Here is a 56630-nt window from a genome sequence, read left to right on the forward strand (position 1 = left end):
TTTTCGCGGGCTGCGAACTCGGGCTCCTGCACCATGTTGACGTAGTGCTTCATGCCTTCGCCGCGGGCGTAGGCGTGGGCGAACTGGAAGGTGTTGAACAGGCCAAAGATCCTCGTAAGTTGAAGATTTGTAAGGATTTTTTCGCTTTTTCTCGACCACTTTTCTGAGCCACCCACCCATCCCCCAACTGGTGCTTCTATGCGACGGGCTGATGGCCAATGGAATCAACCGCTTTTTCCGCCCCCGGCCATTGTTCTCCCACCGCCCACCCAACCCAGCGTCCATTTCGCTGAGGGGTGGAGGGGGAAAATTTTGCCCAGTTTTTCAGCTACGCGCTTGCCCTTTGTTGTCCGAACCTCAGACCTACAGCAGCGTTGGCTGCGGCATCCACGGCTGCGTGCAAGGTGGCATCCGACAAATGGGCATAACGTTGTGTCGTCTTGACCTGGGAATGCCCTAGCAGCTTGCCCACCACATAGATGGACTGCCCTGCATTCACCAAGTTGCTGGCAAAGCTGTGCCGCAAATCGTGCATCCGCACATCAGGCAGGCCTGCTCTTTTTCGCGCCGTATCCCATGCGCAGAAAAGATTGCCATACGGCTTTAGCGTGTCGGGGTTCGGTACAACATAGGGGCACCCCTTCCACTTTGGCAGCGCTTGCAGCAGCTCCATCGCCTTCGCGGAAATCGGAATGTTGCGTGCCTTCCCAGACTTTGACATGGGGATACGCCAGTTGCGCCGCTCCATATCAAAGTGCTCCCACTTGGCGTCAAGCAGTTCCCGCTTGCGGCAACCAAACATCAGCATCAATGCCACGATGTGCTTGAGCTGGGTGTTGTCGCTTTGGGCCAGTGCCTGATGCAACCGCACCGTCTCTTCGCTGCTGAGATAACGCTCTTTCGCATTGTTGGCCTGAAACAGAGTCACCTCATTGGCAGGATTCGAGGAAGCGCCCTGCACCCTCATCTTCTTGGCCAAATTGAACATGATCTTGAACAAGATGGGCAGTTTGTTTGCCATGGCCAGGGCGTACCCTTTGCCGCGCATCGCTTGATGAGCCTCCGAGATCATCGTGGAGGTGATCTGGTCGAGATGCAGCGCACCAAACCGAGGAAGGATATGGATGTTCAGAAAGCTGATGGTGGACTGAAAATTCCTCCTGTGCAGATGAATGTGAGGGATGTACTTTTCGCGAATGAACTGTGCGAGCGTGGGTACTTGGCGAAGAGCCTTCTTGTCGTCAGAAGGGTTCTCTCCCAGCACCACCTTTGAGCGGAGCTTTTCTGCAGCCTGCCGCGCCTTCTCGAAGGTAATGGCTTTGGAATCACCAATCTTGTGCTGGCGCTGCTTCCCGTAGGGGTCACGGTACCGAAGGCTGTAGGTCTTTCCTCCGGTGGCACGGACTTCCAGAATGAAGCCGGTGATGGCGTTGTCGTAGTAGTCAGTCTTGCTGCGCCCTTCTTGGCAGACAGCATCGCGGACAAAGTGGGTGTCGAGGTTCACATTGGGCATGGCGCGTTTCCTTGGAAAGTTGAGGAATCCGCTAAGGGCTGCACGCGGACATGCGCGCAGGATGGTTGGTATGGGTTCAGAAGCAGATTCCTTTCTGGGCTATATAAGAAGGCCACACATCCGACATCGGGCCGGGTGCGTGGAACGATGGCATGCACGAGGTGCGCGAATCCCAATGACGTACGTGAGCCGACGTTGAGGCTGCACAGCACAGCGCCACCGGTGTTGTTGGCAAAGTGAATAGCGTGGGACACACGGGCGCGGCTTTGCGGCCCACGCTCGTATGGCGCAGGGGTTGGCGTAGGGAATGCACGTCCGGGCACAAGGGCGCAGGGTGCGGGGGTGGTGGCGACGGAACTCCACGGCATAGTGGCACGTCCCGCCGAACCTCCCACTTTTCCCACTTTTTCCGTGGCAGCGGGCACCTTAGAAGTCCTCATCGCATTGATCGGATGCCGACGCCCCATCTAGGGAGGCTCCAGCATCTCTCAACCCGTCCTCACGCTCCAAGTTCCCATTGAACTTCTCGGGCGTTTCAGGCTTGAAGTGAACTCCTCGGTAAACCTCATGGCCATCAAGGACCGAGACTCTGATACCAAGCTTCAAGTTGTGCGTCAGCATGTCCTTGACTCGACCATTTGCAGAGGCGATGCGGCCGTTTTCCTTGCACCACAGAACGTATGTCTGATAGAAGGACGATCGCCGGACCCGTAGCTTGTCCCCCCCTAGTTCGCAGTTGTCCTGAATGAACTCCTGCAAAGAGTTGGCAGACACGCGCCATTCGCCCATCAGGCGGTCATGCACCTTCGACTCGGAGAATGCGCCTTGGCCCAGTAGCCGCTCAGCGCCCTTCAGTGCTTTGTACGCAATGCCTGGCAACTCCGCATCAGCGATGCGTGTCGCCAATGAGGCGTCCAGCGGCTTGCCGCTCTTCAACCGGCTGTTTGGGTACTCCATGAGCATCCAGCGCGCAAAGTAAGCCTCCGAGTGCTCATTGACCTTGATCGGGTGATTAGTCATCAGTAGATGCATGGCCCGATTGCGAAAGGCAAAAGGCGGGTGACCAGGCATCCGTCCTGTCAACAGGTCTCCGCCCAATACCGACTTGAACTCGGCAGCCGGGATGGTGGCGTTTTCCGGCAGTTCGCCCACCACGTTCATACGCATGTCGGCTAGGCTGGCAATGTAGTACTCGCTGCCCCGTCCCCAGTGGAGGGGCGAAATGGCAGAGGTCAGAGCGGGATGCACCAAGTGTCCGAGGATCTCCTGCATCGCCCCCTTCCCAGCACGGCCGTAGCGATCCATCCAGACAAAGGCCTTCTGAAAACGGTGGCCGATGCCGAGCATGCAAGCTCCTGCAAACTCATCCAAGAGGCGGATTTGTTCCTGCTCCTCGCCTTCATTGGCCGAATGGAACGTCTCCGCCCGAAACGCATCGTAGAGCGGAGTGGGCACATCTTCGGGCTCATAGGGAAGCGACCGCTGTTGACGGTGGCGTAGCCCCAGCACGTCCTTGCAGATCTTTCCGTCGCGCACGCTGTAGAAGCTACACAAACACGCAACACCTTCCGGTGCATCTTCAAAGAATGAAGAACTATCCCTCAGCGTCAGCACCACCTTCGCGATGCTGTAGTAGTCCTCTTGACGAAAGCAATTCGCCTTACCGTCGTGCACCCTTGCGACCTTTGCCTGCAACTCGCTTAAGGACATTTCAACCCACAACTGAGACGACGCTTCCGGCACATACAAGACGCCATGGACCGTGACGGGCGTGTGCGTCTCAACAGACAACTTGTCCCATATGTCCTCGGCATAGCCGAAGTGCGTTGGGGCCACCTCTTTGAGGCTTATTCCAAGTCGGGCAATTGCCTTGTCGAGCTTGATCAGGGAGATGTCCTTGTTAGCACGTTTGAGTTGCGCTCGTACACGCATCCACTCCGGATAGTTCCGGTCGTGCAATGCCAGCAAGACATGGAGAACCACCTCCTCAAACGGAGCCCCGCAATCGGTCTCGGACCTCTTCAGGAGTTCTTCGACAACCTTCTGGCTGGTCAGTGAGTCTTGGCGCACCTCATCGGCAGGGCCGCTATCGATCTCAGGCATCGGTTCCGACTCGAACTCCTCGTCGTTCATTGCACCATCTGCCTCAATGCAGTCGGCTCCCGCTTCGGTCAGGGGTTTCTTGATCAGTGCGCACTCCTGCGCATGCAACTCAATATCTTCTGTATTGGAATTTCCCACGTTTTCTCCTAGGTTCATGACATGCCAGATTGGCGAGAAGACCAAGAGTGAGAAAACAGTCGGGAGCGCACGACGCGGCAGTACACGAAGTCATGCTTCGAGCAATGGCGGCTTGAGGAGAATTTCTTCCACCCACATTAAGACGCCCACACAAGAAAACTTGTGCGGTAAGACAGTTTTCACAGACTCTTGGTCTGTAATAACAACCATCCGAAGCGAACTTCAAATGGCCCCTCAAGCAGGCTTGAGAGCTTGTCTTAGCGATCCGTAATTGCTACGAACCACGCTTCCCATTAGGGTTTGTGAAGTCATTGGTCTGTTCAACCACGACTTGTAGATTCGGCACTGAACAGCACCTAAAGTTCTAGCGACCGGCTGGTATGGCCTTCTGCTCGAACTCTGCCCCCAATTGTCCTACAACGGGCGGAAAATTGCCAGCCCTTGAGGTGTTTCCCTTCTATTGATCCGGCGTTCTTACCGTGGCAACTCGGGGCTCGTGGAATCCGGGCTGTAGCTCAGGCAAAAAAATAGAACCGAAACACCCCAGAGCAGCACCATGCGGCACCACCCCGAGGTATCGTTTCTTGTGTCGCTACGTCGATCAACCGCGACAAAGTCTCCACGCTGAACGGACCTGTTTTTTGGGCGTTCTCAGGAAGGTGTTTCTGAAATTCCAACGCTACGACTGGTTCCGGGGGTGGGCAAGGACTGCCTAGGCTGGCCGCAGGTGGGCCTCTCTGGTGTCGGAAAGGGGCGGGCCTCAGTCCCAGGCCGGGGTGCCCAGACGGTCCGCTTCCCACCCGAGCAGGTTCCCGGCGTGGCTGGTGATGGTCAAAGGCAGCAGCTCTATCGGAATATCCCGGTCAAGCATGTCAGTGGCGGCAGTCAAAACGCAGTCTTGGTAGGTCATGGTGTGAGTTCTTTCAATGGGTGTCGAGGTAGTAGAGGAATCCGCCTGCAATCAGGGCGATGGTGAGGAAGTGAAGGGGAAAGGCATAGATCAGCAATCCCATGGCGACCAGGCACAGCCAGCGTGAGCCGGATGCAACCAGTTGAAGGGCCAAGGTTGCGAGCAGGGCAATGACAAGAAGAGTGGCCATCAAGACTCCAGAAAGCAAAGCAGAGAAAAGCGCCGGACGCATGTGTCGCCGGGCAGTGGGTCAGACTGCTTGCTGTTCATCGCCTCAAGGGCATCTCAAGGGCTTGACGCCTTAGACGGCGGTTGCCGCTCGCTTGCCGCGCCCCTTGTCCTCCCTGCCCGAACGTGAGCGCTCGTTGGTCGAGGCTTGGTCCCCTTCTGGACTGACGGGCACGCCCGCCGCTTCGATAAGGGTCTGCACTTGTCCCCTCCAGTCCGTGGTGTCGACGTGCTGGTAGGCATGCCGCTGCTCCGGTATGGCTTGGATTGCGCCAAGGTGCTTGAGCACCGCCATGACAAAGCCCGCCGTGTTCACCGAGGTGCCCTGGAACAGCGTGGCCAGAGCTGATGCAGAAAGCGCTTGCGCTTGCATGAGCAAGGGTTCTATCTGGTCATAGGCCACCCATGCGGGGCTGTGGTGCCCTTTGCCGGTGTTGTGGGTGACCCGCAGGTGCAGGCGCTTTTCTGAATCGGCGCCCAGTTCAAACGTCAGCGTTGAGCGCCCGGACAGCGAAGGGCATTGATCCGATTGAAGGACCTGCATATCTTGCTTGTCGATATCTGTCATTCGTACTCCTTTGGTAATAGGTCCGAGGAAGATTCCTCATTTCAGATACGCGGTTTTTCTCAGTTTTGAGAGGGCAAAAAAATGCCACCCGAAGGTGGCTGGTTGAGGTGGGAGTCGGAAGTTTTGTGGATTCATAGGACGTGCATCTCCTTGGCGTATCGATCGCAAAGCGCCACCAATGCGTCGCAATTGCTCTTGGGGACAAACACCACGATGCCAAATCCGTCATCGCTGATGACAAATGTCAGTTCGTACCAGTGCGTGTGCTCCTCCAACACATCCCACGATGGCGTGAAGTCTTTCACCTCAGGTGCCTGCCCGTTCCATCGGTTGTGCAGGATGGTGAAACCCAGTTGGTCCTCTACAGCACTGGTGGTATCACCCTCGTTCACCACAATGATGTGCAGCAAAGTCGAGAGGTCTGGAGAATCGACCGCTGCCAGCTCATTGAGCCGTTTTTCCACCAACGCGCGCAGTTCCATATCGGCTGTTGGGCGTGCCAAATAACACAGGGAGGCGTGGTCACGGTAAATTTTCATAGGCAGGCATCCTTATGATGAATAAAGGCGGACAAAGAAAAAGCGCCCAAGGATTTCTCCAGGGGCGCTCGGTGGTGGGGTTTTTAACGACTATTCTTTTTCTTTTGGATTCTTGATTTTGTCGACATGTCCACTGATCGTCACAGCCAGGTAACCCAAAGCACAGACAGTCCAGAAAATGGCTCTCAATGGGTCTTGGGTGAGCCCAATGAGGGCCAGAGCCGCCAATACACAAAAGATTGCCACTTGCATCTTCGTCATGCGCTCAACCGCTTTTTCGAATAACTTTGTGTCGAGGTCTATTTCGACCACTCGCTTAGGTGACGTTGGTTGCGCTGCCAGGGGGAGACTATCGGGGGGCGGAGGCATGGCTGCAATCCTGGCTCGTTCGGCTTGGCGGGCAGCATCCAGTTCAGCCTGACGTTGCTGCTGGGCCGCGATACGTTGCCCCTCCTTCTCAATGGCAATTTCTTTGCGACGCGCGGCGAGTCGTTCGTTGATGTCCATGCTGGTTGCCTCTTTACTCATCGCTGCTGAGATTGCGGACCAGTGCGTCCAGCGCCATTCCGCCCAGCACAGCCCCTGCGGCGCCTGCCACAGCCTTGCGCCCTACCCTCTTGGCCTGATCTTCCGCTGCAATAACGTCATCGATGCAACGTGCAGCACGGGCAGCCCTATCAGCCTCAGGTACGCGGCGCTCAAACGTGACCATGAGCGTTTCCCGATCGGACACCAGCATGTGGCGTTGCATCACCTTGGTCATGAACACCATGCGCCAGCCTTCCGAAGCCATGGCGTTGATGTAAGCCTCCAGCACACCGGTCTCAATGCGTCCCTCCCCCATGAGGAATGAGCTGACCGCACCATCAGCGACGTCGATCACCTTGTATTCATATTCCATGTGCTGCTCCCTCTGAACTGATTGTTGATTAGTTTGTGCCCGTGGCCTGCCTAATGTGCGTCATCCCGCTATTTAAGCCAACGGCTTTGGTGGAATGCGCCGGGCAGAGAGATCGTTCCCTTCTCTTTGTCATAGACGCAGATGTGTGCCGTGTAGGTCGTTGCGCCCGCTGTGGCCTTCTCCGCCAGCTCAATGACGATGACGCCATCCTTTGTCCAGTTGTCAATGGGGTGAACGATCGCGTTGTGCTCGGCACGTTCACGTTGATAGAAGCTGGAGCAGGCTTTCTTCGCCTCTGCGATGTCCGCTTTGGAGGGGCCGAAACATCCAGTCAGTGAAGTTGTGGTGACCAAGACTGCCATTGCGATTCCGGGGGTTCTGAGTTGCATGCGTAGCGTTCCTTCCGTTGGTTGGGGGTGGTTAAAGAGGGGTGGGTGTTGAGGGAAAGCAGGACGACCGCACGCAAGTGATCGGCTAGTGGGACCGCGCGTAGATGTAACGGTTTTCGTGACGACAGATTATCACCACGTCACGAGACTCGTGACATGCCATCCGAGCCTCTGGATTCCCCTAACGTTGTGGGCCGCCGCATGCGCTCACGGCGTGAAGAGTTGGGGTGGTCGCAGGAAAAGGTGGGGGTGCTGATCGGCATTGATGAGTCATCAAGCCGTGCTCGGATCAGCAGGTATGAACTGGGGACGCATGAGCCACCGGTGAAGACTGCCCGGCAGATAGCCGACACATTGGGTGTGCCGCTCGCTTACCTCTATTGCGAGGATGAAGATGTGGCTTGCCTCCTTCTAGCGTTGTGGAAGCTCGAGCCCCTTGTACGCAGGCGAGCCGTGTCCTCATGGCTTGACGAAATGCCTGAACGCGGCACCGTGCACCTACTTTAGCGTCACCTGGGTTGCCGGGGGGGGGGAGCGCCAGTTTGCGTGGAACAGCTATCGGATAGCCACAGCTACTAGGGATGTCGCGCGAACGGCTCCTTAAGGCTGTCACCAATCATTGGGGTTTACTCGAGGAATGTCAGCCGCCTCGGGCACCAGTCGTACGTGGTTCAAAGAGCCACCATGTTTCGTCGGGCCGAAACGCCGCGAATCATGTGCATGGCCAGAGACTATGGCGATTCAATCATGGAGTTAGTCAAACACTCCGCCAACACTTGGGGCAGCCCACAGTGCATCTTGAGGCCATGGGCAGAGGAGGGGTGCGGCTCGAAGTGAACTGGAAGTAGGACCTCACTGACCCGTGTGATTGCGATCTTTGGTGCAGGGCGCGCCCGCACATAGGTATGCTCCTTCCAATTCTTTGGAGAAGTCGTGAGTGCTTATATTTCTGTTTCCCCCTTGATGGACGCAATCCGAGCCATTTACGGAACGGCTTCTTCGCTGAATGACTTCATCAACGACCACATCGAGGCATTGAAGAGATCGGAGGATTTGACTATTTGTCGGGTTGGGCATGTTCTCGCTGCGGCGAAGACAGGATTTTCCTTGGGCTTCATCACACCGGTGGCAGTCGTGGCCATAGGTCAGCTTTTGCTTGGGAACCCGTTGACGGCAGTTGCGGCTAGCATCAGCATGGCGGTAAGTCCTGTGGCGATCACATGCGCTGCTGTGGGCGCAATCTGGATGGGATGGAGTGCACTCAAGGCAGATGAGAAGGCTCGTATCCTCGACGTCGTCACCTCAGGCTTGAGCCTTGCCGTCGGGGTGGTGACCGCAATAGTCGATTTCGTCATTGCCCAGGCCCAATCTCTTTTTGGAAGGCCCCAGATGGCAGTGCTTCGGAAAATGGTCCAGGACGAAGCCGAAGCCTTTGGCCGGACACTTTCCCAGGTGACCGGAAAAACGGTAGATGCGGTCAAGGGCTTCATCTCACGCAAGCCGGCGCCCCCACAGGGTGATGACCAAGCGCTCACTGAGGTGCTCTGGCACATGGAGCGCGAGGAGCTCACCAAATTGTTGGCCGGGACTTTCGCTCGAAAGAGAGACCTGCATGACATGGCGCTACCAGAACTCAGGCGGCTCGTGACGCAAAGCTTCTCTGATGCTGCGGCTTATTCTTGGCCATGGGCATCCTTGCCCACATACCCTGAGACCGTATCCCTGGTAGCCAAGCAGCTGAAGCTGCCCAGCTCTTCCAGAATCCACGTCAAGGAGCTTGAGCGCGCCATTCTCTTCAAAGTGGTTGAGCTCTCGCTCGAAAAGCTCGATGACAAAGGCAAAGCGGACGTCGTCGTGCGAGTGCAGAGCGAACTTGCAGCTCAAGGCGTGAAGAAGCACGTGGCCTTCAAGGAGGTGCTCACGTTTGCCAAGACGGGTGTGATTGACATCGGCGGATCAGTCGGAGGGCTTGTATTGTCGGCCCCGGGGCTCTACGGCATGGTCGGGCTGAATTTTCTGCAGTTTGTAGTCCTGAAAGGGATCGTCATGAGCAGTGGTTACCTTGCTGGCGGCGCTGCGTTCATGGGCTTTGGCGCTGGGGGTCTCATGCTTGCTATCGCTGGGTGGGCGGGTCCCGTTGGGGCAGGGTTTGCATTCCTGTACTCGGCGTACAGCATGGCTGGGCCTGCCTATCGAAAACTGGTCCCTGCGGTGTGCATGATTGCGGCCAAGCGCTTGGAGATAGGTGTGCACGAGCTTCAAGAGTCGGAAAACCCCCAATCGCTGTCAGGTCAGACTGAGCACCCAAAATCACTTCAGATCAACGCGGGGCAAGCTTAAAAAATTCGGGACACTCGCCTTACCCTAGCCTGCTGCCTGAGCACTTAGGACCAAGGCGACATTGATTCGATCAGGTGTCCGTCGACGGTGTCCCCAGTTGATCGACTGCAATCGCTGCAGTGCAGCCTCTGTAGGCACGCAAGCGACTTTCTGCTTTGAAATGAATCCAGCGCACCAAAACAAAACCACCATGACACCGAAGTATCAGGTGGTTCTTTCTTGACTTACCCCAAGCACCCTCCCGAGCGCCAGGGTCTGTCAGATCAGTGGAACTGCTCTTCTTCGGTCGAACCCGTCAGGGCCTTCACCGAGGACGAGCCGCCCTGGATCACGGTGGTCACGTCGTCGAAGTAGCCCGCGGGCTGCGAACTCGGGCTCCTGCACCATGTTGACGTAGTGCTTCATGCCTTCGCCGCGGGCGTAGGCGTGGGCGAACTGGAAGGTGTTGAACCAGTTGATGTGGATACCGGCCAGCGTGATGAACTGGTACTTGTAGCCCAAAGCAGACAGTTCTTCCTGGAAGGAAGCGATCTGCGAGTCGTTGAGGTTCTTCTTCCAGTTAAACGATGGCGAGCAGTTGTACGACAGCAGCTTGCCGGGGTTGGCGGCCAGCACAGCCTGAGCGAACTCACGGGCGAAGCCGATGTCGGGCACGCCGGTTTCGCACCACACCAGGTCGGCGTAGGGGGCGTAGGCAATACCACGGCTGATGGCTTGCTCCAGGCCGTTCTTGACGCGGTAGAAGCCTTCTTGCGTGCGCTCGCCGGTCAGGAAGGGCTTGTCGTTGGCATCGTGGTCAGAAGTGATCAGGTTGGCAGCTTCTGCGTCGGTGCGGGCCAGAATGATGGTGGGCACGCCCATCACGTCGGCAGCAAAACGGGCCGAGATCAGCTTTTCGCAGGCTTCTTGCGTCGGAACCAGCACCTTGCCACCCATGTGGCCGCACTTCTTCACTGCAGCCAGCTGGTCTTCGAAGTGCACGCCGGCTGCGCCAGCGGCAATCATGTTCTTCATCAGTTCGAAGGCGTTCAGCACACCACCGAAACCGGCTTCTGCGTCAGCCACGATGGGCAGGAAGTAATCGATGAATTCCTTGTCGCCGGGGTTGATACCACGGCCCCACTGGATTTCGTCAGCGCGCTTGAAGGTGTTGTTGATGCGGCGCACCATGGTGGGCACCGAGTCGTAGGCGTACAGCGACTGGTCGGGGTACATGGTTTCCGATGTGTTGCCGTCAGCGGCAACTTGCCAGCCCGACAGGTACACGGCTTCTAGGCCAGCCTTGGCCTGCTGCATGGCCTGACCGGCGGAGATCGCGCCGAAGGCATTCACGTAGCCCTTCTTGGCACCGCCGTTGACCTTTTCCCAGAGCTTTTCAGCACCGCGACGGGCCAGCGTGTGCTCGATGGGCAGCGAGCCGCGCAGACGCACCACGTCCGCAGCGGTGTAACCGCGCTTGACACCCTTCCAGCGGGGGTTGGTGGCCCAGTCTTTTTCCAAGGCTGCAATTTGCTGTTCGCGGGTGAGTTGTTGGCTCGGTGCTTGGGACATGTGGTGACTCCGTCGGTTGATTGAAAAAATCTCGAACAACAAAGCTGTTGTTCATGAGGTGTACTTTAAGTCTTCTATAAGACTTGCGCAACCTCTTATGTCTTATAGAAGAGATAAATTTTTCTATTTAAAAACAATGAATTGGAACGATCATTCCTCAATATAAAAAATGATTTCTCATATTGAGAAAATTTCCCGCACTGCAGCAGATCCACAATCCCGAGATGTGTAAAACTGTTTTTGCATTGTGAAAATATGGTTTTGTGCGCCGGGGCTACTTGCCGCCGGACTCGTTGGGTACATCGGCGGGCGTTTGCACTTTAGTGTGGGTTCATTGCATACGTGAGACACAGCAACAGCGACGGGAACAGGCCGCCGCAATGCACGGCTGGGTGCATGCGCTCGCCATCGAACAGCCCTGCACCCAACCGCGCCCGGTGCGCCGGGCTGAGCACCATGGTGTAGCGGACCGAATGCAGCATGGCGGCAACACAACACTTGTTCAGCCGAGAGATGGGCGCCGTTTCGTCGGGCATGATGTGCTGCTCCCATCTTCAAGTGCCCCAGTCCAGTGAACGCCCCCAGCCGCACCATCGCCTATCTGTGCCTGGCCCTCAGCATGGCGCTGGTGGGCAGCTATGTGGCGCTGTCCAAGCCGCTGGCTGCTGCGATTCCAGTGTTTCTGCTGGCCTGGATGCGTTTTGGCATCGGAGGGCTGGCCATGGTGCACTGGCTGAAGAAGCCCGCCGATGAGCCACCATTGACACCACAGGTGCGGCGGCTGTTGTTTCTGGAGTCGTTCCTCGGGAATTTCCTGTTCACCGTCTGCATGATCTATGGGGTGAGCCTGACCAGCGCGGTGTCCGCGGGCGTGATCATGGCCGCCATTCCAGCGGCTGTGGCGGTGATGAGTTGGGCCTTTCTGCGCGAGCGCGTGGCCCCACGCACCTGGGTGGCTGTGGCCTGCGCGGTGGCGGGCATTGCCCTGCTTTCGCTTTCAAAATCAGAGCACTCAGCACATACTCTACAAGCGCTAGAAGGCGAAAATACTCAAAATCTTGCGTGGCTGGGTCAGTTGCTTTTGGTGGGCGCCGTCATCTGCGAAGCGGCGTATTCGGTCATTGGCAAAAAGCTCACGGGGGCGCTCGGCCCCAAGCGCATCACCTCGCTGATCAACCTGTGGGGGTTTGCACTGTCCACCCCGCTGGGCCTCTACATGGCCTGGGGATTCGACTTTGCTGCAGTGAGCTGGAACATCTGGTTGCTGCTGGTGTTTTATGCGCTGGCCGCCTGCATGTGGACCGTCTGGCTATGGATGACGGGTCTGAAGGCCGTGCCGGCGGCGCAAGGCGGCATATTCACCGTGCTGTTGCCCATCAGTGCCGCACTGGTGGGGGTACTGGTGCTGGGCGAGTCGTTCTCGGGCCTGCAATTGCTGGCATTTGGCATTGCGCTGGCCAGCGTCCTGCTGGCCACCTTGCCCACGCGTGCGGCACTGCGCGTGGGTCAAAAGGCCAATTCAGGCCTGCAGTGACCCGGCACTGATCACGATACCGTCGGCGTCCGCATAGAGCCAGTCGCCGGGCCGCACCCACACACCCTGGATCTGCACCGCCACATCGCGCTGCCCCTCGTTGCGCTTTTCGGTAGGCAGGGGCATCAGACCCAGGGCGCGAATCCCCACGGCGGCATCGTTGAGTTCGGCCACATCCCGCACACAGCCATCCACCACAACGCCCGCCCAGCCGTTGCGTGCGGCGGCGGCGGCCAGGTTGCCGCCCACCAGGGCGCGCCGCAAAGACCCCCCGCCGTCCACCACCAGCACGCGGCCAAGGCCGGGGGAGTCAACCGCTGCCTTGACCAGGGTGTTGTCTTCAAAGCACTTCACCGTTGCCACGGCGCCGGCAAAAGCGGCCACACCGCCGTAGCTCTGGAATACCGGAGGCAACACGCGAAACGCACCGCTGTCATCAGCTTTGTGCGCATCGCAGAAATCGCAGGTGCTGAATGCCGTGGAATGTGGGGCGGTCATGGGCCGAAAACCTTTCATGCGGGAAGTTGCAGGGATAAAGACGAACGCGCAGCGGCGTCGGCGAATTGTCGCGCAGACCCTGCAAGGCCATATACCCCGGCCTGCGAGCGACACGCGGAATTTGTTCTCGCGCCACCGGGGATAACCCGCGAAAAGCAAGGCATTGGACGTCTCCTGCGGTCAAAGGCTGACCCATGGTGCCCTACCGCAACAAATCGAGGCAAAAAAAGCCATGGCTCACTTGGAAAGGTGTTTTTTTCCCAGTAGCATCACCTTGCCAGTGGGAAAGCCTCGTTTCGCTGGTGAAAATTTACTTCCAACAAGGACAACCCAACATGGCAACTGCAAAAAAAGCTCCGGCAAAGGCCGCTCCCGCAGCCAAGGCGCCCGCTACCAAGGCCGCCGCACCCGCCAAGAAGCGCACCCCCAATGCCGCCTTCATGAAGGCGCTGACGCCCAGCCCCGCACTGGCCGCCGTGGTGGGCTCGGCACCGCTGCCGCGCACGGAGATCATCAGCAAGCTGTGGGTCTACATCAAGGCCAACAACCTGCAGGACGCCGCCAACAAGCGCAACATCAATGCAGACGCCAAGCTCAAGGAACTGTTCGGCAAGCCGCAAGTGTCGATGTTTGAATTGGCCGGCCTGATCGGCAAGCACGTCAAGTAAGAGGCCTCTCTCTTGCTGCTCCCAAAAAACCGGCTCAGCCGGTTTTTTTTCGTCTGAAAGGTCGAACAATGTTGTGCGTCAACATCAATGCAAATGAGAATGACCCGCATTTGATGTAACATAAGACAGCACGACGATGCACAGCCATGTTGATCTAGCCATTGCCTCTCGCCTGCTCTTGGCGCACCCGCGCGCCACCTGCACATCCACCTTTCGACGGAGGCCTCTTGGCTAAATCACGCCCCCTGCAGCGCAGCACTGCGCTGCGTTCGCACGCTTTTCCCGCTTCCCAACACCCCGCGCCCGCGCTTGGCATGTCCTCAGACAAGGCCTTGCTGCCCCTGGGTGCCCTGATGCTGGCCGCCTCGATGGGCGCTGCGGCCCAGGGCAGCGCCCCGGAAACCACCATGTCCACCGTGACCGTCAAGGAAACGGCCGAAATTCAGGGCAAAGACACCCTGCTCCTCAAGAAAACCACCGTAGGCAAGGGCAAGCAGGACATCAAGGACATCCCCCAGTCCGTGACGGTGTTCACCGAGAAACTGATGGCCGACCGCAACCAGGACGACTTTCGTGAAGTGCTGCGCACCACGGCGGGCGTGACCTTTCTGGCGGGCGAAACCGGCGAAGAAGATGTGCGCCTGCGCGGCTTCTCACTGGGCCAGGCCGGCGACATTTACATCGACGGCATGAAAGACGCGCCACTGATCGAGCGCGACACCTTCAATCACGACCGGGTGGAAGTACTCAAGGGCTCGGCCTCCATGCTGTTTGGCAAGGGCTCCACGGGTGGCGTGGTCAACCAGGTGAACAAGGCTCCCCTGCTGATTGACCAGCATGAGGCGGCATACACCTTCGGCACCGGCAACACCCACCGTGCCACAGGAGACTTCAACTTCGTCACAGGCGAAAACGCGGCGTTTCGCCTGAATGCCATGGTGCAGGAAGCCGACAACTACGGCGCCAAGCAGGACAAGCGCGGCATTGCTCCCACTTTTGCCTGGGGCATCGGCACCCGTGATGAGTTCTCCATCGGGCTGTACTACCTCGAATCCAAGGGCCGCCCTACCTACAACCACCCCTGGCGCCTGTCGGCAGACGGCAAGATCAACACCACCCTGCCCGCGCGCAACTTCTACGGGCTGGAAAGCGACTACACCAACACGTCATCGCAATACGCCACGTTGGGCCATATCCACCGCTTTTATGATGGTGGCGAGCTGAACACCCGCCTGCGCTACGGCACCTACGAGCGCGACATGCTGGCCAGCACCATCGGCTTTCAGAACAGCGCCATCACGCTCGGTCAGATCAACGACAGCACCGTGCTGACGCGCTACGGCTCCAAAGGTCGCATGGGCGAAAGCGATGTGCTGCAAGTGCAAAGCGACTACAGCAACACCTTCAACTGGGGTGGCAAAAAGCACGCCGTGCTGACCGGCGTGGACTACTACGACGACGATGCGAAGCGCAACCAGAACTACGCCAACACCACCCCCCGCCCCACCACCACCGTGGGCACGTCCGACAACGGCGTGGGCGTGGCGGATGGCCGTGCACCCGTGCAATGGAACACCTTCCAGGCCCGCAACGTGGGCCTGTATTTCCAGGACACGATTTCGCTCACCGACACCCTCAAGCTTGTGGCAGGCCTGCGCTATGACGACTTCAAGGCCTCCTACCGCAACCCCAATGGCAGCCTCAGCAGCGACCGCTCCGACAGCCTTTTCAGCCCGCGCGCCGGCCTGATCTTCCAGCCCGATGCGCTGTCTTCATACTACCTGTCGTACGGCACCTCGTACAACACCTCGGGCGACACCTACCAGTTCAGTCCCGGCTTGAGCAACAGCACCGCACGTTCAGCCAACACGCCGGCCGAAAAGAGCCGCAACATCGAAATCGGTGGCAAGTTCGAGCTGTTCGAGCGCCGCGCCCTGCTGGGTGTGGCCGCGTTCTACAGCGAGAAATACAACGAACGCAACACCGACCCCGACACCGCAGCCCAGCAAGAACTGCTGTCGGGCAAGCGCCACGCCGCGGGCATGGAGTTCAACCTGGCCGGACGGATGACGCCGAAATGGGAAGTTTTCTTCAACCACACCTGGATTCCTGACGCCAAGATTGACCAGAGCAACGTGGCACGAAACTCCACCGGCACAGGCGCCCAGGTGCAGGGCGATCGCCCCGGCCTCACGCCCAAGCACAGCGGCAGTTTCTGGAGCACCTATGCGGTCACGTCCAGCGTTCGGGTGGGCGCCGGCCTGACCTACCGTGGCAAGCAGAACCCCGAAGGTCAGCGCAGCTACTACGCCAGCGGTTTCAGCACCGTGGACGCCATGGTCGAATACGCGTTTGACGAGAAGACCTCGCTCAAGTTGAACGTGAGCAACCTGTTTGACCGGGTCTACGCCGATGCGCTGTACCGGGGCTTTTACACACCGGGCGCTGCACGCTCGGTTCAGGTCACACTCAAAACCCGCTTCTGATATTGACCCTGGCCCACGGCACCGCACCATGTTCTTGCACATCAAAGACGTTCTGACGCCCGAAGAAATCACCTTCTTCCGGCAAGCCCTCGGGCCACAAGCCCCGTGGATTGAAGGAACACGCAGCGCCGGCGGCCAGGCCATTCACCAGAAGAACAACCTGCAGCTGGCGCAAGGCAGCGAGCTGTCCGCCCAGTTGCAGACCATGGTGAAGGCGGCGCTGCACCGCAACGCCCTCTTCTTCTCGGCGGCCTTGCCCCGGCGCATCTACAACCCGCTGTTCAACAACTACGGCGATGGTGCCAATTTTTACGGCAACCATGTCGACAGCGCCGTCATGCACTCCAAGGCCGACAACTGCTGGGTGCGCAGCGACCTGTCGTGCACGCTGTTTTTGACGCCGCCCGAAGACTACGATGGCGGCGAGCTGGTGATTACCGAAACGCTGGGCGAAAAACGCATCAAGCTGCCTGCGGGCGACATGATCCTGTACCCCAGCAGCACGGTGCACCAGGTGTCACCCGTCACGCGCGGGCACCGCATCAGCAGTTTTTTCTGGGTGGAAAGCATGGTGCGCGGGCTGGAGCAGCGCCAGTTGCTGTTCGACATGGACATGTCGCTGCTCAGGCTGCGCCAGGCCCATGGCGAAAAAGAGCCCTCGGTCATTGCGCTCTCGGGCACGTACCACAACCTGCTGCGCATGTGGGCCGATGTGTGACGCGGCGGCATCCCGCAGTGTCACACTCAACTCAAATGCTCCTATTTAGATAGCATCTTGCGCTTACTGGATAAGCGCCAGGTGCTATTTTTGCTTATATGACCCCTATTCCCGCACGGCACAAGGTTTCGCCCGAGATCGTCAACCTGGCAGACCATGAGGCGCATGCACGCCAGCATCTGGACGGCAACGCCTGGGCCTACTTCAGCGGCGGTGCCGCCGACGAAATCACCCTGCGTGCCAACCGCAGCGCCTGGGATTCCCTGCCGCTGTGGCCGCGCGTGCTGCGGCCGCTGGCGGGGGGCCACACCCGGGTCAGCCTGCTGGGCCGCACGCTGGCGCACCCCATCCTGCTGGCGCCCGTTGCCTTTCAGCGCCTGGCCCACCCCGACGGCGAGCTGGCCATGGCCTACGCGGCGGCGGCGCTGGGCGCGGGCGTGGTGCTCAGCACCCAGGCCAGTGTGTCGCTGGAGGCCGTTGCGCAAGCAGTGCTGCCCGACCCCGGGCGCGGCCCCCTGTGGTTTCAGCTGTATCTGCAGCACGACCGGGGCTTCACCCAGGCACTGGTGCAGCGCGCCGAAGCCGCCGGATACGAAGCCTTGGTGCTGACCGTGGACGCACCCACCAGCGGCGTGCGCGACCGCGAACGGCGCGCGGGCTTTCGGCTGCCACCCGGCGTGGGCCCGGTCAACCTTGCGGGCCTGCAGGCGCCCACCGCAACCGAGCTGCGCCCCGGCCAAAGCGCGCTGTTTGACGGCCTGCTGCACCAAGCCCCCACCTGGGACGACATTGCCTGGCTGCAGTCCATCACCCGCCTGCCCGTGTTGCTCAAGGGCGTGCTGCATCCGGCCGACACGCGCCAGGCGGTGGCGGCGGGCGCGGCGGGCCTGATCGTCTCCAACCACGGCGGGCGCACGCTGGACACCGCACCCGCCACCGCCAGCGCCCTGCCGCGCGTGGTGCAGGCCGTGGGTGGCGCGCTGCCGGTGATGGTGGATGGTGGCATTCGCCGCGGCACCGATGTGCTCAAGGCCATGGCGCTGGGTGCGTCGGCGGTACTGGTGGGGCGCCCTGCCATCTGGGGCCTGGCCAATGCCGGCGCCGCCGGTGTGGCGCATGTGCTGCGCCTGTTGCGCGACGAACTGGAGATTGCCATGGCCCTCACCGGCTGCGCCACGCTGGCCGATGCATCGCAGGCGCTGCTGAATGCAGACCTCCCCCAAGGCGGCGACCTTTCACCCCATTACCCTGTCGGCAGTCATGATTTATTGCAAATACGATAGATTCGCATTTATAATCAATGCATCAACAACAGCCAGCCAAACTGCCTGCCGCCATGATCGTCTGTGTTTGCCGCCGAATTTCCGACCGTGAAATTGCCCGCCATGCGCGCGCAGGAATGAGTTTCGACGATATCCAGTTCGAGCTGGGCGTGGCCACCCAATGCGGATGCTGCGAAAGCTGCGCCCGCGATGTGGTGGCGCAATGCAGCGCAACAAGCCCGGTTGCCGCGCTGCACAATGAGACTGCGGTACAACCGGTTCAGCTTGCCAACTCTCTTCGGGAAAGCAAAGCATGGAACTCCTCTCTACACTCGCGGGCAGTCTGATTTTTGTCGCCGGTTCGACCTGGTGGATATTTCGCAAGTAATCTGAACATTTTTGGGCATTGGCCCCTATCCATCAAGCGCTGGCAGCTATCATTTTTATATGTCCCAACGAGATCGTTTTGCCCCTGTCGGGGGCGTGAGCCGAAATGCCGTGATCGTGGGTTCGGTGGTGATGCTGCATGTGGCAGGGCTGTGGGCCCTGCAATCGGGTTTGCTGCGCCGTGCGGCAGAGGTGATCGTGCCCGCAGAGTTGCTGAGCGAATTCATTGCACCACCGGCCCCCAGGGTGGCGCCACCCGCGCCACCAGCCCCTCCCGCCCCGCCGCCGCCACGGCCCGCGCCCAAGGTGCAGGCCCCGCGCCCGGCGCCGATGCCCGTGGCCATTGCCGATCCCACACCGGCCCCCAATGCACCGGTGGGCATCTCCACACCCCAACCGCCCGCGCCCCCCATCGAAGCCCCGGTGGCACCTCCGGCACCGCCCGCACCATCGGCGCCATCCGCACCGGCCCGCATCGACATGCCCTCCAGCGATGCCGCGTACCTCAACAACCCCAAACCCGGCTACCCGGCCATCAGCAAACGCATGGGCGAGCAGGGCAAAGTGGTGCTGCGCGTGCTGATCGGCACCGACGGACTGCCGCAGAAGGTGGAAATCAACAAATCCAGCGGCTACGACCGTCTGGACCGCCAGGCCCAGGAGGCCGTCATGCGCTGGCGCTTCGTGCCCGGCAAGCGCAACGGCGTGCCAGAGGCCATGTGGAGCCTGGTGCCCATCAATTTTGTTCTCGAATAACCGAACCACTGTTTAGGGAGTTTTCATGGAATCGCAATTTGGCATCGCCAATGTCTGGATACAAGGTGACTTTGTCACCCGCGCTGTCGCCATCCTGCTGCTGGCCATGTCACTGGCCTCGTGGATCGTCATCCTCATCAAGGCCCTGGACATCATCAAGCTCAAAAAGCACGCCCGCGCGGCGCAGGATTTCTGGCACAGCGAAGACTTTGCAGCCGCCCTCACCAAACTGGGCAACGACCCCACCAACCCGTTTCGCCACCTGGCCCTGGAAGGCCGCGAGGCCACGGCCCACCACCGCAATACCAAGGTGCATCTGCACGACACCCTCGACGTGAGCGACTGGGTTACCCGCTGCCTGCGCAACTGCATTGACGAGTTCACGGCGCGCATCCAGTCAGGCCTGGCCATCCTGGCGTCAGTGGGCTCCACCGCGCCGTTCATCGGCCTTTTTGGTACGGTGTGGGGCATCTACCACGCCCTGCTGGCGATTGGCACCTCGGGCCAGTCCACCATCGACAAGGTGGCCGGGCCCATCGGCGAGGCACTGATCATGACGGCCCTGGGCCTGGCGGTGGCCATTCCTGCGGTGCTGGGCTACAACGCGCTGGTGCGCGGCAACAAGTCCATCCTGAACGGCCTCAACAGCTTTGCCCACGACCTGCACGCCTACTTTGTCACTGGCGCCCGCGTGAATGCAGGCGAACCCGGCAAGGTGCTGCCCATGAAGAAAGGCGGCTGAGCCATGGCCTTCGGAACCCAAGACGATGCCGATGAGGTGATGAACGAAATCAACATGACACCGCTGGTGGACGTCATGCTGGTGCTGCTCATCATCTTCATCATCACCGTGCCGGTGATGAAGCATTCGGTGAACGTGGACCTGCCCCGCGCCACCAACCAGCCCGAGATCATCAAGCCCGAAACCGTGCGCCTGTCGGTGGCCGCCGACGGCCAGTATTTCTGGAATGGCGCACCGGTCGCCGACGAAGAACTCTTCTCCCTCCTGCAGACCGAAGGGGCCAAAACGCCCCAGCCTGACCTGCACATCCGGGGCGACAAGGAAGTGCGCTACGAGCGCGTGGCCCAGGCCATGGCGGCGGCGCAGCGTGCGGGCGTGCGCAAGATCGGCTTTGTGACCGAGCCGCAGCAGTAACCCAGGTGCCACGGGGCAGCGGCAAGGAGGCCCCACGGATTGTTTGAGCGTTTGAAGACCGGGGCACCAGATTGCCCCACCTTCCGCATCGCTGCCCTGCAGCGCACGCTCCACCCCATTTTCATCGATCATCAGCAAAAATCACTTGACTCGTAATTGCGAATCGTTATCATTAGCACAACGAATCGCAATGCACTTGAACTCCACATGCAAGCCACTTTGACCAACGCTTCTCCCCTGTGCTTTGCCGCTTCTGGCCAGGTGGCATCCGCACCTGCACCTGCAACATCCGGCCCACACACCGCAGAGGCTGTTTGCGCTACGGCGGCGGTAGACAGCAGCACGCTCTTGCAGGGACAAAAAGCCGTGGCCATTCACCACAATGGAGCGGTGTACCGCCTGCAGGCCACCAAGCTGGGCAAGCTGATCCTGACCAAATAAACCGGGGCGCCAGCCAGCGCGGTCGCCCGCGCTACGCAGCCGCTGGCGTCGTTTCAGAGTTTCATCGTGGGGAGACTCCCGGGCTTGTCTCAAGCCCGAAAGGGTCTTTTTTGCCAGCCAACGGGTTTGCCCCCGCGTAGCCAGGCCTTTTTTGCACCACGCATCCACATCGCTGGCCCCCATAAAAAAACCGGCCTGCAGACCGGTTTTATATTATTTCATGGTGTTTCAGGGCTTCAGCCCTTTATCTGCAAGCGCGTACAGCTACCAAGTAAATAGCAAACAACCTCGAATCAGAGGCCCAGCGCGGCAATGCCCGCCCGCGCGATCTGTGCATCTTCGGACGATTTCACTCCGCTCACGCCCACGGCGCCCAGGCATTGACCATCTTTCATGATCGGCACGCCGCCTTCGAGCAGGCCATCGATGGCAGGCGCGCTCAGGAACGCCGTGCGTCCGCCGTTAACGATGTCTTCGTACACCTTGCTCTCGCGCCGGCCCAGTGCGGCCGTGTGGGCCTTGGCGGGTGCGATGTGCGACGACACTGCCGCCGCGCCATCCAGGCGCTGCAGCCACAGCAGGTGGCCACCATCGTCCACGATGGCAATGGTCACAGCCCACTGATTCTTCAGTGCTTCGGCTTCAGCGGCCGCCGCGATCTTTTTGACGTCGGCCAGTTCGAGTTCGTGTTTGGTTTTCATGGTTGCCATGCAGGGTTGAGGGGGGCTGCATTACCAGGCCCCCGGACGAAAAAGGCAAGCATAGCGGCAGCCGACAGCGTGTAAACCGCTGCCTGAGGCGAAAGAATAGTGACCTAAAGTGTTTGAAGGGGTGCGGTTATTGTTTTTCGTCAGAACATCGCCACATAGAATCCAACGGTCTGCGTCGTGCAGGCTTCTAGGAGAGACACAAGATGAATGACCAAGTCACCACCCTGGGCCACTCTGCGGGCTATGGCATCTCGCAGGAGCAGCGCCACAAGGTGCTGCGCAACACTTACTGGCTGCTTGCCCTGAGCATGCTGCCCACCGTGCTGGGCGCCTGGATTGGCGTGGCCACCGGCATCACGCAGTCGCTGAGCGGCGGTTTGGGTCTGATCGTCTTCATGGGCGGCGCCTTTGGCTTCATGTACGCCATCGAAAAGACCAAGAACTCGGCAGCGGGTGTGCCCGTGCTGTTGGCCTTCACCTTTTTCATGGGCCTGATGCTGTCACGCCTGATCGGCGTGGTGCTGGGCTTCAAGAACGGCACCGACCTCATCATGACGGCCTTTGCCGGCACCGCAGGCGTGTTCTTCGTGATGGCCAGCCTGGCCAGCGTGATCAAGCGCGACCTCTCGGGCATGGGCAAGTGGCTCATGGTGGGCGCGCTGGTGCTGATGGTAGGCGCCGTGATCAACGTCTTCGTGGGATCGTCGGCCGGCATGATGGCGATTTCTGTGGCGGCCATCGGCATCTTCAGCGCCTACATGCTGTATGACCTCAAGCAGATCCTGGATGGCGGCGAAACCAACTACATCAGCGCCACCTTGGCCCTGTACCTGGACATTTTCAACGTGTTCCAGAGCCTGCTGGCCCTGCTGGGCATCGCCGGTGGCGAACGCGACTGACAGCCCGTTGATCTTGACCACTGTCAAAAAGGCTCCTTCGGGAGCCTTTTTTCTGGGCTCTTTACCAAGGTCAAGCCTCAATTGAGCGGCGGAGGTGCCGATAATGCAAGTACATGTATCCAATCCTGCCTTCCACCGCGCTGCGCCTGCTTGCTGTTTCAGCAGTTTTGCTGCTGGCAGGTTGTGAGATTCCCGGCTTGGGCCCCGACCCCCGCGTCGCCCAGCGCGATGCTGAAGCCAAAGCCATTGGTGGCGCCTGCCGCCATGCGCTGCGAGGGCTGGAAGACTGTTACACGCTCAACCCCAAGGCGGCCAAAGCCTCGGTGTTTGCCGGCTGGAAAGATATGGACGGCTACATGCGCGAGAACAAGATCGAAGGCACTCCTTCGGTACTGGGCAAAATCGATAAGCCCGAGCGTAAGGGCGGCGACATCGAAACCGAAACGCGCGACAACCGCAGCTAGCCCATTCAGATCTGCTGTTGCACCCCGCCCTGGGATGCCCGCGCCGCATGGGCCGGCGCGACCCAACCGCATGCGGGATGTCGGGCAAGGAAGCCCCGCAGCGTGGGCGCCATTTCGCAGTGCACAGCGACCGTCAAGCGGGGCAAAGCCGCAAAGCCGCTTGCATGCCAGGGGCAGTGCCCCAGTTACACCCGATCAAATACCGCCATGCTTTCCACGTGGGCCGTGTGCGGAAACATGTTGACCATGCCTGCCGCCGTGCATTGGTAGCCCGCCAGGTGCACCAGCAGCCCGGCATCGCGTGCCAGGGTGGCCGGGTTGCAGCTGACATAAACGATGCGCTTGGGCGGCGTCCAGCCCTCGGCCCCGGCGGGCAGCGGGCCAGCCCCCTCGGCGCCGAGGCGCGCTTGCTCGATGTCGGCCAGTGCCTTGGCCAGGGCAAAAGCCCCCTCGCGCGGCGGATCGACCAACCACTTGTCTGCAGATCCGTCGGCCACCAGCATCTCGGGGGTCATCTCGAACAGGTTGCGCGCTACAAAATTCGTAGCTGCAAGCGCTTTATGGTCGTGCGCTAAAGCCTGATTGAGCACATAATTTTCGCGTGACCGGGCCACCAGAGCCTCACTGCCCTCAATGCCCAGCACCTCACGCGCCTGGGTGGCCAGCGGCAAGGTGAAGTTGCCCAGGCCGCAGAACCAGTCGATCACGCGCTCCTGCGGCTGCACATCCAGCAGGCGCAGCGCGCGCGATACCAGCACGCGGTTGATGTGCGGGTTCACCTGCGTAAAGTCAGTGGGCTTGAAAGGCATGGTGATGCCGAAATCCGGCAGCGCATACGACAGCTGCTCGCCGCCTTCGTCGAGCAGCTTCACGGTGTCCGGGCCTTTGGGCTGCAGCCACCATTGCACAGGGTGTTCCGCCGCAAAGGCACGCAGCTTGGCGATGTCACCGGCGCTCAGCGGCTCCAGGTGGCGCAGCACCAGCGCGGTGACGGTGTCGCCGCAGGCCAGTTCGATCTGTGGGCAGGTGTCGCGGGCATCCATGCCGGCAATCAGTGCCCTGAGGGGCATGAGCATGGCGTCCACATGGGGCGGCAGCACGGGGCACTGCTGCATGTCGGCCACGTAGCGGCTTTTGCGCTCATGAAAACCAATCAGCACCTGGCCCTTCTTGATCACGTTGCGCACCGACAGCCGGGCACGGTAACGGTAACCCCAGGCCGGGCCTTCGATGGGGCGCAGCATGGTTTCGGCCTTGACCTTGCCCAGATGCCACAGGTTGTCTTCCAGCACGCGCTGCTTGACGGCCACCTGGGCGCTCACATGCAGGTGCTGCATCTTGCAGCCGCCGCAGGCACCGGCGTGCAGGCCGAAATGCGGGCAGCCGGGGCGCACACGTTGCGACGATTCGCGGTGGATCGCCGTCAGGCTGGCCTGCTCCCAGTTGTTCTTTTTGCGGTGGGTGTTCGCGGTGACCAGCTCGAACGGCAGGGCACCATCGATGAAGATAACCTTGCCATCGGGCTTGCGGGCAACGCCCTGGGCATCCAGGTCGAGAGACTGCACCTGCAACCAGCCGTCGGGCAGGTCGGATGCATCCTGTGTGGAAGGTTCAAACGAGGGGGATAGTTCTTTCGGTTCGCTCATCCCCCCATTGTCTCAGGCCCGGGACTGCGCTTGCCCCGGCCGTGGAGAAGCGGCCGCGTTCAACCCCGGTCTGCACGCGCAGGGCGCATGCCGCGCTGCCCCGACGCAGAGGCCAGCGGCAGCTTGTTGATGGTGAGCTCGCAGCCCTGGTCGTCCAGCGAGAAAACCAGCGTCGCGCCCGGAGCCACCTGGGGCAGGGTTTCATGGATTTCACGCGACATGTCCACCGGCGGCGTGACCGCCCGGTAGACGATCTCCTGATTGGGGGCATACACCAGATAGCAAGCCGCTGCGGCCGACTGGCTGGCGAATGCGGCCACCAGTGCAACGGCAGCGTACGGAAATGCGGACATGGTCTTCTCCTCGATCTGGTTGAAATTACAAGCCATTATGCGGCGATGGCAGCCCCCAGCCAACGCCCGCCTGGCGGCCCACCATCACCGCAGATGCAGATGGCTGCTGTGCTTGACCTCTTCCATCACCGCATAGGTGCGCGTTTCGCGCACGCCGGGCAGCTGCCACAGCACGTTGCCCGCAAACACGCGGTAGGCGTTCATGTCGGCAGCGCGGGTCTTGAGAAGGTAGTCAAACCCGCCTGCGACCAGGTGGCATTCCATGATTTCGGGGTGCACCTGCACCGCAGCCTTGAACTGGTCGAACACGTTGAGCGTGGTGCGGTCGAGCAACACCTCCACAAAGACCAGCATGCCCGCACCAAGTTTGATGGGATTGAGCCGTGCTTCGTAGCCCAGGATGAAACCATCGCGCGTGAGGCGCTGCACGCGCGCCAGCACCGCCGTGGGCGACAGGGCCACGGCCTCGGCCAGCTTGAGGTTGGCAATGCGGCCGTCTTCCTGCAGGATTGACAGGATCTTTCTGTCAATCCGGTCCAGATCGGGTTCTGTTTGCATATTGATTAGCGATTTATCCGGTGTGCATTCATATTTTCGACCATTTATTCATCGCAAGTCCAAGGATCATCGCCAGTAACGCGTCAGACCCACATTTGCCCGACAACACCACCGAAAGAAACCGCCATGACGCAGCCCGCCGCCCTGCCCTCCGCGCCGTTCGCAGATTTCGCGCCGCGCACGCCACTGTCCAACCCGCTGCGTGCTGCCATCACCGCCGCCACCCGCCGCCCAGAGCCCGAAGCCCTGGCCCCGCTGCTGGCCCAGGCCCGTCTGCCGCAGGATCAGGCCGCATCGGCCCAGCAACTGGCCCTGCGCATGGCCAAGGCGCTGCGCGAACGCAAGGCCAGCGTCGGGCGTGCGGGCATCGTGCAGGGCCTGCTGCAGGAGTTTTCGTTGTCGTCGCAAGAAGGCGTGGCGCTGATGTGCCTGGCCGAGGCGCTGCTGCGCATCCCCGACAAGGCCACGCGCGACGCGCTGATCCGCGACAAGATCAGCCACGGCCAGTGGGATGCCCACCTGGGCAAGAGCCCGTCGCTCTTCGTCAACGCCGCCACCTGGGGCCTGCTCATCACCGGCAAGCTGGTGGCCACGCACAGCGAGGGCAGCCTGGGCAACTCGCTCAGCCGCCTGATCGGCAAAGGCGGCGAGCCGCTGATCCGCAAGGGCGTGGACATGGCGATGCGCATGATGGGCGAGCAGTTTGTGACCGGCGAGACCATCGACGAAGCCCTGCGCAACGCCCGCACCATGGAAGCCGAGGGCTTTCGCTATTCGTACGACATGCTGGGCGAGGCCGCGCTGACCAGTGCGGGTGCGCAGCGCTACTACCAGTCCTACGAACAGGCCATCCACGCGATCGGCAAGGCGTCTGCCGGGCGCGGCATCTACGAAGGGCCGGGCATCTCGATCAAGCTGTCGGCCCTGCACCCGCGCTACAGCCGCGCACAGTTCGACCGCGTGATGAAAGAGCTGTACCCCCTGGTGTTGCGCCTGACTGTGCTGGCCAAGCAATACGACATTGGCCTGAACATCGACGCCGAAGAAGCCGACCGGCTGGAGCTGTCGCTGGACCTGCTAGAGCGCCTGTGCCACGAGCCCACGCTGGCGGGCTGGAACGGCATTGGCTTTGTCATCCAGGCCTACCAAAAGCGCTGCCCCTTTGTCATCGATTACATGGTGGACTTGGCCCGCCGCACCAAGCGACGCCTGATGGTGCGCCTGGTCAAAGGCGCGTACTGGGACAGCGAAATCAAGCGCGCCCAGGTCGATGGGCTGGAAGACTACCCCGTGTACACCCGCAAGATGCACACCGACATTTCATACATCGCCTGCGCACGCAAGCTGCTGGCCGCGCCCGAGGCCGTGTACCCCCAGTTCGCCACGCACAACGCCGAAACGCTGGCCACCATCTACCACCTGGCGGGCAGCAACTACTACGCCGGGCAGTACGAGTTCCAGTGCCTGCACGGCATGGGCGAGCCACTGTATGAGCAGGTGGTGGGCGCCATCACTGCAGGCAAACTCGGCCGAGAGGCAGGAAAGGGCGGCCTGGGCCGCCCGTGCCGCATCTACGCCCCCGTGGGCACGCACGAAACCCTGTTGGCCTACCTGGTGCGCCGTCTGCTCGAAAACGGCGCCAACACCTCGTTCGTGAACCGCATCGCCGACGAAACCATTGCGCTGGACGAGCTGGTGAAGAGCCCCGTGCAGGTGGTAGACCAGCAAGCCGCCACCGAAGGCACCGCTGGCCTGCCCCACCCCCGCATTGCCACGCCCCAGGGCCTGTATGGCGCGCAACGCACCAACTCGCGCGGGCTGGACCTGTCGAACGAAAACACGCTGACCGAACTGGCCGCCACGCTGCAAACCACCGCCTCCCACTCCCGGACGGCAATGCCCCTGCTGGCCGCTGACGCCCCTGCAGGCCCCACCCAGCCTGTGCGCAACCCCGCCGACCACAGCGATGTGGTGGGCCAGGTGCAAGAGGCCACCATCGCCGATGTGGACCAGGCCCTGGCCCACGCACAGGCCGCCGCAGCCCACTGGGCCGGCACGCCCCCCGCCGAACGCGCCGCAGCCCTGCTGCGCACCGCCGACCTGCTGGAAGCGCGCATGCAGCCCCTGCTGGGCCTGCTGATGCGCGAAGCAGGCAAGAGCGCCAGCAACGCCGTGGCCGAAGTGCGCGAGGCCGTGGACTTTCTGCGCTACTACGCCGCCCAGGTGCAAAGCACCTTCGACAACGCCACCCACATCCCGCTGGGCCCTGTGGCCTGCATCAGCCCCTGGAACTTCCCGCTCGCCATTTTCATGGGCCAGGTGGCGGCCGCGCTGGCCGCAGGCAACCCCGTTCTGGCCAAGCCCGCAGAGCAAACCCCGCTGATCGCCGCCGAGGCCGTGCGCCTGCTGTGGCGTGCGGGCGTGCCACGGGCCGCCGTGCAACTGCTGCCCGGCCAGGGCGAAACCGTGGGCGCCCGCCTGATTGGCGACGCCCGCGTGATGGGCGTGATGTTCACTGGCTCCACCGAGGTCGCGCGCATCCTGCAGCGCACCGTGGCCGGGCGGCTCGATACCGCTGGCCGCCCCATTACGCTGATTGCAGAAACCGGTGGGCAGAACGCGATGATCGTGGACTCGTCCGCCCTGATCGAACAGGTGGTGGGCGACGCCGTGTCGTCGGCCTTTGACAGCGCCGGCCAGCGCTGCTCCGCCCTGCGCGTGCTGTGTGTGCAGGAAGAAGCCGCCGACCGCGTGGTCGAGATGCTGCAAGGCGCCATGGGCGAACTGCGCGTAGGCAACCCCGGCGCACTGCGCGTAGACGTGGGGCCGGTCATCGATGCCGAAGCACAAGCTGGTATCAGCAAACACGTCGAGACCTTCAAGGCCAAGGGCCACCGCGTGTTCCAGCACCCCGCGCAACGGACTGCTGCGGACGCCCAGGGCACCTTCGTACCGCCCACACTGATCGAGCTGAACCACATCGGTGAGCTGCAGCGCGAGGTCTTCGGCCCCGTGCTGCACCTGGTGCGCTACGCCCGCAACGACCTGAACCAGTTGCTCGACCAGATCAACGCCACCGGCTACGGCCTGACACAGGGCGTACACACCCGCATCGACGAAACCATTGCCCGCGTGGTGAACCGCGCGCACGCGGGCAACGTGTACGTGAACCGCAACATGGTGGGCGCCGTGGTGGGCGTGCAGCCGTTTGGTGGCGAAGGCCTGTCAGGCACGGGCCCCAAGGCGGGTGGGCCGCTGTACCTGCTGCGCCTGCTGTCACAGCGCCCCGCCGATGCGCTGGCCCGCACGTTTGCGGACGCCGACCGTGCCACACCGCCCGAGGATGCTGTGCGCGAACGCCTGCTAGCGCCGCTGGCCACCTTGCAGCAGTGGGCCCAGCTGCAAGGCAATGCAGCCTTGGCCAGCACCTGCCAGCGCTTTGCCCGGCAAACCCAAAGCGGAACCGCCCGCACCCTGCACGGCCCCACGGGCGAGCGCAATGTCTACACCCTGGCCCCACGTGCCCGCGTGCTGTGCCTGGCGCAAAGCGTGGACGACCTGCTGGTGCAAACGGCTGCCGTGCTCGCCAGCGGTGGCACCGCCCTGTGGCCCAACACGCAGGCGAGCCAGCGCGCGAAGTTGCCCACGCTGGTGCAAGCGCAGGTTCTGCTGCAGGACAACGCGCTGAACGACGGCACTCTGGCGCTGGACGCCGTGCTGCACCATGGCGACACCCCATCGCTGCAGGCCGTGTGCACCGCTCTCACCCGCCGCGCGGGGCCCATTGTGGGCGTGACCGCGCTGCAGCCCGGCGCCACCGACATTCCGCTGGAGCGCCTGATGATCGAGCGGGCGCTCAGCGTGAACACGGCGGCGGCCGGGGGCAATGCGAGCCTGATGACGATTGGCTGAGCGCCCGGCGTCGCACTACCATCGAACTGGCAAAATTTGAATCAAATTGGCCTCTAGCGCTTATGGATAAAGCGCTATAAGCTATTTATTTAATAGCATTTTCAAGACTGAGAGGCCAGCGGCAGATTGAGCAGCAGGTTCTGCGGCTTGATGCGCACTACACCCTCTGCGTTAGTCGCAAGCCCCAGGTACACCAGCTTGCCCGCCACATCGGCCCGCATCTCGGCCGGGTTGGCAAAGGTCAGCGTGAACAGGCTCACCAGCCGCGCCATGCGCTCGGCATCCACCGGCCGGTCCTGGTACAGGTCGTTGAGGATGGCGGTGGATTCCACATCCAGCCCCACATGCCAACGCCACGCGCTGTCGGTGATCTGGTGCACGGGTTCGATCTGCACCTGCACGCCCAGCAGGTGCGCCACCCAGCGCTCCAGCACGCGCGCCAGTGCCTTGAGGCCCGAGCGGGCGCTGGTCATCTTGAAGGTCAGGCCATGGCTCAGGTCCTGCTTCAGCTCGTGGGTCAGGTCCAGCAAAAAGTGATGTCGCTCGCTGCCTTGCCAATACTGCAGGGCGTTGTCCACACCGAGCACCTGCATATCGATGTGCTGCTGCAACGCACCGCTTTCCAGCAAAAGGCGCCCGATGTCGCCCAGGCCCGCCGTCTCATTGAGCATGTCCAGCGTGGCGCGATCGCCCGCGAGCATCTGACTCTCGTGGAGGGTGATGCGCTGAGGGCGGAACAGCATCTCGGCCGCCCGGGCTTCGAAGGCGTCGTTGCATTCATCGAGCAAGTTGCGCAGCAGCGCCTGCACCACGGCGTCGATGAACACTGCTGGCACGTTGACCGCCCCGCTGCGCATGAGCTGCAGGTAATAAGCCTCCAATGTGCCCGCAGCCAGGAGCCCATCGCGAAATCGCAGGAACACGGCGTAGTTTTCGCGCGCGTCGTCATCCTCCAGCGCCGCCAGCTCCTGCAACGCCACGGGCCGCAATGGCGATGTGGCCAGAGACTGGTGCAGGGCCATCTCGGCGGCGCACGATTCGGGCACCAAAGCAAGTTCGGGCCTTGCCAATACCCACTGAAAGTAGGCTTCAGTAGGCACCAGCCAGCCGCGCGCGTCGCGCGCGAGCATGAGAAAACCACAGTGGGGCCAGAAATCCGAGGGCGAGGTCATGCTGCTAAACCTCCAGCTGGTGCCAGTACGCAGGTAAAAAAAGTGTTCATCAGGTGGAGCGCAATCCCGGGATGGCACATCCTCGGGTCAGATCATTGATCGCAAATACGGACAAGAACGACATTGTGCCGATGCGCAAGCAAACCGACTGCACATGCACCCTGGAAGGAAGCGTTGCAAGGCACTCTCTGCCGACGGCAAAAAGCGAAAATCGTCAGCGGGCATGCCAGAGTGCGGGACACACGCGGCGCGGGCGCAGCTCACGTTTGCGCTAAGCCCTTTGGCAATGCAGCGCTTTCGCGCGCGCCCTCGGAGCGCAAACCAGCACCTGGCCCACACTGCGTGATGCCAGCAGTCGAAAGTGAAACGACTCTTGCCCTGCACGACGGACGGTGTTTGAGTCCGCGCAGGCATACGTCGAATCTTTATGACTCAAGTTCGAACCCGTGCTGGCGCGGCCTGCGCGCAACCGTTGCACGGCGCCACACCCGCAGAACAAGCCGAACAGCGCGTGCCAGAGCCCCATCGAGGGCCGTGCGCCAATCCTTTGCCACTGACGAGACGACCACCGGGCCAGCGCCATCCGTACGCAGCTCGATCTGGCAGCGCTTATCAATCCCTCCACGGGGACCGTTCACGTCTACCAGCTTTACATCGACACGGGGCACCAGCGCACTCAGGCGCCGAAGCACAAAACGCACCCGGCGCTCGACGACCTCGCGCATCACGGCTGCTTCAGGATGGCGGGACTTGAAAAGTATCTGCATCAGCGTTCTCCTTGGTTGGAGCGTGCACGATAGCCAGCATCCTCAGACGGGAACAGCAGCTTTTTCCTGAAAACCATCTCTGCAAAGCCTGCTGCATGAAACGCTTTACCACCCAAAATATTTCGGTTTATCCGATGCAAGCGTCATAGAAAACCTGCTTCTTGCACTGCCGGTCTGGTTGCACATTCGAGGCTGTATCAACCACCAGGAGGCGCTTCGTGAAGCCGTCAAACCGTGCCCACTCACTACTCACCCTATTGCGCACCACCGCCCTGCGGCTGCTCTGGCAATGGTCGCAATGGCGAAGGGCATCGCGTGCTCCGGCGCTGATTCCCATTCGAATCGACTCAGTACGCCGCGAACGCCCGGGGGGCCGTCGCCGCTAGCAGGGCCGATGCCGCCACGCTGGCGTCTCACGCCCCTGCAGCCCCCCGGGGCAGGACCCGTCATTGCAACCACCAACACGCCCCTAAGGAATAACCATGCATAGCTACCCCAAAAACAGCCCCGAAGCAGCAGCCCGGGTCATTGCCCTGCTGTTGATATCGGATGGACACGTCAGCCGCTCGGAGATGGATGCCCTTTACGGACTGGACATCGAGCGCGAACTCGGCCTTGACCCCGGGGCCTTCGCAAGGGTACTGCGCACTTTGTGCGAAGACCTGCTGATGGGCACGCACGAGCGCCGCGTCCTCACTGGCAGCGTCAACGCGGAAACGCTCTCAGCGCTGTTGAACGATGTGTCCAATCCTGAACTGCAGGACATGGTGCTGCACTTTGCCAGTACGGCTGTTGCTGCAGACCACCACGTAGCGGCGGCAGAGGCATGGATCATGGAAGCAGCACTAGCGCAGTGGCGTTTGGGCAAAGCGCCAACCACACAGAACGCCACAGAACGGGCGCTCACGATGTGAACGGCGGCAAGCCAGCCGACGCCGTGATCGCCACGCGACCTCAGACAGTGACCATGCAGGGCCCGTGCGCACACTACACAGCATCCGCCCTGTGCGAAGCGGCCAGTATTTGGCGTACCAGCGGGTGATGCTGGCCGCGGCGCGACCAAATGGCATGCACTTCCTCGCTGATGTCGGGGCAGTCACCCAAAAGGCGTAGCCCTCGCACCAGCCCTACGTCCTGGGCGCCCAATTGGCTGACCGGGAACGCCCCGAGCCCGCGGGCCGAAAACACCGCCAGCAGCGCGCTGTCTTCAAACTCACCTACTACCCGGGGCCTCACGCCGATTTCCTGAAACCAAGTATCCAGCGTGGATCGCAGCGGCGAATGGGCTGTGGGCAACAGCACCGGCAAATCCTGCAGCGACTGCGGAAAACGGTCGCGCACAGACTTTTTGACCAGCGAAGCCGGTCCATACCACTGCAGCGCGGAGCGGGCTATACGTTCACTGGAGAGCCGCTGGTTTGGATTGCGGGGCGCAGCCTGCCCGGCCAGCACCACATCCAGCTGGTGCAATGCCAACTCGGACAGCAGTTCATCAAACTCCCCCTCGTGGCACACCAGGCGAAGATGCGGCGTGGCAAGCACCGGCTCCAGCAGCGCATGCGCCGCCAGCTTGGAGATGCCGTCAGACAAACCCACAGACAGTCGTGCGACCTGGGCACTGGCTGCCTCACGCACCTCATCGACAATGCACTGACCCAGCTGGAATATTTCTTCGGCCCGTCCATATGCCGCCTGGCCCGCCTCGGTGAGCGCCACACCGCGGCCCGATGGCTTGAGCAGTTGGTGACCCAGGGACTTTTCGAGATCCCGCACCTGCGCGCTGATGGTCTGCACGGCCATCTCCAGGCGGTCTGCGGCACGGGCAAAGCCACCCTCCTTCGCAACCATCCAGAAATAGTAGAGATGGCGGTAGTTCAACATGCAGCCCCCAGTTCGGTAAAACCGAATGGTAGGTTCGACTGGAACTGGTGTCTATCGCGATTGGCCTTGACCATACTTGGCACTTGCGATTTTGAAAGGACGACATTCGATGTTTTATGCAATCAGCTGGTTTCTCTCGTTCACGCTTATGGCCCTGTGGTCTTTGGCATGCTGGGGCATGTATACAGTAGCTGCATGGGCAGTCTCAAGCGCAGGCGTTCTGACCGGTGGCACCCACGCCATAGGCACGATATTCATACCCGAATGGCTCCGTGGTTGGATACCGCCCGAACTTGCGCGAGAGTTCGAGGCCTTGATCGCCCCCGCAGAACCAATGATCGCGGCAGCAATCGAAACAGTCCCCGCCCTGTCCGGAGCCGTCAGGGTAGTGGGATGGGCCATCTGGGGCCTGGGCGCCATGACCCTCGTCGCCATGGCGATCGGAGCCCATGCCCTGATCTCTCTACTCAAGCGCCGCGGGGTCAGCGCCGGCACATCCCGCGCCGCCTTCTTGCGATGAAGCCCGCATGAGCCCCGAGCGCACTGCACCGCGACCGTGGCCCAGTCGCCCCAGGCCCGTTGTGCAGCGACACGCTTCACGCGTGCGCAGTCGCATTTTTTTCCCGTTCCGGCACGATAGATTCACCACCATGGACGCATTCGTTGCGTTCCTGCTCACAGACCTCGTTGGCACACCGGCCTGAATGTGGCTGGTGTTTATCGGCATCGTCATCGCCTTGCTGACGTTCGATCTAGGCGTGTTGCACAAGGACGACCACGAGATCAGCGTGCGAAAGAACCTTCTTCTGTCGACGGGGAAAAATCACTGCGGCGCTGCTCTTCGGTGCCTGGGTGTTGTGGTATCTGGGCGCACAAAGCGGTATGGCTTACTTCACCAGGTTCCTGATCGAAAAGTCGCTGTCGATGGACAACGTGTTCGTCATCGCGCTGAATTTTCACGTTCTTTGCCATTCCCAGACACAACCAGCACCGTGTGCTTTTCTGGGGCGTTCTGGGCGTGATCGCTCTGTGCGCCACACTGGTGAGCCAATTCAGCTGGGTACGTTACATATTGGGCATTTTCTTGGTCTTTACCGGCATCAAGATGTGGGTGATTGCGGACCATGTGCCGGACATTGGGAACAACCCGATCCTCAAGTTACTCAAACGGCACCTGCGCGTGACCAAGGGATTGCGCGGCAATGCCAACGCCCAACCAAATCAACGACTTAGTTGGGCGTGCGCCACTTTTTCGCAAGTTAAAAGTTTATATAAATCAACAACTTACGTTAGAGTTTTCATTCCCACTCACTAAACAATAGCCCACGTAAGCTATTGATTTCAATAGGAGTATTTATCTTCATAGATTCCGATACCATCAAAAATACCAGCATCATGACAAGCTTGGCGTAGTGCGCATCGCACTATCTCGATGCACCGTGCCGCCATCCGCTAGTCTCAGCGTATGAAATGCCGCGACAGGCACGCAACTACGCAACCTCTCCTCGTCGCTGTAGATGAACGATTTCAGAAGGGATCACCGTCAAGACCGCTGCGATGCATCGACTGGCGTTATCAAGATTTTTGACTTGCTCATTCAACATCTCAAATGACTTAAGACCGTGGAAGAGATTGTTTCGTAGCCGGTAGACGATGATCATCAACGCAAGCATCTCGTCCTCTGGCGGTGCGAGATCTGCGGAAAGGACAGACTCCACAAAGTCACGTCGGTCACCATTCCGAAAATTCAGGCTTAAAAACCGATCGCCGAATCCGTGTGGCGTGCGATAGCGAAAACGCCAAAAGGTGATGCAGTCTTTTAGCGATTGCGCAACGTCCCCAGGAATAGTGTCTGGCTGACACCTGTTCACCACTCTCTCAAATGCGGCAACAGACGCCCGGTTCTCACACAGCGCACTTTCAAAGAGGTTCCACATCGTGGTGAAGCTCGATACCGCCGCTTCGGCCTCAGCACTGATGCGAGTCCCTCCGTAGGTATTGCTTGCAATCCACTCAGCTGCGCTGAAGACAGGCGTCGATTTCATGGTGTTGTTTCATAAGGGCGCACGAAGCGCTTGTTGTAGGGGGACGTGAGAAAAATGATGGTATCTAGAAGCCAGCCAAGTCGCTGATTTCAATACCATCAAATCCCATGTAAACCCTTGTCAGACAACACCGATCTAGAAATACTGGGTTGACGCCGTTGCTAACGAATGATGGTATCGGCTGATACATTGAACGATGAACCAACCTAATACCATCAAAAACACCATCAATGATGGTATCAAATACGGCGCCAGTTATTGTTTTACCTTTATAAATCAATAACTTACAAAAATTCCCTCACTCCCACTCAATCGTCGCTGGCGGCTTGCTGCTCACGTCGTAGGTCACGCGGTTGATGCCGCGCACTTCATTGATAATGCGGCCCGACACCTTCTTGAGCAGCGCGTAGGGCAGCTCAGCCCAGTCGGCAGTCATGAAGTCGCTGGTCTGCACGGCGCGCAGGGCCACCACGTAGTCGTACGTGCGGCCATCGCCCATCACGCCCACGCTCTTGACGGGCAGAAACACTGTGAACGCCTGGCTGGTGAGGTCGTACCAGGTCTTGCCGGTGGCTTCGTCCACAAAGTTGCGCAGTTCTTCGATGAAGATCGCGTCGGCGCGGCGCAGCAGGTCGGCGTATTCCTTCTTCACCTCGCCCAGGATGCGCACGCCCAGGCCGGGGCCTGGGAACGGGTGGCGGTAGACCATCTCCGGCGGCAGGCCCAGGGCCACGCCGAGTTCGCGCACTTCGTCCTTAAACAGGTCGCGCAGGGGCTCCAACAATTTCAGACCCAGCTGCTCGGGCAGGCCGCCGACGTTGTGGTGGCTCTTGATGGTGACGGCCTTCTTGCTCTTGGCACCGCCAGATTCGATGACGTCGGGGTAGATGGTGCCTTGGGCCAGGAAGGTCGCTCCCTTTGCGCCATTGCCTGCCGCCTTGAGCTTCGCAGCCTCGGCCTTGAACACATCGACAAACAGGCCGCCGATGATCTTGCGCTTTTGCTCAGGGTCGCTGACGCCAGCCAGCTTGCCCAGGAAAAGGTCGCTAGCGTCCACGCGAATGACCTTGGCGTGCAGTTTGCCGACGAACATGTCCATGACCATGTCGCCTTCGTTCAGGCGCAGCAGGCCGTGGTCCACAAACACGCAGGTGAGCTGGTCGCCGATGGCGCGGTGGATCAGCGCGGCAGCCACGGACGAATCCACGCCGCCGGACAGACCCAGAATCACTTCTTCGTCGCCCACCTGCTGGCGGATCTGCTCCACCGCCTCGGCAATGTGGTCGCGCATCACCCAGTCAGGCGAGGTGCCGCAAATGCCGAGTACAAAGCGCTCTAGCAGTGCCTTGCCTTGCACGGTGTGCGTGACTTCAGGGTGGAATTGCACGGCGTAGAAGCGCCGTGCCTCGTCGGCCATGCCGGCGATGGGGCAGCTGTCAGTGCTGGCCATGAGCTTGAAGCCTGGGGGCAGCTCGGTGACCTTGTCGCCGTGGCTCATCCAGACGTTGAGCATGCCGTGGCCTTCGGGGGTGGTGAAGTCGGCAATGTCTTTCAGCAGCGCGGTGTGGCCGCGTGCGCGCACCGCGGCAAAGCCGAACTCGCGCTTGTGGCCGGTTTCGACCTTGCCACCGAGCTGCTGCGCCATGGTCTGCATGCCGTAGCAGATGCCGAGCACCGGCAGGCCCAGATCGAACACGGCCTGGGGGGCGCGGTCGGTCGTGTCTTCGGTCACGCTGGCGTGGCTGCCCGACAGGATGATGCCCTTGAGGGATCCGTCCTTGGCGTAGTCACGCACCCACTCGTCGGTCACGTCGCAGGGGTGCACCTCGCAGTACACGTTGGCTTCGCGCACGCGGCGGGCGATGAGCTGGGTGACTTGCGAACCGAAGTCGAGAATGAGGATTTTCTGGTGTTGCATGGTGGGCGACAGGAAAAAAGACAAAGGCCCGAACACCGTTGCGTGGGTTCGGGCCTGGAGGGCTGTGGCGTCAGTCAGCGCGGTAGTTCGGCGCTTCTTTGGTGATCTGCACGTCGTGCACGTGGCTTTCGCGAATACCGGCGGTGGTGATCTCGACGAACTCGGCCTTGTTGTTCATGTCCTCGATCGTGGCGCAACCGCAGTAGCCCATGGCGGCGCGCACGCCGCCCGCCATCTGGAACACGATGGAAACCATCGAACCCTTGTAGGGCACGCGGCCTTCAATGCCCTCGGGCACCAGCTTGTCGGCATTGGGGTTGCCGGTGCTCGATTCCTGGAAATAGCGGTCGGCGCTGCCTTGCTGCATGGCGCCGATGCTGCCCATGCCGCGATAGCTTTTATAGCTGCGGCCCTGGAACAAGATCACTTCGCCGGGCGCTTCTTCGGTGCCTGCGAACATGCCGCCCATCATGATGGTGCTGGCACCTGCGGCCAAGGCCTTGGCGATGTCACCGCTGAAACGAACGCCGCCGTCGGCGATCAGCGGCACGCCCGTGCCTCGCAGTGCCGTGGCCACGTTGTCGATGGCCATGATCTGCGGCACGCCCACGCCCGCCACGATGCGGGTGGTGCATATCGAACCGGGGCCAATGCCCACCTTGACAGCGTCGGCACCAGCCTCGACCAGCGCCAGCGCGGCTGCGCCGGTGGCGATATTGCCGCCAATCACGTCGACTTGCGGGTAGTTCTGCTTGACCCAGCGCACGCGCTCGATCACGCCCTTGCTATGGCCGTGGGCCGTGTCCACCACGATGGCATCGACACCGGCCTTGACCAGCGCTTCCACGCGCTCTTCGGTGCCCTCGCCCACGCCCACCGCAGCGCCCACGCGCAGGCGGCCCGAGGCATCACGCGCGGCGTTGGGAAAGCTGGTCTGCTTGGTGATGTCCTTGACTGTGATCAGGCCCTTGAGTTCAAAGGCATCGTTGACCACCATGATGCGCTCAAGTTTGTGCTTGTTCAGCAGTGCCTTGGCTTCGGCCGGCGTGGTGCCGTCCTTCTCGTTGACGGTGATGAGCTTCTCGCGCGGCGTCATGATCTGGTGGACCTTGACGTCGTAGCGTGTTTCAAAGCGCAGATCGCGGCTGGTGACGATACCCACCACTTTGCCCCCATCGCACACCGGGAAACCCGAAATACCCAATTGCTCCGACAACTCCAGCACCTGGAGCACGGTGTGCTCAGGGGTGATGACGACCGGGTCGCGCACCACGCCAGATTCGTAGCGCTTGACCTTGGCCACATGAGCAGCCTGTTCTTGCGGTGTGAGGTTTTTGTGCACGATGCCGATGCCGCCCTCCTGGGCGATGGCGATGGCCAGCCGTGCCTCTGTGACGGTGTCCATGGCAGCGGACACCAGCGGCAGATTCAACTGGATGTTGCGGGAGAGTTTCGTCGCGAGGGACGTGTCCTTGGGCAGGACCTGGGAGTACGCTGGCACCAGCAACACATCGTCGAAGGTGAGCGCTTTTCCAAGAAGGCGCATGAGAAAGCTCCAAAAAACGGATTGTACCCGCGCGGGCTGTGGCAAAAACGCAGCCATCCAAAGCAAGTGCACTGGCGGCTCCCCAGACGCACGGCTAAACTTGTCGCCATGAAAATGCACAAGTTTTTGCTGCTGGCCTTGGCCTGCACGTGGTCGCTGGGCGCATCAGCCCAATGGCAATGGATCGACAAGGATGGCCGCAAGGTGTTCAGCGATCGCGCGCCACCGCTGGATATTCCGGAAAAGAGCATCCTGAAACAGCCCGGCGGCAACCTGGGAGCGAGCGCTGCTGCGAAACCAGTTCAGCCGGCTGACTCCTCAGAGCCCGCCGCCGCAGCTGCACCACCCACCCCCAAACTGCCAGCCAGCACCGCTGGCAGCGGCAAGGACAAAGAACTCGAAGAGAAAAAAGCGCAGGCAGAGGCCGCAGAGGCTGCCAAGAAAAAAGCCGAAGACGAAAAGATTGCCAAAGCCAAGGCAGACAACTGCACCCGCGCGCGCCAGGCCAAGGCCACTTTTGAATCTGGCCGACTCATAACGCACTCCAATGCCAAGGGCGAGCGGGTGTTTCTGGACGATGCCACCCGCGCGGCAGAATCCAAGCGCATCGACGGCATCATTGCAACAGATTGCGCACGGTAATTTTGGGGTAACGGCGCTTGCGTCGCCCCCTCCGCCATCCGGCTGGAGCGCCCTTCAGTAGCCTGATTTACCGCCGGGGCGCTGCCGGGCAAACAGGCCGGTGGTGCGAGCGCCTTGGCGCGCAAAGCGTTCGCGGCGGGCCACCTTGGGGTCGACTTTCAGGGCCCGATACACCTCAACCCGGTCTCCCTGCGCAAGGCTGCTATTCATAGCCACCTGGCGCCCCCATAGGCCTACAGCGGCACCCTTTCCATCTTCAGGCGGCTGCAACCCAGCGTCGCAGGCCGTCAAGGCATCGGCCACCGTGGCCCCTTCAGGCAGTTGCAACGTGTACTCTGCAGTGCTGCCCGGCCCCACACAGATCACCACTGTGATGTGAAGCAGCTGCCCGCCGTCACCCATAGACCTGCTCCGCGCGCTTGACAAACGCGTCCACCATGCTGGCGGCAATGCGGTCAAAAACAGGGCCAACTAAGGCCGCCAGCGCCGCGCTGTCAAACCCGTAGTTCAGCAACAGTTCGACCTTGCAGGCGCGCTGGCTGCCATCTGCAACGGGGTGAAAATGCCAATCCCCCTCCAGCTGTGAAAACGGCCCCTTGACCAGGTGCATCTGCACCCGCCGACCCGCCTCATGGATGTTGCGGGTGACGAACGTCTGCCGCAATCCCGCAATCGAGATGCCCACCTCGGCGGTCATGCCGGCATCGTTGCGCTCCAGCACGGCCGAACGGTCGCACCAGGGCAGAAACTCGGGATATTGCTCAACCCCCGTCACGAGGGCAAACATTTCTTCGGGGGTGTACCAGATGAGGACGGATTTGTGGACGGTTTTCATGCAGACGCAGCTTTGGCACGACTGGCACATTGAATCGGCCAGGGCACCCAGAGGAAATTAGAATCACTCTTGCGAGACCCAACCATTGTAGGGAGGCCTTTTATCTCCCGGTTTGCGCCGCATCTACATCTCATGGCCAAAAAACCCGATCCCACGTCCCGCATTGCCGACAACAAGAAGGCGGCCTTCAACTACTTCTTCGAAGAGCGCCACGAGGCCGGCATGGTGCTGTATGGCTGGGAAGTCAAAGCGCTGCGCGAGGGCAAAGTCCAGCTGACCGATGGGTATGTGCTCATCCGCGAGGGTGAACTGTATCTGCTCGGTTGCCTGATCAACCCCCTCAAAACCGCGTCCACCCACGTCAACCCCGAGGCAGCGCGGACCAAGAAACTGCTGCTCAAAAAGGACGACATCAAACACCTGATCGTCAAGGTGGAGCAAAAAGGCTACACCCTGGTGCCGCTGAACCTGCACTGGAAGAACGGCTATGTGAAATGCGAGATAGCGCTAGCCAAGGGCAAGGCCGAGCATGACAAACGCGACACCATCAAGGACCGTGAAGGCAAGCGCGAGGTCGAGCGGGCGATGAAAAGCCGCAACCGGTGAGCATCCCCATGTGGAGCTGCGCGCCGCTCCACTTCTATTGCAAAGCTGCGCTTTGCGGGAAGAGGGACGCCACCCGTGCAGCGGGGCGGCACCTGCACGGCGGCTTGGGTGTGTGAACAGCGCCCTGGTCAAGCGCCACCGGCAGGGGAAGCACTCTTTTCAGATGTCGCACTGCCCTTGAAGGGCACAGAGGGTAACCATCGTCTTCGACCCTGCATTGCGCGCTGACGTGCTGGAAGCGCTGGTGGGGCCTTTGATCAACACAAATGGGCCAGCGGGTGCGCGTGCGCCGGCCAGGGGCTGACGAAGAACGGTGCCACCATCTCGGGTGTCACGTCTTCAATGCGCGCGGGGTTCCACTTTGGCGCATGGTCCTTGTCCACGGCGAGGGCACGGATGCCTTCCACCGTCTCGCTCTGGCCGGCGCGCAAAAAAAAGCAGTGACGCACCATGTCGCGCTCCATGCGCAAATCGTCGGCCAGGCCCATGCTGCGGGCGCGGCGCACCTGCTCCAGCACCACATGCAGCATCAGCGGCGAGCGCTTGCGCAGCGTGGCAGCCGTGGCACGGGCCCAGTCGGTATCGGCCGCTTCGAGCTGGCCCACGATCTCGCGCACGGAGGTCAACGAGAAATATTGATCAATAGTGCCTCTAGCGCTTGATGCACTTGCGCTAACAGCTATTAATTTAGAAGCAACATAGTCCTTCACCGCTGCGCCATCGGCAAAGTGCCCCGATCCCAGGTTCTCCCACACCATGGCCTGCTGCTCCACGGGCAGGCAGCCATCGGCCAGACCAAACGCTACCGCATCGCCAGCACCGATGGTGTCGCCCGTCAAAGCCAGCCACTCACCGACACGGCCAGGGCAGCGGCTCAGAAAGTAGCCACCACCCACGTCAGGGAACAGGCCGATCGCCGTCTCGGGCATAGCCATCTTGGTGCGCTCGGTCACCACCCGCAGGGCCGCGCCCTGGCTGATGCCCATGCCGCCACCCATGACGATGCCGTCCATGAACGCGATGTAGGGCTTGCCGTAGTTGTGGATCAGGTGATTGAGCGCGTATTCCTCGGTGAAGAAGTCTTCGAGCAGCGGATTGCCCTGGCTGCCTGCCTGGTGCAGAAAGCGGATGTCACCGCCCGCGCAAAAGGCCCCGAACGGACCTTCCTTGTTGCTGCCACGAATCGCCACGGCCAGCACCCGTGCATCGTCTTTCCAGGCGAGCAGGATGCCCATGAGGTCCCGCACCATGCCCAGAGACAGCGCATTGAGCGCCCTGGGGCGATTCAAGGTAATGAAACCCACCTGACCTCGCACCTCGCTGAGCACTTCGCTCGGCACCTCGCCCGACACTTGCACTTTCATCTCCGTCATTTTTGTTCCTTCCAACCTAAAAATTCGTTAAGTACCAACGCACCAATCACCAGCAGGCCACCAGTCAACACGGCCGGGCCCGGGCGCTCGCCCGCGCCACCCCATGCCAGCAAAATGCCAAAGATAACCTCCAGCAGACCCAGCAAAGCCATTTCTGGGGCCTTGAGCACTCGCCCGCAGCGTACCGCCAGAACGCACGGAATGGCCAGCTGAAATAGTCCCAGCAACGCCAGCAGCAGGATATCGTGGCCCGTCGCCTGCAGCGGCAACGCCAATGGCAAGGTGGCCAGCGCTGATAGCACGGCACCCACCAGGACAGCCGGCACCAGATCCACCGCATGGCCGTGCTGCTGCGAGGATTGCACCACGGTCCAGTTTGCGGCAGCGGCCACCGGAATGCACAGGGCCACCAGCGTGCCCGCCAGCGGCAAGCCAGCCATCTGGGAGCCATACATCCACGCCATGCCCGCGCCGGCAATTCCAATGGCAATCCATGTACGCGGGGCAACCCGGTGTCCGATGAAGATGCGCGCAAAGAGGGCCGTAAGCAATGGACCAGCCGCCATGGTGACCAGCACATTGGCCACCGGCATGAGCATCATGGCCAGCATGAAGGTGGTAAACATCACGCTCCAGCACAAGCCAGAGAGCCAGAGGGCGCTACCACCGCGGCGCATGGCCGAAAACACGCCAAGGCCCTGAAAGACAGGCAGTATCACCAGCAGCGAAGCGACGGTGAAAAAGCTGCGCCAGAAGGTCACTTCAAAGCTGCGCGCATGCTCAAGATGGCGCGTCACCACCCCGGCAATGGACCACAGCAACGTAACGACCAGCATCAATGCGACGGCGCGGGAATGCGTGAGTTTCATGGGAGGGAGTCGACAAAAATCGCTTCAGACGGCAAAAGGGCCACTGCACTGCAGTGGCCCTGATGGACGCAGCCAGGAGCGGTTCAAAAGCCCCTGGAGCCGGGATCAGCGACCAGCGCGCTTGCGATCGCTTTCCTTGAGGTGGCGCTTACGGATGCGGATGGACTTGGGCGTGATCTCGACCAGCTCGTCGTCCTCAATGAACTCCACGGCGTATTCCAGCGTGGCATCGATGGGCGGCGTGATCTTGATCGCATCTTCCTTGCCGGACACGCGGAAGTTGGTCAGCTGCTTGGTGCGCGTGGCATTCACCACCAGGTCGTTGTCACGGCTGTGGATGCCCACAATCATGCCTTCATACACGGGGTCGTTCGCCTTCACGAACATGCGGCCACGGTCATCGAGCTTGCCCAGGGCGTAGGTAAAGATTTCACCGTCGTCCATCGAGATCAGCACGCCGTTCTTGCGGCCGCCAATTTCACCCTTGTGCGGCTCGTAGCTATCGAAAATGTTGGCAATGAGACCAGAGCCACGGGTCAGGTTCAGGAACTCGTTGGTGAAACCGATCAGGCCCCGCGCTGGAATGCGGTATTCCAGGCGCACACGGCCACGACCGTCCGGCTCCATGTTGACCAGCTCGCCCTTGCGCTCACCCAGTGCCTGCATCACGCCGCCCTGGTGGGCTTCCTCGATGTCAGCAGTCACCAGCTCGATAGGCTCACACTTCTCGCCATTGATTTCCCGGAACACCACGCGTGGCTTGGAAACCGCCAGTTCATAGCCTTCACGGCGCATGTTTTCCAGCAGGATGGTCAGGTGCAGTTCGCCCCGGCCCATCACTTCGAAAATGCCTTCTTCGTCGGTTTCCTTCACGCGCAGGGCCACGTTGTGTTGCAGCTCCTTTTGCAGACGGTCCCAGATCTGGCGGCTGGTCACATACTTGCCTTCGCGACCCGCCAGCGGGCTGGTGTTCACGCAGAAGTTCATGGTCAGAGTGGGCTCGTCCACCTTGAGCATGGGCAGCGGTGCGGGGTTCAGCGGGTCGGTGATGGTCACGCCGATGCCGACATCAGCAATGCCGTTGATCAGCACAATTTCGCCCGGGCCAGCTTCGGTAGCCTGCACACGGTCCAACCCCTGGAATGTCAGAACCTGGTTGACACGGCCCTTGATGCTCTTGCCATCGGGGCCCTCCATGACCAGCACGTCCATCATGGGCTTGATGGTGCCCTGGCTGATGCGACCCACGCCAATGCGGCCCACAAAAGTGGAGAAGTCGAGTGCGGAGATCTGCAGCTGCAGCGGTGCAGCGGGATCACCCTTCTGTGCGGGCACATGCTTGAGCACCGTGTTGAAAAGGGCCGACATGTCGGGGCCCCACTGCTCACCCGGAGCGCCCTCTTCCAGCGAAGACCAGCCGTTGATACCCGAGGCATACACCACGGGGAAGTCGAGCTGCTCATCGGTGGCGCCCAGCTTGTCGAACAGGTCAAAGGCGGCATTCACCACCTTGTCGGGGTTGGCGCCGGGCTTGTCCACCTTGTTCACCACCACGATGGGCTTGAGGCCGAGGGCCAGCGCCTTCTTGGTCACGAAACGCGTCTGGGGCATGGGGCCTTCCTGCGCATCGATCAGCAGCACCACACCGTCCACCATGGACAGCGCACGTTCCACTTCACCGCCGAAGTCCGCGTGGCCGGGGGTGTCCACGATGTTGATGTGGGTGCCTTCCCAGCTTACGGCGCAGTTCTTGGCCAGAATCGTGATGCCACGCTCTTTTTCAATCGCGTTGTTGTCCATCACGGTGTCAACCACCTTTTCGTGGTCGGCAAAAGTGCCGGACTGGCGCAGCAACTGGTCGACCATGGTGGTTTTGCCATGGTCAACGTGGGCAATGATGGCGATGTTGCGGATTTGTTTAGTCATAGTTTTTCCAATGTGCCGCTGGCTTGTAGGTGCGGCGTGCCTTCCAAAATTTGTTGAATTTCCAGCGGACTCAGCAGCCTGTCGGGCACCAGTTCACCGTCCTTGATATGGCCAACGCCCAGCAAGGCCACAGGTGCCTCGCTGAAAACCGCCACGGCCTCGGCATCGGGCCAGTGCCCCCTGCGCCGCAACCCCGAAAGGAATCGAGCGGTATTGTCGCTGTCCAGCATGACACGCGTGTGTTGCGCCAGCAACGATTCGGGCGCTTGCAGGCTGGCAAGGCGTTCGGCCTCGGGCATGGCTTCAAGCTGCGCCAGAGTGACGCAGCGCTCTACACCAAGTCCACCTGTGTCGATGCGGCGCAAGAACGTCAGGTGTGCCCCGCAGCCCAGTGCAGCGCCGATGTCCTCACCCAGGGTACGGATGTAGGTGCCTTTGCTGCAAGTAACTATTATTTTTATAGCTACCTGCGCTTTATCCGTATGGTCTAGAGTCAGTTTCAATGCATGAATGACTACATCCCGCGCATCACGCTCTACAGTGACCCCCGCGCGAGCGTACTCGTACAGCGCCTTGCCGTCCTTCTTGAGCGCGCTGTGCATGGGAGGCACCTGGCGGATGGGGCCGGAGAACTGCAATTGCACGGCCGCCAAGCGCTCAGGGGTGAGCTGGGCCGGGTCCACATCGCAGCGCTGCACCACATCACCCTCGGCATCGCCGGTGGTTGTGGTCGTGCCCAGGACTGCAATGGCTTCATAGGTTTTGGCAGCATCGAGCTGCAGCTGACTGAACTTCGTGGCAGCCCCAAAACACAGGGGCAGCACGCCAGTGGCCAGCGGATCGAGCGTGCCGGTATGGCCCGCTTTTTCGGCGCGCAAAAGCCACTTCGCCTTCTGCAAGGCGTCATTGCTCGAAAGGCCGAGCGGTTTGTCGAGCAGCAACACCCCATGCACAGGGCGCCGCTGCACCCTGGTGCGTGGCGCGTTCATGGCTAGTCTTCTTTGGCGCGCGAGGAAACAGCCTTGGCGATCAGGGCGTTCATGTCGGCCGCACGCTCGGAGGTGCGGTCAAACACAAAATGCAGCGTAGGCACCGTGTGGATGTGCAGGCGCTTGAATAGGCCGTTGCGCAGAAACCCGGCAGCCTGGTTGAGCGCCGCCTGCGTTTCCACCGGATCGCCAATGAGCAGGCTGAAAAACACCTTGGCGTGCGCGTAGTCGGGAGTTACCTCCACACCCTGCAGCGTCACCATGCCCACGCGCGGGTCTTTCAACTCGCGCGCAATCAGTTCCGTCAGATCGCGCTGGATCTGATCGGCCACCTTGAAGGCGCGATTGGGGGTGGAAGACTTCTTGGCAGCCATGGTTACAGCGTCCGCGCGATTTCCTTGATATCAAAGAATTCGAGGTGATCACCTTCCTTGATGTCGTTGTAGTTCTTAAGCTTGATACCGCACTCAAAACCTTCCTTGACTTCCTTGACATCGTCCTTGAGGCGCTTGATCGAATCGACTTCGCCCGTGTAGACCACCACGTTGTCGCGCAGCAGGCGGAACCTGGCGTTGCGGTGCACCATGCCGGAGGTGATGTACGAACCGGCAATCGTGCCGATCTTGGTTGCCACGAACACGGTCCGGATCTCGGCCGTGCCAATGATTTCCTCGCGCTGCTCCGGAGCCAGCATGCCCGACATGGCCACGCGCAACTCGTCCACGGCGTCATAAATGATGCTGTAGTAATGCAGATCGACACCGTTGCCTTCGGCCAGCTTGCGTGCACCGGCATCGGCGCGCACATTGAAGCCAATCACGATGGCCTTGGAGGCAATCGCCAGGTTGATGTCCGACTCGCTGATGGCGCCCACTGCGGCGTACACCAGTTGCACCTTGACCTCGTCGGTCGAGAGCTTGAGCAGCGACTGCGCCAGCGCTTCCTGCGAGCCCTGCACGTCGGCCTTGACGATGATGGGCAGCATCTTCACTTCGCCCGCCGTCATGTCGGCAAACATGTTCTCCAGCTTGGCCGCTTGCTGACGCGCCAGCTTGGTATTGCGGAACTTGCCGGCACGGTAGGTAGCGACTTCGCGCGCACGGCGCTCATCGGTCAGCACCATGAAGTCGTCACCCGCCTGGGGCACTTCGGTCAGGCCCTGAATTTCGACTGGAATCGACGGTCCTGCCGTCTTGGCGGTCTTGCCGCTTTCATCCAGCATGGCGCGCACGCGGCCATAGGTCTGGCCAGCAAGCACCACGTCGCCCACCTTCAGCGTACCGGACTGCACCAGCACGGTCGCCACAGGGCCACGGCCCTTGTCCAGCTTGGCTTCGATCACCAGCCCCTTGGCCAGAGAATCGACGGGCGCCTTGAGTTCCAGCACTTCGGCTTGCAGCAGCACCTGCTCAAGCAGCATGTCGATGCCCATGCCGGTCTTGGAAGACACGGGCACGAAAGGCGAATCGCCACCGTATTCCTCGGGCACCACCTGTTCGACCACAAGTTCCTGCTTGACGCGCTCAAAGTTGGCGTCCGGCTTGTCCGCCTTGGTGATGGCCACGACGATAGGAACACCGGCCGCCTTGGCGTGCTTGATGGCTTCCTTGGTCTGCGGCATCACACCGTCATCGGCAGCCACCACCAGAATCACGATGTCAGTAGCCTGGGCACCACGGGCACGCATGGCCGTGAAGGCCTCGTGACCAGGGGTGTCGAGGAACGAGATCATGCCGCGCGGCGTCTCGACGTGGTAAGCACCAATGTGCTGCGTAATGCCACCGGCTTCGCCCGAAGCCACCTTGGCACGACGGATGTAGTCCAGCAGCGAGGTCTTGCCGTGATCGACGTGACCCATCACGGTCACGACCGGAGCGCGAGGCACAAGCACTACGTCTTGCTGCGCTGAATCCTCATCGGTGAAGGCTTCCGGATCATCCAGTGCAGCCACCACTGCCTTATGACCCAGTTCTTCCACGATGATCATGGCAGTGTCCTGATCCAGCGGCTGGTTCATGGTGACCATCTGGCCCATCTTCATCAGCGCCTTGATGACCTCAGATGCCTTGATGGACATCTTGTGCGCCAGCTCAGCCACCGTGATGGTTTCAGGCACGTGCACTTCAAGGATGCGCGCCTCCACCGGAGCGGACTGCTGGTGGTGATCGTCACGGTGATCGCGGTTGTCGCCACGGCGCCCACGCGGGCCACCACGCCAGCTGTTGCGACCGACACCACCGCTGCTGTCGCCGCGGGTCTTGATTTCTTTTTTCTTGGCTGTGTCACCAGCCCAGCTGGAGGACAGCTTGGCCGACTTGACTTCCTTGCCAGCGGCGGCACCGGGCGCTGCTGGCGCACCCGGACGCGCGGCCACGCCGGTTCCGACTGCGGGCTTGTGCAGCGTGCCCTTTTTGGCGTCGGCCCCAGCCGCAGGCTTGGCCACCGGCTTGGGTTCTTCGGGCTTCTTGGCCACCATGACCGCCTTCTTGGGCGTGGCCATCATGGAGCGGATGGCTGCCGCCTCGGCTTCGGCCTTGCGGCGGCGTGCGTCGAGGTCAGCAGCTCGGGCTGCATCTTCATCAGAGCGGGCCTTGGATTCAGCTGCGGCCTTTTCGCGGGCTTCTACCTGTGCGGCATTGCGCGCGACGGCTTCAGCAGCCTGTTCACGCGTAGCTTCTTCCTTCACGGCCGAGGCCTGTGCCTTCTTGCTGGCCTCTTGGGCGGCGTAGGCGGCGGCGCGCTCTTCGGCTTCACGATCGCGCTGCTCGCGGGCTTCGCGTTCGGCCCGTTTTTCGGCCAGCTCGGTCTCCTGGCGGCGAATCAGCTCTGCCTGGCGGCGGGCTTCTTCCTCGCGGCGGGCGAGTTCGATGTCCTCGCTGGAAACAGAGGCTTCTTCCACCACGGGTTCTCTGGATTCGGCAGCAGCCTCAACGCCTTCATCGCGCTGGATAAAGGTGCGCTTCTTGCGCACTTCCACCTGGATGGTGCGCGCCTTGCCCGTGGCATCGGCTTGCTTGATTTCGCTGGTGGACTTCTTCACCAGCGTGATCTTCTTGCGATCGGCCGAAGCCGTGCCGTGGCTGGCCTGCAGGTAGGCCAGCAGTTTTTGCTTGTCCGACTCGGTGAGGGCATCGGACGTGGCAGCCTTGGACACGCCCGCAGCTTTGAGCTGGTCGAGCAGGGTTTCAGGCGATTTTTTGAGTTCGGTTGCAAACTCGGCGACAGTATTACTGGACATATTTGGTTCGTGCCTCCCTGACCTTACTCTTGCCCTGCGAACCAGTGTTCGCGCGCCTTCATGATCAGGGCTTTGGCATCTTCTGCGGACTGTCCGGTCAGGTCGGTCAGTTCATCAATGGCCAGATCGGCCAAGTCGTCACGCGTATGCACACCGTTTTCTGCCAGCTTGGCAATCAGTTCGGGCGTGAGGCCTTCGAGGTCGCGCAGATCTTGCGAAACTTCTCCGACGCTTTCCTCGCGGGCAATTTCCATGGTGAGCAGCACATCCTTGGCGCGGGCACGCAGCTCGTTCACGGTATCTTCATCAAAGCTTTCGATTTCCAGCATTTCCTGCAGCGGCACATAGGCCACTTCTTCCAGGCTGTTGAAACCTTCAGCGATCAGGATGTCGGCGATTTCCTCGTCCACATCCAGCTTTTCCATGAACAGGCGACGGGCCGTGTCAGACTCGTTGGCCTGCTTCTGGGCCGACTCGGCTGCGTCCATGATGTTGATCTTCCAGCCGGTCAGGTCGGAAGCCAGGCGCACGTTCTGGCCACCTCGTCCGATAGCGATGGCGAGATTTTCCTCGTCCACCACCACATCCATGGCGTGCTTTTCCTCGTCCACCACGATGGACGAAACGTTGGCCGGGGCCAGCGCACCAATAACGAACTGCGCCGGGTCTTCGGACCACAGCACGATGTCCACGCGCTCGCCAGCGAGTTCATTGGTGACCCCGTTCACACGGGTGCCGCGCACACCGACGCAGGTACCGATCGGATCCACGCGCTTGTCGTGACTCAGCACGGCAATCTTGGCGCGCGACCCAGGGTCACGGGCGCAGCTCTTGATCTCCAACAGACCTTGTTCGATCTCGGGCACTTCCTGGCGGAACAGCTCGATCATGAACTCGGGGGCCGAGCGCGACAGGATGATGGGCGCGCCGCGCAGCGTCAGGTCCACTTCCATGATCATGGCGCGAACGCGGTCACCGCTGCGAAGGTTTTCCTTGGGGATCATCTCGCTGCGACGCAAACGGCCTTCCACGCGGCCGGATTCGACAATGATGTCGCCCTTGTCCATGCGCTTGACGGTGCCGGTAAAGATGCGCTCGCCGCGCGACATGAAGTCGTTCAGCAGCATTTCACGCTCGGCGTCACGGATCTTCTGCAGGATGACCTGCTTGGCAGCCATGGCGCCGATGCGGCCAATCGGCACGGACTCGACGCCCTCTTCAATGTATTCCCCGACTTCGATGTCCGAGATGCGCTCCTTGGCGTCCATCAGCAGCTCTTCAGCCTCGGGGTTCTGCAGACCTGCTTCGTCAGGCACTACCAGCCAGCGACGGAAAGTCTCATAGTTGCCGCTGTCGCGATCGACGGACACGCGGATGTCCACCTCACCTTGGTACAGCTTTTTGGTAGCCTGGGCCAAGGCCGACTCCACGGCGCCCAAGACCACATCGCGCTCAACGTTCTTCTCGCGCGAAATGGCCTCAACCAACATCAACAATTCGCGATTCATGCGACGACTCTCCTGTTTCTATCACCCGCAGGCGGCAGCTGCCAACAGCACCAACCCACTCCAAACCATCCAGTGACTCAGCCTGGCACTTGACCAGTCTTCGCCCCCCGCCCCTTGAAATCCACAATGGGCGCCAACCGGGCGTCCCTTAGCTCATCAAGCGTAAACCCCAGCGCCTGCAAGGGGGCTGGTACGCGTTTCTTGCTTATTTTTTGACCAGGCTTGCCTGCGGGCTCATCGCTCCAGACGATCTGCCATCCACCCGATTCGGCCCGCTCCAGCGTGCCACGAAATTTCTTGCGGGTGGCGTTGACCTGACCCACCGCCGCAGCGCCGATAGGCGCTTTCAGCGTGAGATCGACAACCGAACCTTCAAAACGGACAAAGTCCTGCTCGTGGCGCAAGGGGCGATCAATGCCCGGCGACGAGACTTCAAGACGCTTGTATTCAACCCCATCTACCTCCAGCGCAAACTGCAGCTGGCGGGTGACTTTTTCACAGTCTTCCACGGTGACAAACTGATCAACCGCGGGCTCGGGCGCATCGACGGCAGGCTGCACCCATGGCAAGTCGATGGTGACGCGCAGCAGGCCACCCGGAGACCGTTCGATCTCCACCAGGTCGTAACCGAGACCGGTCACAATTTGTTCAACGACTTGCTGTAATGCCACGTGTTCCGTTCAATCCCGAAAAAACAAAAAACCCGATAACTCCCGGAGACTCTTCCCCGACAGCTTCGAGCTCCAAAAGCATTCGACCAAAAAAAACGGGCGGTTGGTACCCGCCCGTTTGGTCGTGAGAGTCACATTATAGCGCGTAAAGCATTGATTTGCAAAGACGAATTGTGCCCCTGCTGTTGCCTGAACGCCCCTTTGGGTACAAAACAACCGCCCATGCCGCATGCGGAGCCAAGCCCATGCGCTGCATCAGAATTTTTTATCAAAACCGTCTGTAGTGCACGCGCATTCTTGATTCGCTGCTACGACAGTGATAGCGGTTTCAACAACTCGGCCAGGTCACTTTCGGTAAACAACGGTTCCTTGCGCCCCGCGCTGGTGTCATACAGGCTGCTGGCCAACTGGGCTTTGCGCTCCTGCAGCACCAGAATGCGCTCTTCAATCGTGCCCTGCGCCACCAGCTTGATCACCCACACGCTCTGGGTCTGGCCGATACGGTGGGCGCGATCGGTGGCCTGGGCCTCCACGGCGGGGTTCCACCACGGGTCGTAGTGGATGACCGTGTCGGCCTGGGGCAGATTCAGCCCCACCCCGCCGGCCTTGAGGCTGATCAAGAACAACGGCACTTGCCCACTCGTGAACTGCTCGATGATCGCGTCGCGCCGCTGGCTTTGCCCCGTGAGCTTGACCCAGGGCAACTTGCGCTTCTTCAGCTCAGCCTCGATCAGGGTGAGCATGCTGGTGAACTGCGAGAACAGCAAAATGCGCCGCCCCTCGGCCAGCATCTCGGGCAGCAAGGTCATGAGTTGATCCAGCTTGGCCGAAGCGTTGACCTTTTTGGCGGCATCCAGCGGCACCAGTTGCGGGTGGCAGCACACCTGGCGCAACTTGAGCAGCGCATCGAGGATGGTGATCTGCGATTTGGCCAGCCCCTTGGACTGCAGGGCTTCGCGCACGGTTCTCTCCATGCCCAGGCGAATGGTTTCGTACAAATCGGCCTGCGCGCCGATCATTTCCACCGGCATCACGGTTTCGACCTTGGGCGGCAGCTCGCTGGCAACCAGCGCCTTGGTACGCCGAAGCATGAACGGCGTGATGCGCGTGCGCAACTGCACCATGCGCGCGCTGTCACCCAGTTTCTCAATGGGGGTGCGAAACATCTCCTTGAAACGCTGCTGGCTGCCCAGAAAGCCCGGCATCAAAAAGTGAAACAGGCTCCAGATCTCGCCCAAGTGGTTTTCCATGGGCGTGCCCGAAAGGCACAGCCGGTGGCGCGCCTGCAACTGGCCCACCACCTGCGCGGCGTGCGTGCTGGCGTTCTTGATATTTTGCGCCTCATCGAGCACCACCAGGTGCCATTCGTGCGCCAGCCAGCGCTCGCGGTCGCGTTGCAGCAGTGAATACGGAGCGATGACCAGATCGTGCTCGGCCACCGAGTCGGCTACCTCATGGCGGCCCGCACCGTGCAGCACCAGGCTGCGCAGGCCCGGGCAAAACCGCGCGGCCTCGCGCTGCCAGTTGCCCATCAGGCTCACGGGCGCAATGATGAGCGCGGGGTGCGTGAGGCGGCCTGCGTCTTTTTCGACCTGGATATGTGCCAGTGTCTGCAGGGTCTTGCCCAGGCCCATGTCGTCAGCCAACACACCGGCCAAACCATGGGTGCTCAGAAACTGCAACCAGTTCAGGCCCTGCTGCTGATAGGGCCGCAGGGTCGCCTTGACAGTGGCGGGCAGCGGCACCTCGGGCAGCGCGCTGGCGCCGTGCAACTGGGCCACCATGGCGCGCAAAGCGGCTGCGCCTTCCCACACCGCGCCCTCCCCTAGCGCGGCGCTGGTGCGCACGGCCTCCATGCGCGAAAGCTTCAAGCTGTCGCCATTGAAGTCGTGGGTGCGGTCGCCCACCAGATCGAGCAGGGCAGCCATCCACGGCCGAAGGGCATCGGTGGGCAGGCGCAGAAAACCGGGGCCCGTCTGCGAAGGCAGATAGACATGCGAGGGCAAGCGGGGCAGCCCGGTTTGAGGGTCCAGCGGCTGTGCTGCGGCGGCGGCAATCAGGTCGGGCAGCCAGGGCAGGATGTTGTGGCGCACGCCATTGATCTCCATGCCTAGCGACAGTGCAAACCACGGGGACGTGGCTTCGTCATCTCCCTCGGGCTGCAGCGCCACGGCCAGCGCGTCGGCGTGGGTAATCCAGCCACCCAGTGACGCATCGAGGGTGATTTCAAAACCTGCCTCGCGCAGCACCCCAAAACCGTTGTCGGCCCAGTGCATCCAGTCGTTCTGCGAGCGCTCACCGGGAATGCCGAACAGCCCGTCGTCGGTGGCCAGCAGGCCCAGTTCCATCAGGCGCTCGATGGCTCCCAGCTCGGCTTGCGCATCGCGCTGCAGCAGCACCTGACCGCCGTCGGCCGCTGTCACCAGCACGCTGAGCTCCTGCCCGACCCACCAGCCCACATGGCCCTGGTAGTCAAACCGCAGCTGCGCGGTGATGAGGCCCAGGTCCGGCACGTCTTGCGCCGGAACGGGCGCAAGGTGCAGGCGCGCCACGGGCTGGACACCCTGCACCCGCGTGAGCGCACCCAGCACCGGCGGCAACGGCAGCACGCCGCCCAAACGGCTGGCAACCTCGGCCTGGTGCCGTTGCAGCGCCGTGGCGCTCAACGCGGGCGCCTTGAGCAACAGGGCCAGCTGCGCAGCGCTGAGGCCATCGGCCTCGACCGTGCCACAGACGCCGTTGACGGCATCCAGATAAAGCGGCGGGCTGTTGATGCACAGCGTGGCCGATGAACCGGGCAGGCTGGCGCGCAAGGCCCAGGTGCTTTCGCCACCGGCGGCTGGCGGGGCCTCGTGCCATGTCCAGGTGATGGGCAGGGGGTCACCCCAGCGCAGCGCAGCCCCCACCGTGGAGCCTCCCGCATCCGCAAACAGGCTGCCGGTGCTGGCTGCCTGCTGCAGCGCCATGACCCCCACCGCGCCTTCCAGCACCGCCACCGGCCCGGCGCTGTAGGCCGAGTAGTAGCCCATGCCGCGCGGCATGGCGCGAAGCAGTTGCAGAACCTGGCGATCGGCATCACTCGCGCGGTCAAACACCGCCTGCCCCGGGCCGGGTTGGGTGCGAATCTGTTTGGGTTTGGCCCAGCCACCAGTCACCTTGGGGTAAGACACCACGGCCTCCAACTGCATCTGCTGCGCACTGGCGCGCGGCAGCCCCACGGTGGAGACCAGGTACAGGTATTGCTCGGGCCGGTCGGGTCTGGAGCCTGACGCCGCCACAACCGGCGGGGCCGACAGACCTGCGGCGCGGTCCCAGTCCTGCAGCCAGTGCACCAGCCGCGCGTCGGCCTCGGCGCGTGCCACAGCCTCCCTGCGCTCGTGCAGCGCCTTCAGGGCATGAGCGGCTGGGGCAGGCATGGGCTCTTGCGCGGTGTTGTGCGCTTGGGCCGGGTTCTGGTGCGCAGCCTGCAGGGTCAGTGCCACTGCGTGCTTGCAGTCCTCGCCCACGGGGCAGCTGCAGTCACCCGACCATAGCGTGAGCTGCCCATTGGGCGCAACGACCAGCTCTACCGACACCTCATAGGGCTCGGGCAGACTGCCTTGCACCTCGCCTTCGATGTGCCAGCAGCCATTGCCCTCGGCTTCGATGTCGGTGCGCACCACACCCGCCCTGCGGAAAAGATCCATGCCACGCGACCAGGCCCCTTTGTCACATTGGGCCTGCAACGAATTGATGTGAAACCAGGGAAAGCGTGACATAGGGAAAATATTAAGCAAAATATGCCTCTAGCGCTTTACTGGTAAGCGCTAGAAGCTATTAAAAAAGGAGCAATTCAACCCGATGGCAATGCAGCATCCAGAGCATCCTCTGCCCGCAACCCGGCATTGAAGTGCCCCTGCAGGTCGGCCAAGGCTGCAATGCGGCAGCTACGCACTGCGCGCCGCGCGCACCCGCTCAAACACTGCCTGCGCTTCACCGCCCGCCCCACCACCGTGCGGGGCGGCCTGCAGGCTGGCCAGCAGCCGCGCCAGCACGGGCGCCTGCGGCAGCAGCGGCCCCAGAAAGCGCGCCGTCGTGCCATCGGCAATCAACAAGGTGGGAAAAGTTTCCACATCCAGGTCACCGGCCAGGTCTGCATCGTCTTCAATGTCCACCCACACAAAGCGCATCTGGGGGTGCGCCCTGGCCAGATCGTCAAACAGCGGCCGATAGTCGCGGCAGGTGCCGCACCAGTTGGCGCACAGGCACACCGCCCACCAGCCGCTGCCAGGGGCCACAAGGGGTGAATCGGGCAACGCGGCCGGGCTGTGCATCGGGGGGCTCTCCTTCAAGACCCGCGCCGCTCCCGGGCACGGTAAACGCCGATGGTACCCACTGCGGGTGCCTGGTTGCCCCAGGCGTTGCGCACAAAGGTGCTGACCGCGGCCACATCGTCGTCGCCCAGCACTTGCATGAAGGGCGGCATGCCGTGCGGGCGCGGGTTGCCCGCCGTGGCCGGCAGGTAGCCACCCTGCAACACCACGCGCACGAGGTTGGTGGGGTCTTGCAGCACCACGGCGCGGTTGCCCGCCAGGGCCGGAAAAGCCCCCGGCTTGCCCTCGCCGTTGTCGCCATGGCATTGCGCGCAGTGTTGCTCATACACCTTGGCACCCCGCTCCAGCGTGGCGGCCGAGGGTTTGACCACTTCTGCGGGGGCGATGTCCCGCTGCGGCAGCGCACGAAGGTACACGGCAATCGCCTGTGCATCGGCATCGTTCAGATACTGCGTACTGCGAAAAACCACCTCGGCCATGGGCCCGGTCACCGAGCCCTGCGGCGCCACGCCGGTCTTCAGCAGGGCCACCACATCCTCCACGGGCCAGTGCGCCACGCCCGCCTCGGCAGCCACATTGAGCGCCGGGGCATACCAGTTCTGCACAGGAATCAGCCCCCCGCTGAATGCCTGCGCCTGGCTGCTGGCGCCCAGTGCATTGCGCGGTGTGTGGCAGGCCGCGCAATGGCCCAGGCCGTTGACCA

General features: G+C 61.4%; 53 protein-coding genes and 2 pseudogenes (1 of these 55 running past the window's edge). 20 read left to right on the forward strand and 35 right to left on the reverse strand.

Annotated elements, in window-relative coordinates:
* Nucleotides 1-328: 328 nt before the first annotated feature.
* The 9 genes from B7Y64_RS11460 to B7Y64_RS11500 form a co-directional block, all read right to left on the reverse strand.
* Nucleotides 329-1513, reverse strand: a complete 1185-nt coding sequence (locus tag B7Y64_RS11460; RefSeq protein WP_291327027.1) for a site-specific integrase — start codon at nucleotides 1511-1513, stop codon at nucleotides 329-331.
* Between the two features lie 426 nt (nucleotides 1514-1939).
* The gene (locus tag B7Y64_RS11465; RefSeq protein WP_291327025.1) at nucleotides 1940-3754 is read right to left on the reverse strand and encodes a hypothetical protein; all 1815 of its coding nucleotides are present in this window, start codon (nucleotides 3752-3754) and stop codon (nucleotides 1940-1942) included.
* A gap of 760 nt (nucleotides 3755-4514) precedes the next feature.
* Complete coding sequence (locus tag B7Y64_RS11470) at nucleotides 4515-4664, reverse strand: hypothetical protein (RefSeq protein WP_210570812.1); 150 nt, start codon at nucleotides 4662-4664, stop codon at nucleotides 4515-4517.
* A gap of 13 nt (nucleotides 4665-4677) precedes the next feature.
* Complete coding sequence (locus B7Y64_RS11475; protein WP_291327023.1) at nucleotides 4678-4854, reverse strand: hypothetical protein; 177 nt, start codon at nucleotides 4852-4854, stop codon at nucleotides 4678-4680.
* Between the two features lie 111 nt (nucleotides 4855-4965).
* Nucleotides 4966-5460 carry a hypothetical protein gene (locus B7Y64_RS11480; RefSeq protein WP_291327021.1) on the reverse strand — a complete coding sequence of 165 codons (495 nt, stop codon included), beginning with the start codon at nucleotides 5458-5460 and terminating at the stop codon, nucleotides 4966-4968.
* A gap of 131 nt (nucleotides 5461-5591) precedes the next feature.
* Nucleotides 5592-5999, reverse strand: coding sequence for a hypothetical protein (locus B7Y64_RS11485; RefSeq protein ID WP_291327019.1), 408 nt, complete (start codon nucleotides 5997-5999; stop codon nucleotides 5592-5594).
* A 90-nt stretch (nucleotides 6000-6089) separates the two neighbouring features.
* The gene (locus tag B7Y64_RS11490; protein ID WP_291327017.1) at nucleotides 6090-6506 is read right to left on the reverse strand and encodes a hypothetical protein; all 417 of its coding nucleotides are present in this window, start codon (nucleotides 6504-6506) and stop codon (nucleotides 6090-6092) included.
* Nucleotides 6507-6519: 13 nt separating this feature from the next.
* The gene (locus B7Y64_RS11495) at nucleotides 6520-6900 is read right to left on the reverse strand and encodes a DUF4177 domain-containing protein (RefSeq protein ID WP_291327015.1); all 381 of its coding nucleotides are present in this window, start codon (nucleotides 6898-6900) and stop codon (nucleotides 6520-6522) included.
* Nucleotides 6901-6968: 68 nt separating this feature from the next.
* A complete protein-coding gene (locus B7Y64_RS11500; RefSeq protein WP_291327013.1) occupies nucleotides 6969-7289 on the reverse strand; it encodes a hypothetical protein in 321 nt (106 codons plus the stop codon).
* 201 nt (nucleotides 7290-7490) lie between these two features.
* Here B7Y64_RS11500 and B7Y64_RS11505 point away from each other — a divergent pair, with 201 nt between their 5' ends.
* Together B7Y64_RS11505 and B7Y64_RS11510 are read left to right on the forward strand one after the other, a co-directional pair.
* Nucleotides 7491-7796 carry a helix-turn-helix transcriptional regulator gene (locus B7Y64_RS11505; RefSeq protein ID WP_291327029.1) on the forward strand — a complete coding sequence of 102 codons (306 nt, stop codon included), beginning with the start codon at nucleotides 7491-7493 and terminating at the stop codon, nucleotides 7794-7796.
* Nucleotides 7797-8222: 426 nt separating this feature from the next.
* Nucleotides 8223-9629, forward strand: coding sequence for a hypothetical protein (locus tag B7Y64_RS11510; RefSeq protein ID WP_291327011.1), 1407 nt, complete (start codon nucleotides 8223-8225; stop codon nucleotides 9627-9629).
* 263 nt (nucleotides 9630-9892) lie between these two features.
* Here the strand turns inward: B7Y64_RS11510 and aceA are convergent.
* Nucleotides 9893-11180, reverse strand: a pseudogene (gene aceA / locus B7Y64_RS11515) (isocitrate lyase).
* Between the two features lie 320 nt (nucleotides 11181-11500).
* Entirely contained in the window at nucleotides 11501-11716 is a 216-nt protein-coding gene (locus B7Y64_RS11520) for a hypothetical protein (RefSeq protein WP_291324167.1), read from the reverse strand.
* Between the two features lie 35 nt (nucleotides 11717-11751).
* Between B7Y64_RS11520 and B7Y64_RS11525 the strand changes: the two genes are divergently transcribed.
* Complete coding sequence (locus B7Y64_RS11525; protein ID WP_114654827.1) at nucleotides 11752-12714, forward strand: DMT family transporter; 963 nt, start codon at nucleotides 11752-11754, stop codon at nucleotides 12712-12714.
* Here B7Y64_RS11525 and rraA read toward each other — a convergent pair.
* On the reverse strand, nucleotides 12700-13212 hold the full coding sequence (rraA, locus tag B7Y64_RS11530) for a ribonuclease E activity regulator RraA (protein ID WP_111864488.1): 513 nt from the start codon (nucleotides 13210-13212) through the stop codon (nucleotides 12700-12702). The genes B7Y64_RS11525 and rraA overlap by 15 nt on opposite strands.
* A 335-nt stretch (nucleotides 13213-13547) precedes the next feature.
* Here rraA and B7Y64_RS11535 point away from each other — a divergent pair, with 335 nt between their 5' ends.
* The 9 genes from B7Y64_RS11535 (at nucleotide 13548) to B7Y64_RS11575 (ending at nucleotide 21086) form a co-directional block, all read left to right on the forward strand.
* A complete protein-coding gene (locus B7Y64_RS11535) occupies nucleotides 13548-13880 on the forward strand; it encodes an SWIB/MDM2 domain-containing protein (protein WP_024814872.1) in 333 nt (110 codons plus the stop codon).
* A gap of 314 nt (nucleotides 13881-14194) precedes the next feature.
* The gene (locus B7Y64_RS11540; RefSeq protein ID WP_291324166.1) at nucleotides 14195-16366 is read left to right on the forward strand and encodes a TonB-dependent siderophore receptor; all 2172 of its coding nucleotides are present in this window, start codon (nucleotides 14195-14197) and stop codon (nucleotides 16364-16366) included.
* 28 nt (nucleotides 16367-16394) lie between these two features.
* Nucleotides 16395-17084: a Fe2+-dependent dioxygenase gene (locus tag B7Y64_RS11545; RefSeq protein ID WP_291324165.1), complete on the forward strand. Its 690-nt coding sequence runs from the start codon at nucleotides 16395-16397 to the stop codon at nucleotides 17082-17084.
* A gap of 98 nt (nucleotides 17085-17182) precedes the next feature.
* Nucleotides 17183-18367 (forward strand): alpha-hydroxy acid oxidase, encoded by a 1185-nt coding sequence (locus tag B7Y64_RS11550; protein WP_291324164.1) that lies wholly within the window; start codon nucleotides 17183-17185, stop codon nucleotides 18365-18367.
* A gap of 53 nt (nucleotides 18368-18420) precedes the next feature.
* On the forward strand, nucleotides 18421-18693 hold the full coding sequence (locus B7Y64_RS11555) for a (2Fe-2S)-binding protein (protein ID WP_081739418.1): 273 nt from the start codon (nucleotides 18421-18423) through the stop codon (nucleotides 18691-18693).
* A 100-nt stretch (nucleotides 18694-18793) separates the two neighbouring features.
* Entirely contained in the window at nucleotides 18794-19489 is a 696-nt protein-coding gene (locus B7Y64_RS11560) for an energy transducer TonB (RefSeq protein WP_291324163.1), read from the forward strand.
* A gap of 25 nt (nucleotides 19490-19514) precedes the next feature.
* A complete protein-coding gene (locus B7Y64_RS11565) occupies nucleotides 19515-20231 on the forward strand; it encodes a MotA/TolQ/ExbB proton channel family protein (RefSeq protein WP_291324162.1) in 717 nt (238 codons plus the stop codon).
* 3 nt (nucleotides 20232-20234) lie between these two features.
* Entirely contained in the window at nucleotides 20235-20645 is a 411-nt protein-coding gene (locus B7Y64_RS11570) for a biopolymer transporter ExbD (protein WP_024814865.1), read from the forward strand.
* Nucleotides 20646-20852: 207 nt separating this feature from the next.
* Nucleotides 20853-21086 carry a hemin uptake protein HemP gene (locus B7Y64_RS11575; RefSeq protein ID WP_291324161.1) on the forward strand — a complete coding sequence of 78 codons (234 nt, stop codon included), beginning with the start codon at nucleotides 20853-20855 and terminating at the stop codon, nucleotides 21084-21086.
* A gap of 293 nt (nucleotides 21087-21379) precedes the next feature.
* On the opposite strand, the gene B7Y64_RS11580 is transcribed toward B7Y64_RS11575, so the two are convergent.
* A complete protein-coding gene (locus B7Y64_RS11580) occupies nucleotides 21380-21787 on the reverse strand; it encodes a heme-binding protein (protein ID WP_111864494.1) in 408 nt (135 codons plus the stop codon).
* A gap of 212 nt (nucleotides 21788-21999) precedes the next feature.
* Between B7Y64_RS11580 and B7Y64_RS11585 the strand changes: the two genes are divergently transcribed.
* Nucleotides 22000-22695, forward strand: a complete 696-nt coding sequence (locus B7Y64_RS11585) for a Bax inhibitor-1/YccA family protein (protein WP_291324160.1) — start codon at nucleotides 22000-22002, stop codon at nucleotides 22693-22695.
* A gap of 113 nt (nucleotides 22696-22808) precedes the next feature.
* Nucleotides 22809-23159 carry a hypothetical protein gene (locus B7Y64_RS11590; RefSeq protein ID WP_291324159.1) on the forward strand — a complete coding sequence of 117 codons (351 nt, stop codon included), beginning with the start codon at nucleotides 22809-22811 and terminating at the stop codon, nucleotides 23157-23159.
* A gap of 185 nt (nucleotides 23160-23344) precedes the next feature.
* Here B7Y64_RS11590 and rlmD read toward each other — a convergent pair whose 3' ends face one another.
* From rlmD to B7Y64_RS11605, 3 genes are all read right to left on the reverse strand, one after another.
* Nucleotides 23345-24805, reverse strand: a complete 1461-nt coding sequence (rlmD, locus tag B7Y64_RS11595) for a 23S rRNA (uracil(1939)-C(5))-methyltransferase RlmD (protein ID WP_291328938.1) — start codon at nucleotides 24803-24805, stop codon at nucleotides 23345-23347.
* 59 nt (nucleotides 24806-24864) lie between these two features.
* Complete coding sequence (locus B7Y64_RS11600; protein WP_291328940.1) at nucleotides 24865-25158, reverse strand: hypothetical protein; 294 nt, start codon at nucleotides 25156-25158, stop codon at nucleotides 24865-24867.
* A gap of 84 nt (nucleotides 25159-25242) precedes the next feature.
* The gene (locus tag B7Y64_RS11605) at nucleotides 25243-25716 is read right to left on the reverse strand and encodes an Lrp/AsnC ligand binding domain-containing protein (protein WP_291328942.1); all 474 of its coding nucleotides are present in this window, start codon (nucleotides 25714-25716) and stop codon (nucleotides 25243-25245) included.
* A 126-nt stretch (nucleotides 25717-25842) separates the two neighbouring features.
* Here B7Y64_RS11605 and putA point away from each other — a divergent pair, with 126 nt between their 5' ends.
* Nucleotides 25843-29628 carry a trifunctional transcriptional regulator/proline dehydrogenase/L-glutamate gamma-semialdehyde dehydrogenase gene (putA, locus tag B7Y64_RS11610; protein ID WP_291328944.1) on the forward strand — a complete coding sequence of 1262 codons (3786 nt, stop codon included), beginning with the start codon at nucleotides 25843-25845 and terminating at the stop codon, nucleotides 29626-29628.
* Between the two features lie 101 nt (nucleotides 29629-29729).
* Here the strand turns inward: putA and B7Y64_RS11615 are convergent, their stop codons facing one another.
* On the reverse strand, nucleotides 29730-30800 hold the full coding sequence (locus tag B7Y64_RS11615; RefSeq protein WP_291324551.1) for a DUF6352 family protein: 1071 nt from the start codon (nucleotides 30798-30800) through the stop codon (nucleotides 29730-29732).
* Nucleotides 30801-31225: 425 nt separating this feature from the next.
* Nucleotides 31226-31567 (reverse strand): HPF/RaiA family ribosome-associated protein, encoded by a 342-nt coding sequence (locus B7Y64_RS11620; RefSeq protein ID WP_111864264.1) that lies wholly within the window; start codon nucleotides 31565-31567, stop codon nucleotides 31226-31228.
* Between the two features lie 482 nt (nucleotides 31568-32049).
* Here B7Y64_RS11620 and B7Y64_RS11625 point away from each other — a divergent pair, with 482 nt between their 5' ends.
* Nucleotides 32050-32481 (forward strand): TerB family tellurite resistance protein, encoded by a 432-nt coding sequence (locus B7Y64_RS11625; RefSeq protein WP_111864266.1) that lies wholly within the window; start codon nucleotides 32050-32052, stop codon nucleotides 32479-32481.
* A 73-nt stretch (nucleotides 32482-32554) separates the two neighbouring features.
* On the opposite strand, the gene B7Y64_RS11630 is transcribed toward B7Y64_RS11625, so the two are convergent.
* Complete coding sequence (locus B7Y64_RS11630; RefSeq protein WP_291324550.1) at nucleotides 32555-33448, reverse strand: LysR family transcriptional regulator; 894 nt, start codon at nucleotides 33446-33448, stop codon at nucleotides 32555-32557.
* Nucleotides 33449-33557: 109 nt separating this feature from the next.
* On the opposite strand from B7Y64_RS11630, the gene B7Y64_RS11635 reads away from it, so the two are divergent.
* Entirely contained in the window at nucleotides 33558-33968 is a 411-nt protein-coding gene (locus B7Y64_RS11635; RefSeq protein ID WP_291328946.1) for a hypothetical protein, read from the forward strand.
* A gap of 184 nt (nucleotides 33969-34152) precedes the next feature.
* Nucleotides 34153-34655: pseudogene (locus tag B7Y64_RS11640) on the forward strand (TerC family protein); the annotation flags it as partial.
* Nucleotides 34656-34938: 283 nt separating this feature from the next.
* On the opposite strand, the gene B7Y64_RS11645 reads toward B7Y64_RS11640, so the two are convergent.
* The 3 genes from B7Y64_RS11645 to guaB all read right to left on the reverse strand — a co-directional run bounded on the left by B7Y64_RS11645 (nucleotide 34939) and on the right by guaB (nucleotide 38957).
* The gene (locus B7Y64_RS11645) at nucleotides 34939-35493 is read right to left on the reverse strand and encodes a hypothetical protein (protein ID WP_291324548.1); all 555 of its coding nucleotides are present in this window, start codon (nucleotides 35491-35493) and stop codon (nucleotides 34939-34941) included.
* A gap of 298 nt (nucleotides 35494-35791) precedes the next feature.
* Complete coding sequence (gene guaA, locus B7Y64_RS11650; RefSeq protein ID WP_291324547.1) at nucleotides 35792-37411, reverse strand: glutamine-hydrolyzing GMP synthase; 1620 nt, start codon at nucleotides 37409-37411, stop codon at nucleotides 35792-35794.
* A 70-nt stretch (nucleotides 37412-37481) separates the two neighbouring features.
* Complete coding sequence (gene guaB, locus B7Y64_RS11655) at nucleotides 37482-38957, reverse strand: IMP dehydrogenase (protein WP_024814850.1); 1476 nt, start codon at nucleotides 38955-38957, stop codon at nucleotides 37482-37484.
* 108 nt (nucleotides 38958-39065) lie between these two features.
* On the opposite strand from guaB, the gene B7Y64_RS11660 reads away from it, so the two are divergent.
* Entirely contained in the window at nucleotides 39066-39599 is a 534-nt protein-coding gene (locus B7Y64_RS11660; RefSeq protein ID WP_291324546.1) for a DUF4124 domain-containing protein, read from the forward strand.
* Between the two features lie 54 nt (nucleotides 39600-39653).
* Here the strand turns inward: B7Y64_RS11660 and B7Y64_RS11665 are convergent, their stop codons facing one another.
* Complete coding sequence (locus B7Y64_RS11665) at nucleotides 39654-40001, reverse strand: RnfH family protein (RefSeq protein WP_291324545.1); 348 nt, start codon at nucleotides 39999-40001, stop codon at nucleotides 39654-39656.
* Nucleotides 39994-40434 (reverse strand): type II toxin-antitoxin system RatA family toxin, encoded by a 441-nt coding sequence (locus B7Y64_RS11670; protein WP_024814847.1) that lies wholly within the window; start codon nucleotides 40432-40434, stop codon nucleotides 39994-39996. The genes B7Y64_RS11665 and B7Y64_RS11670 overlap by 8 nt, the downstream gene beginning before the upstream one ends.
* A 132-nt stretch (nucleotides 40435-40566) precedes the next feature.
* Here B7Y64_RS11670 and smpB point away from each other — a divergent pair, with 132 nt between their 5' ends.
* Nucleotides 40567-41040 carry an SsrA-binding protein SmpB gene (smpB, locus tag B7Y64_RS11675; protein WP_024814846.1) on the forward strand — a complete coding sequence of 158 codons (474 nt, stop codon included), beginning with the start codon at nucleotides 40567-40569 and terminating at the stop codon, nucleotides 41038-41040.
* Nucleotides 41041-41297: 257 nt separating this feature from the next.
* On the opposite strand, the gene B7Y64_RS11680 is transcribed toward smpB, so the two are convergent.
* The 11 genes from B7Y64_RS11680 to B7Y64_RS11730 form a co-directional block, all read right to left on the reverse strand.
* Entirely contained in the window at nucleotides 41298-42413 is a 1116-nt protein-coding gene (locus tag B7Y64_RS11680; RefSeq protein ID WP_291324544.1) for an enoyl-CoA hydratase/isomerase family protein, read from the reverse strand.
* Complete coding sequence (locus B7Y64_RS11685; RefSeq protein ID WP_291324543.1) at nucleotides 42410-43282, reverse strand: DMT family transporter; 873 nt, start codon at nucleotides 43280-43282, stop codon at nucleotides 42410-42412. The genes B7Y64_RS11680 and B7Y64_RS11685 overlap by 4 nt, the downstream gene beginning before the upstream one ends.
* Nucleotides 43283-43387: 105 nt before the next feature.
* Nucleotides 43388-45208 carry a translational GTPase TypA gene (gene typA / locus B7Y64_RS11690; RefSeq protein ID WP_024814843.1) on the reverse strand — a complete coding sequence of 607 codons (1821 nt, stop codon included), beginning with the start codon at nucleotides 45206-45208 and terminating at the stop codon, nucleotides 43388-43390.
* Nucleotides 45205-46197 carry a tRNA pseudouridine(55) synthase TruB gene (truB, locus tag B7Y64_RS11695; protein ID WP_291324542.1) on the reverse strand — a complete coding sequence of 331 codons (993 nt, stop codon included), beginning with the start codon at nucleotides 46195-46197 and terminating at the stop codon, nucleotides 45205-45207. The genes typA and truB overlap by 4 nt, the downstream gene beginning before the upstream one ends.
* A gap of 2 nt (nucleotides 46198-46199) precedes the next feature.
* Nucleotides 46200-46571 (reverse strand): 30S ribosome-binding factor RbfA, encoded by a 372-nt coding sequence (gene rbfA, locus B7Y64_RS11700; protein WP_024814841.1) that lies wholly within the window; start codon nucleotides 46569-46571, stop codon nucleotides 46200-46202.
* Nucleotides 46572-46573: 2 nt separating this feature from the next.
* Entirely contained in the window at nucleotides 46574-49435 is a 2862-nt protein-coding gene (gene infB, locus B7Y64_RS11705) for a translation initiation factor IF-2 (protein WP_291324541.1), read from the reverse strand.
* A 23-nt stretch (nucleotides 49436-49458) separates the two neighbouring features.
* Nucleotides 49459-50943, reverse strand: a complete 1485-nt coding sequence (gene nusA / locus B7Y64_RS11710; protein ID WP_291324540.1) for a transcription termination factor NusA — start codon at nucleotides 50941-50943, stop codon at nucleotides 49459-49461.
* 77 nt (nucleotides 50944-51020) lie between these two features.
* The gene (rimP, locus tag B7Y64_RS11715) at nucleotides 51021-51614 is read right to left on the reverse strand and encodes a ribosome maturation factor RimP (RefSeq protein ID WP_111864283.1); all 594 of its coding nucleotides are present in this window, start codon (nucleotides 51612-51614) and stop codon (nucleotides 51021-51023) included.
* A gap of 308 nt (nucleotides 51615-51922) precedes the next feature.
* The gene (locus B7Y64_RS11720) at nucleotides 51923-55300 is read right to left on the reverse strand and encodes a DEAD/DEAH box helicase (RefSeq protein WP_291328954.1); all 3378 of its coding nucleotides are present in this window, start codon (nucleotides 55298-55300) and stop codon (nucleotides 51923-51925) included.
* 240 nt (nucleotides 55301-55540) lie between these two features.
* Nucleotides 55541-55927 (reverse strand): thioredoxin family protein, encoded by a 387-nt coding sequence (locus tag B7Y64_RS11725; protein WP_111864285.1) that lies wholly within the window; start codon nucleotides 55925-55927, stop codon nucleotides 55541-55543.
* A gap of 14 nt (nucleotides 55928-55941) precedes the next feature.
* Nucleotides 55942-56630, reverse strand: partial view of a cytochrome c gene (locus B7Y64_RS11730; RefSeq protein ID WP_291324539.1) — the 3' portion only. The gene runs 604 nt beyond the window's last position; 689 of the gene's 1293 nt are visible here — the last part of the coding sequence; the start codon falls outside the window, past its right edge; it ends in the stop codon at nucleotides 55942-55944.

This window comes from Acidovorax sp. 35-64-16 (assembly GCF_002281195.1).
Classification (GTDB): domain Bacteria; phylum Pseudomonadota; class Gammaproteobacteria; order Burkholderiales; family Burkholderiaceae_C; genus Acidovorax; species Acidovorax defluvii.

Coding starts and splice junctions, on each gene's coding strand:
- B7Y64_RS11460 (WP_291327027.1), bottom strand. CDS start 1,513: ATGCCCAATGTGAACCTCGACACCCACTTTGTCCGCGATGCTGTCTGC.
- B7Y64_RS11470 (WP_210570812.1), bottom strand. CDS start 4,664: ATGACCTACCAAGACTGCGTTTTGACTGCCGCCACTGACATGCTTGAC.
- B7Y64_RS11475 (WP_291327023.1), bottom strand. CDS start 4,854: ATGGCCACTCTTCTTGTCATTGCCCTGCTCGCAACCTTGGCCCTTCAA.
- B7Y64_RS11480 (WP_291327021.1), bottom strand. CDS start 5,460: ATGACAGATATCGACAAGCAAGATATGCAGGTCCTTCAATCGGATCAA.
- B7Y64_RS11485 (WP_291327019.1), bottom strand. CDS start 5,999: ATGAAAATTTACCGTGACCACGCCTCCCTGTGTTATTTGGCACGCCCA.
- B7Y64_RS11490 (WP_291327017.1), bottom strand. CDS start 6,506: ATGGACATCAACGAACGACTCGCCGCGCGTCGCAAAGAAATTGCCATT.
- B7Y64_RS11495 (WP_291327015.1), bottom strand. CDS start 6,900: ATGGAATATGAATACAAGGTGATCGACGTCGCTGATGGTGCGGTCAGC.
- B7Y64_RS11500 (WP_291327013.1), bottom strand. CDS start 7,289: ATGCAACTCAGAACCCCCGGAATCGCAATGGCAGTCTTGGTCACCACA.
- B7Y64_RS11505 (WP_291327029.1), top strand. CDS start 7,491: ATGCGCTCACGGCGTGAAGAGTTGGGGTGGTCGCAGGAAAAGGTGGGG.
- B7Y64_RS11520 (WP_291324167.1), bottom strand. CDS start 11,716: ATGCCCGACGAAACGGCGCCCATCTCTCGGCTGAACAAGTGTTGTGTT.
- rraA (WP_111864488.1), bottom strand. CDS start 13,212: ATGACCGCCCCACATTCCACGGCATTCAGCACCTGCGATTTCTGCGAT.
- B7Y64_RS11535 (WP_024814872.1), top strand. CDS start 13,548: ATGGCAACTGCAAAAAAAGCTCCGGCAAAGGCCGCTCCCGCAGCCAAG.
- B7Y64_RS11540 (WP_291324166.1), top strand. CDS start 14,195: ATGTCCTCAGACAAGGCCTTGCTGCCCCTGGGTGCCCTGATGCTGGCC.
- B7Y64_RS11545 (WP_291324165.1), top strand. CDS start 16,395: ATGTTCTTGCACATCAAAGACGTTCTGACGCCCGAAGAAATCACCTTC.
- B7Y64_RS11550 (WP_291324164.1), top strand. CDS start 17,183: ATGACCCCTATTCCCGCACGGCACAAGGTTTCGCCCGAGATCGTCAAC.
- B7Y64_RS11555 (WP_081739418.1), top strand. CDS start 18,421: ATGATCGTCTGTGTTTGCCGCCGAATTTCCGACCGTGAAATTGCCCGC.
- B7Y64_RS11560 (WP_291324163.1), top strand. CDS start 18,794: ATGTCCCAACGAGATCGTTTTGCCCCTGTCGGGGGCGTGAGCCGAAAT.
- B7Y64_RS11565 (WP_291324162.1), top strand. CDS start 19,515: ATGGAATCGCAATTTGGCATCGCCAATGTCTGGATACAAGGTGACTTT.
- B7Y64_RS11570 (WP_024814865.1), top strand. CDS start 20,235: ATGGCCTTCGGAACCCAAGACGATGCCGATGAGGTGATGAACGAAATC.
- B7Y64_RS11575 (WP_291324161.1), top strand. CDS start 20,853: ATGCAAGCCACTTTGACCAACGCTTCTCCCCTGTGCTTTGCCGCTTCT.
- B7Y64_RS11580 (WP_111864494.1), bottom strand. CDS start 21,787: ATGAAAACCAAACACGAACTCGAACTGGCCGACGTCAAAAAGATCGCG.
- B7Y64_RS11585 (WP_291324160.1), top strand. CDS start 22,000: ATGAATGACCAAGTCACCACCCTGGGCCACTCTGCGGGCTATGGCATC.
- B7Y64_RS11590 (WP_291324159.1), top strand. CDS start 22,809: ATGTATCCAATCCTGCCTTCCACCGCGCTGCGCCTGCTTGCTGTTTCA.
- rlmD (WP_291328938.1), bottom strand. CDS start 24,805: ATGAGCGAACCGAAAGAACTATCCCCCTCGTTTGAACCTTCCACACAG.
- B7Y64_RS11600 (WP_291328940.1), bottom strand. CDS start 25,158: ATGTCCGCATTTCCGTACGCTGCCGTTGCACTGGTGGCCGCATTCGCC.
- B7Y64_RS11605 (WP_291328942.1), bottom strand. CDS start 25,716: ATGCAAACAGAACCCGATCTGGACCGGATTGACAGAAAGATCCTGTCA.
- putA (WP_291328944.1), top strand. CDS start 25,843: ATGACGCAGCCCGCCGCCCTGCCCTCCGCGCCGTTCGCAGATTTCGCG.
- B7Y64_RS11615 (WP_291324551.1), bottom strand. CDS start 30,800: ATGACCTCGCCCTCGGATTTCTGGCCCCACTGTGGTTTTCTCATGCTC.
- B7Y64_RS11620 (WP_111864264.1), bottom strand. CDS start 31,567: ATGCAGATACTTTTCAAGTCCCGCCATCCTGAAGCAGCCGTGATGCGC.
- B7Y64_RS11625 (WP_111864266.1), top strand. CDS start 32,050: ATGCATAGCTACCCCAAAAACAGCCCCGAAGCAGCAGCCCGGGTCATT.
- B7Y64_RS11630 (WP_291324550.1), bottom strand. CDS start 33,448: ATGTTGAACTACCGCCATCTCTACTATTTCTGGATGGTTGCGAAGGAG.
- B7Y64_RS11635 (WP_291328946.1), top strand. CDS start 33,558: ATGTTTTATGCAATCAGCTGGTTTCTCTCGTTCACGCTTATGGCCCTG.
- B7Y64_RS11645 (WP_291324548.1), bottom strand. CDS start 35,493: ATGAAATCGACGCCTGTCTTCAGCGCAGCTGAGTGGATTGCAAGCAAT.
- guaA (WP_291324547.1), bottom strand. CDS start 37,411: ATGCAACACCAGAAAATCCTCATTCTCGACTTCGGTTCGCAAGTCACC.
- guaB (WP_024814850.1), bottom strand. CDS start 38,957: ATGCGCCTTCTTGGAAAAGCGCTCACCTTCGACGATGTGTTGCTGGTG.
- B7Y64_RS11660 (WP_291324546.1), top strand. CDS start 39,066: ATGAAAATGCACAAGTTTTTGCTGCTGGCCTTGGCCTGCACGTGGTCG.
- B7Y64_RS11665 (WP_291324545.1), bottom strand. CDS start 40,001: ATGGGTGACGGCGGGCAGCTGCTTCACATCACAGTGGTGATCTGTGTG.
- B7Y64_RS11670 (WP_024814847.1), bottom strand. CDS start 40,434: ATGAAAACCGTCCACAAATCCGTCCTCATCTGGTACACCCCCGAAGAA.
- smpB (WP_024814846.1), top strand. CDS start 40,567: ATGGCCAAAAAACCCGATCCCACGTCCCGCATTGCCGACAACAAGAAG.
- B7Y64_RS11680 (WP_291324544.1), bottom strand. CDS start 42,413: ATGACGGAGATGAAAGTGCAAGTGTCGGGCGAGGTGCCGAGCGAAGTG.
- B7Y64_RS11685 (WP_291324543.1), bottom strand. CDS start 43,282: ATGAAACTCACGCATTCCCGCGCCGTCGCATTGATGCTGGTCGTTACG.
- typA (WP_024814843.1), bottom strand. CDS start 45,208: ATGACTAAACAAATCCGCAACATCGCCATCATTGCCCACGTTGACCAT.
- truB (WP_291324542.1), bottom strand. CDS start 46,197: ATGAACGCGCCACGCACCAGGGTGCAGCGGCGCCCTGTGCATGGGGTG.
- rbfA (WP_024814841.1), bottom strand. CDS start 46,571: ATGGCTGCCAAGAAGTCTTCCACCCCCAATCGCGCCTTCAAGGTGGCC.
- infB (WP_291324541.1), bottom strand. CDS start 49,435: ATGTCCAGTAATACTGTCGCCGAGTTTGCAACCGAACTCAAAAAATCG.
- nusA (WP_291324540.1), bottom strand. CDS start 50,943: ATGAATCGCGAATTGTTGATGTTGGTTGAGGCCATTTCGCGCGAGAAG.
- B7Y64_RS11720 (WP_291328954.1), bottom strand. CDS start 55,300: ATGGATCTTTTCCGCAGGGCGGGTGTGGTGCGCACCGACATCGAAGCC.
- B7Y64_RS11725 (WP_111864285.1), bottom strand. CDS start 55,927: ATGCACAGCCCGGCCGCGTTGCCCGATTCACCCCTTGTGGCCCCTGGC.